Raw genomic sequence first — 45,586 nt, forward strand, 5'->3', positions numbered from 1 at the left:
CTGCGATCGTGACCATCGCGCACCGTGCGGCGCTCGACCGGTTCCACCAGCGTCGCATCGCGCTCACCCGCGCGGGGTGAGGGGCCGGGCCTCAGCCGCCCCCATCCTTGGCCAGGGCGAGCGCACGGGCATAGACCTCCCGGCGCGGCCGGCCCGTCTCGGCGGCGACGGCGGCGGCGGCGTCCTTCACCGTCGCGCCAGCCTCGAGCGCGCGGCCGAGACGGGCGTCCACCTCGTCGTCGGCGGCCGTCTCCGCGCCGGCGCCTGGCCCAACGACGATCGTCACCTCGCCGCGCGGCGCCTCCGCGGCGAAGCGGGCGGCGAGCTCCGGCAACGTGCCGCGGGCGACAGTCTCGAACAGCTTGGTCAACTCCCGCGCGAGCGCGGCAGGCCGGGGGCCGAGCACCTTGGCAAGGTCGGCAAGCGTCGCCGCGGCGCGCTGCGGCGCCTCGAAGAGCACGAGCGTGGCGACCAGTCCGGCCGCTTCCGCCTCCCGGATGGCGGCGAGCCGCGCCCGCCTCGGCCCTGGCTTCGGCGGCAGGAAACCGAGGAAGAGGAACGGGTGCGGCGGCAGGCCGGAAAGCGCCAGCGCCGTCAGCGCGGCCGAGGGTCCCGGCACGGCGGTGACGCGCAGGCCCGCGCCGGCCGCAGCCGCCACGAGGCGGTAGCCGGGGTCGGAGACAAGCGGCATGCCGGCATCGGAGGCGAGCGCGACGCGCTTTCCGGCCGCGAGCCAGGCAACCACGCGCGGTGTCATCGCGCTTTCATTGTGTTCGTGGTAGGCCACGAGGGGTCGGGAGATGCCGTTGCGGGCGAGCAGCCGCGCCGTGACCCTGGTATCTTCGCACAGGACCGCATCGGCCGCCGCGAGAACGGCCAGCCCGCGCGGCGGCATGTCGCCAAGATTGCCGATCGGTGTGGCGACCAGGGTGAGCGTTCCGGGGGGGCCGGCAGCATCGTCTCCGCCCGGACCTGAAGAACGAAGGGGGAGATCCGGTGTTTCGTCGTGCATGCCTCGTCCCGCTCTCTCTGGCGAGCCTAGCCCTTGCCGCCTGTGCCGGGCCACAGCCGCAGGCAACGCGCCCTTCGGGGCAGGCCCCGATGGCCGCCCCGCAGATGATGCAGCGCCCGGCCTTGGGGCCGGACGGGATGGTCCGCGCCGGGCTGCTTCTACCGCTTTCGGGGCCGCAGGCCGCCGTCGGACGCGCGATGCTTGATGCGGCCACGCTCGCGGTGTTCCAGAACAACGCACCGCTCGTGCTCCTGCCGAAGGATACGGGCGGCACGCCCGCCGGCGCGGCCGCGGCCGCGCAGGCCGCCCTGGCAGAGGGCGCCTCGATCATCCTCGGCCCTCTCTTCTCGGGCGAGACCGAGGCGGTCGGGCCCATCGCTCGGGCGGCGGGCGTGAACGTCCTTGCCTTCACGACCGATGCAGCGGTCGCGCGCGACAACGTGTTCGTGCTCGGACAGCTTCCCGGCCCGGCGGTGCGGCGCGTCGTCGCCGCCGCGCGCGCGGGCGGGGCCGAGCGGTTCGCCGCGATCGTGCCCGACACGGCTTATGGCCGCGTGGTGCTCGAGGCCTTCCGCCGGGCGGTGGCCGATGCCGGAGGCCAGGTGGTAAAGGCGGAGATCTACTCCGGCAACCCGAACCCGGCCGTGCAGCAGCTCGCCGACTATGCGCGACGCCGCGGGCCGATCGATGCGCAGATCCGCGCGGCCCGCGCGCAGGGCACGGCTGAGGGCCGCCGCCGCGCGGCAGAGCTTGCGCGCGAGGCACGCGTGCCGCCGCCCGATTTCGACGCGCTGATCCTCGCCGATGGCGGGGAGCGGCTGCGCGCCGTCGCCTCGCTGCTCCCCTACTACGACGTGGACAATCCGCCGGTGAAGTTCCTCGGCACACCGCTCATGGCCGCAATGTCCGATGCCGGGCGCGAGCCGGCGCTGGTGGGAACGATCTACGCCGCGCCGGACGAGTCCCGCCGCGCGGCGTTCGATGCGCGCTACAGCGAGGCGTTCGGCCCGGTTCCGCCGATCGTTGCCGGCGTCGCCTACGATGCCGCGGCGATCGCCGCCGTGCTCGCAGCCGGAGGTGACCTGTCGAGCGCCGCGCTGACCGACCCGAACGGCTTCGCCGGCGTTCTCGGCATCATCCGGCTTCTGCCCGACGGCACAAACCAGCGCGGCCTGTCACTGATGGAGGTCACGCGCGGCGGCGCGAACGTCGTGGAACCCGCGCCGGACCGGTTCGACGCCGCGTCGTTCTGAGGCGCGATGCCGTCGCATCTTGCGCCGCCGACGCCGATCACTGCCCTGGCCGCAACGGTCGCTCTCGGCGCTGCGCCGGTCATCGTGCTCGGCCTCCTCGCGGCCGTGGGCGTGCTCGACGCGGGCGCTGCCCTGGCCGGATCTGCCGCGGTGCTCGCAACCTCTGGCGCCTGCGCCTGGCTGTGGCAGCGCGACATCGCGCGGCTGACGGATGCGCTGCGTGCCGCCGAGGCAGGTGCGCCGCGCGGCGCGCTGCCGGTGCTCCCGCCACTGCGACGGATCGCCGAGGCAGCGCAGCGCCTCGCCGAGGGCCTGCGCGAACGCGGCAGGGAGGCGGCGACGAACGCGTCGGCCGCCGTGCGCATCGTCGCCAGGCTGCCCGACCCGCTCGTCGTGCTCGGCGCCGAGGCACAGCCCGTGACGATGAACCCCGCTGCGCGCGCGCTTCTCGGCGAGGACGGGGCGGATTTGGCCGCCCTGCTGCGCAATCCCGGCCTGCGTGGGGCGGTCGATCGCACGCTTGCCGGCGCCGGACCGCAGACGGCGGAGGTGACCATCCCCGTGCCGATCGAGCGCGAGCTGCTCGCGCAGGCCATCCTGCTCGACCCGCCACTTGCCGATGGCGGCCGGCTCCTGCTCGTGCTGTCGGACCGCACCCGGGAGCGGCGGCTCGAGCAGATGCGGGCCGATTTCGTCGCCAATGCGAGCCACGAGCTGCGCACGCCGCTGACGAGCCTGATCGGCTTCATCGACACGCTTCTCGGCCCCGCGGCTGACGACAAGGAGGCGCAGCTTCGCTTCCTGCCGATCATGGCCGAGCAGGCGAGCCGCATGGGGCGGCTGATCGAGGACCTCCTCAGCCTGTCGCGAATCGAGCTCTCGGAGCACACGCCGCCGACGGGGGAGCTCGACCTCGGCGTTCTTGCGCGCCGTGCGGCGGAGGCGCTCGGCCCCCGGCTCGCGGCCAGGCGGGTGACGCTCGACATCGCCGTCGAGGAGGCGGTGCCGCCGGTGCTCGGCGACGCCGACCAGCTTTCCCAGGTGCTCGCCAACCTTCTGGACAACGCCTTGAAGTACGGCCGCGAAGGCGGGCGGATCGCGCTTGCCCTGCGGCGCGACGGGCCTGGCGGAGACAAGGCGCGGCGCCGCCCGGGCGTTGCGCTCGCCGTCACCGACGACGGCGCGGGCATCCCCCGCGTGCACATCCCGCGTCTGACGGAACGGTTCTATCGCGTCGATGCTGCACGCTCGCGCGCCGTCGGCGGCACGGGGCTCGGGCTCGCCATCGTCAAGCACATCGTCAACCGGCACCGCGGCGTGCTCGAGATCGAGAGCGAGGAGGGGCGCGGCAGCACCTTCACCGTGTGGCTTCCCGCCGCGACCGCCGCGGCCGACGCGGCGAAGGTTCAGGTGGCCGAGCCGCGATAGGCGGACCAGGCCGATCCGAGCGAGGCCATCTCGTCCGCCCCGAGCACGGGTGGCGCATCGGTGACGGCCAGAAGCGTGAGCCAGGTGCGCGCGAGTTCCTCGACGATCAGCGCCAGACCTACCGCGTCCTTCAGCGTCCGGCCGGCCGCCACGGCGCCGTGATGCGCGAGCAGGCAGGCATCGCGCGAGGCGAGCGCGGCGGCGGCATGCGCGGCAAGCGCCTCGCTTCCCGGCGTTGCGTAGGGTGCGCAGGGAATGTCCTCCCCACCCGCTGCGATGACGGTGTAGTGCACCGCCGGGATCGGACGGCGCAGCGCCGCGGCGGCCATCACGCTCGCCCCGTGGGTGTGCACCACCGCCGAAAGCTCGGGCCGCGCGTCGAGGATGGCGCGATGAAGCTGCCACTCGCTCGTCGGCCGGCCGCCGACGGCGACGTCGTTGGCGGCATCGAGCAGCACGATGTCGCCTTGCTCGAGCGTCGCGAGGTCACGCCCCGTGGGGGTGACGAGAAGCCCCGGCCCCTCGCGCAGCGAGAGGTTGCCTGCCGTGCCGGACACGAGGCCGAGGCGGGCAACCTCGCGTGACGCGGCGGCCAGCGCGGCGAAGGGACTCACGGAACGATCGCCTCCTCCGCGCGGAGGAGCTTCTCGCCCAGCGCTGCGGCGACGGCCGGGTGCGTCACGCGCCCGGCATGCACGTTGAGGCCGTTGAGGAGATGCGGGTCCTCCGCCATCGCGCGGCGCCAGCCCTTGCCGGCGAGCGCGATGACGAAGGAAAGGGTGGCGTTGTTCAGCGCCACGGCCGATGTGCGCGCCACCGCTCCGGGCATGTTGGTGACGCAGTAGTGCACCACGCCATCGACCACGTAGGTCGGGTCGGCATGCGTGGTCGGGCGGGAGGTTTCGAAGCAGCCGCCCTGGTCGATCGCGACATCGACCATCACGCTGCCGGGCCGCATGCGCGAGACGGTGGCGCGCGAGACGAGCTTCGGCGCCGCCGCACCCGCGACGAGCACCGCGCCGATGACGAGATCGGATTCGAGCACGGCCGCCTCGATCGAATCGAAGGTCGCGTAGACTGTGGCGACGCGGCCGTCGAACTCCTGGTCGAGCGCATCGAGGCGCTTGAGGTTGCGGTCGAACACCGTCACCCGCGCGCGCATGCCTGCGGCGATCCGCGCCGCGTTGGAGCCGACCACCCCGCCGCCGATGATGGCGACGCGCGCCCCACGCACCCCCGGCACGCCCGAGAGAAGGATGCCCGCGCCGCCATTCTCCTTCTCGAGGCAGCGCGCGCCGACCTGGATGGCCATCCGCCCGGCTACCTCGCTCATCGGCGCGAGAAGCGGCAGCGTGCCGGCACTGTCCGTCACCGTCTCGTATGCGATCGCCGTCGCGCCGGAGGCCATCAGCCCCTTCGTCTGCTCGGGGTCCGGCGCAAGGTGGAGATAGGTGAACAGAACCTGGCCAGGCCGCAGCATGGCGATCTCGGGTGCGAGCGGCTCCTTCACCTTCACGACAAGCTCGGCCTCGGCGAACACGGCCGCGGCATCGGGTGCGATGCGCGCGCCAGCCGCCTCGTAGGCGGCATCGGGGAAGCCGATCGCTGCCCCGGCGCCGGACTGCACGAGCACCGCATGGCCGAGATGGGTGAGCTCGCGAACAGACGCCGGTACGAGCCCGACGCGGTATTCGTGGACCTTGGTTTCCTTCGGAACGCCGATCAGCATCGCGTTATCCCCCTCATTTCCCCGTCGGAAGGAAGATGAATACCACGGCAGCGACCAGGCAGAGAGCGGCCGCGCCGTAGTTCCACGTCAGCCGCTCGCCGAGCACCATCACCGCGAAGCCCGCGAACACCGCCATGGTGATGACCTCCTGCATCACCTTGAGCTGCTGCGCCGAGTAGGTGCCGAAGCCGATCCGGTTGGCCGGCACGGCGAGGCAGTACTCGAAGAAGGCGATGCCCCAGGAGACCATGATCGCGAACGCCATCGACCATCCTGGCCGCTTCAGGTGCCCGTACCAGGCGAAGGTCATCAGCACGTTCGAGCCGATCAGCAGAACGGGGGGAAGAACGAACGCCATCCAGGAGCCTGTGGGAGGAAGCGTCATCGCGGAGCGTCCTTCGCGGGGGCGGGAAAGCGCCGAAGCAGCACGAGCATGATGGCAAGCCCGGGAACCGCGGCCGCGGTGGTGAGGAGGAAGAAGCGCGTCCAGCCCATCGCCTCGGCGAGATAGCCCGAAAGGCCGCCGATCGTGCGCAGCGGCAGCGCCGCGAGCGAGGAGAGAAGCGCATACTGCGTCGCGGTGAAGGCCGTGCTGGTCAGCGACGAGAGGTAGGCGACGAAGGCGGCATCGGCCAAGCCATCCGTTGCGTTCTCGACACCCACCTGGGCCCAGAGCATCGGCAGGCTCCGCCCCGCCTCGGCCAGCGCGACGTACATCAGGTTCGAGAGCATCTGCATCAGCCCGGTGATGACGAGCGACCGGCCCGTGCCGATCGCGGCGACCAGCAGGCCGCCGAGCGCGACGCCGCCGAGCGTCGCGAACAGCCCGAACACGCCCGAGACCGCCGCGACGTCCTCCCGCGAGAAGCCGATGGAGCGATAGAACGGCGCGGTCATGATGCCGGCGAGCGCCTCGCCGAGCTTGAACAGCGCCACGAAGGCGAGGATCAGCCACGCACCGGGGCGGGAGAGGAAGTCCCGGAACGGCGCGACGACGGCGGCGGCAAGCCATTCGCTCCAGCCCGCGCGCGAATAACCTCTCGGCGGTGGCGGTTCCTCGGCGAGGATCAGCGTCGTCGCAAGCCCGACGGCCATCAGCGAGGCCATGGCCACGAACGCGCCCTGCCAGCCGAGACGCGCGACCGAGTACAGCACCCCGGCATTGGCGACGAGCAGCGCGACGCGATAGCCCCAGACATAGGCGGCGAGCCCGAGGCCCTGGCGCTCCTGCGGCAGGCTTTCGATGCGGAACGCATCGATGGCGATGTCCTGCGTCGCGGAGAGGAACGCGACGGCGACGGCCACCGACACCGTCGCCGTCGGGTTGGACGCCGGGTCGGTCAAGGCCATCGCTGCGATGGAGAGCGCGAGCAGGGCCTGGACGGGCGCGAGCCAGCCGCGGCGCCGGCCCAGGCTCGGCATCGGGGCGCGCGCGTGGTCGAGCAGCGGCGCCCAGAGGAACTTCAGCGAGTAGGAGAGGCCGATGAGCGCGGTGAGCCCGATCTGGCCGAGCGGAACGTTGGCCTCAGAGAACCATTGCCGCAGCGTGAAGCCTGTGAGCGGCAGGGGCAGCCCGGCGGAGAAGCCGAGCAAGAGCATGACGAGGAGCTTGCGGTCGAACCAGGCCGCCCGCATGCGGGCTCAGGTCCCGCCATGCGGAGCGGCGAACTCCGGCACCATGACGGAGAGGATGGCAAGCGCCGGCTTCTCGCGCCCCTCGCGCGCGGCGGCGGCTGCCTCGTCCATCGCGCGCGCGACGATCGCAAGGTCGACCACCCGCGGGCGCGCGACGAGCAGGCCCGCGATCTCGAGCGGCACCACCTCCTCGCGGCCGTGGAACAGCTCCTCGTAGAGCTTCTCGCCGGGGCGGAGGCCGGTGAAGGTGATCTTCACGTCCACCTCCGGGCGGAGGCCGGCGAGGCGGATCATCTTCCGCGCGAGATCGAGGATGCGGACGGGCTTGCCCATGTCGAGCACGAAGATCGCCCCGCGCTCCACCGTCTCGGCCACCGCCCCGCCCTGCACCATCGTTGCCATGGCGAGAAGAACGAGGCTCACCGCCTCCTTCGTCGTCATGAAGTAGCGCACCATGTCGGGGTGCGTGACGGTGAGCGGCCCACCGCGGGCAAGCTGCGCCTGGAACAGCGGCACCACCGAGCCCGTGGAGCCGAGAACGTTGCCGAAGCGCACCGTGACGAAGCGCGTGGGGTTCTTCGCGTCCTTCGTGCGCAGGTCGAGCCCCTGGCAGTACATCTCGGCGAGCCGCTTCGTCGCGCCCATCACCGAAGTGGGGTTCACCGCCTTGTCGGTCGAGATCAGCACCATCGCCTCGGCGCCGACGGAGACGGCGGCGTCGGCCACGTTGCGCGTGCCGTAGGCGTTGGTCAGCACCGCCTCGAGCGGGTTGGCCTCGACGAGCGGGACGTGCTTCAGCGCTGCGGCGTGGAACACGAGCTCGGGGCGGGAGCGGGCGAAGAGGGCGGCGATGCGCTCGCGGTCGCGGATGTCGCCGATCACCGCCTCGCGTGCAAGCCGCGGGTGGGCGACGCCGATCTCCATGTCGATCGCGTAGAGGGCGTACTCGCCGTTGTCGAGAAGCGTCAGATGCGCCGGCCCGGCCTCGGCGATCTGGCGCACGAGCTCGGAGCCGATCGAGCCGCCCGCGCCGGTGACGAGCACGCGCTTGCCGCGCGATACCGCGGCGATGCTCGCACGGTCGATCGGCATCTCCGGCCGGTCGAGCAGGGCCTGCGGGTCGGTCGGCGCATCCTCACGGCGGCGATGCGGGCGGCGTGGCCGCAGATCGGACGGGCGGGGAACCTCGAACAGGGGCAGGCCGCGCGTCTCCGCCGCTGCGCGAAGCTGCGTCAGCGAAAGCCCCGAGATGGCGCGCGAGGCGACGGCGATGGCCGCGGGCGCATCGCCGGTCCCGGCAAGGCGGTCGAGCACCAGCGTGACGTCGCCGAGGCTCCCGAGCACCGGCGTGCCATGCAGCCTCTGGCCCACCAGCGCCGGGTCGACCGAGAGCATGCCGACGATTCGGTACCGCGCCCCGCTCTGCCGCTCGAGCGCGCGAAGCAGGAGCTCGGCATGGTCGCCCGCACCGGCGAGCAGAACCGGCGCCGCCTCTGGGTCGCGCCGCACGCTGACCAGAAGCGAGAGACGGTAGAGCCCGCGCGCGCCGATCAGCAGGCTCGGCAGGAACAGCAGCAGAAGCGCGATGGTGCCCGGCCGCGGCGGGTGCGGCAGCGCGAGATGGGCGGCGAGGCTGCCGAGGATAGCGGCGGCAATCGCCCCGCCTGCCGCGCGCGCCATCTCGACCGTTCCGCCATGGCGCCAGGAATCGCGCGGCACGCCGAGGGCGGCGAGCACGATGGCAGCGATCGCCGCGGTGCCTGCCATGCGCACGGGCAGGACTGAGGCCGGCACGCCGAACCAGGCAACCTCCGGCAGCGACGCCGCCCCCGCGGCAAGCGCGGCGAGCACCGCATCGGCGAGCAGGATGACGGGGCGTCGTGCGAGGGAGCGGCGGAGGGTCGGGGCCAGCATCGTCGAGGGGGTTGGGGACGGGGTTCGGGCCACGCGACTCGGCCGGGTTCACCCCCTGTCCACGCGGCGGGGCACCCTAGGCGAAGCGGCCCCGCCGATCAAACCGCGCGCCGACCCTTCGGCGATGATGTCACTCCCGCGCGAGTTCCTGCTCGACGAGCGTCGCCCAGTAGCTGGCCCCGAGCGGCAGGATCGCGTCGTTGAAATCGTACTTGGAGTTGTGCACGGGGGTGCCGCCCTTGCCGTCCGGCCCCCTCTGGCCGAAGCGGACGAAGCAGCCGGGCACCTTCTGCGCCATGTAGGCGAAATCCTCTCCGCCGAGGGTGAGCGGCTTCTCGCGGTGCACGCGGGAGGGGTCGATCACCTTCGCCGCCGCGGCGGCCGCACGCTCCGTCGCGTCGGGGTTGTTCATCACGATCGGGTAGCCGCGGCTGTACTCGAACCGCACCGTCGCCCCCTGGCTCTCGGCGATGGCCCTGGCGATCGCGCCCATCTGCGCCTCGAGCATGTCCTGCGTCTCGGGCTTCATCGTGCGCACGGTGCCGTTGATGAAGGCCGTCTCGGGGATGACGTTGCCGGCAGAGCCCGCGTGGAACTGGGTGATCGAGAGCACCGCCGCGTCCGCCGGGTCGAGCCTGCGGGAGACGAGCGTCTGGTAGGCCATCACGATCTGCGCGCCGATGGTGATCGGGTCGATCGTGACGTGCGGGCGGGCGGCGTGGCCACCGCGGCCATCGACATGGATGATGAAACGATCCGATGCCGCACTGTTCGGGCCGGCGACGACGTACATCTCGCCGATCGGCAGGTTGGTGTCGTTGTGCGCGCCGTACACGGCATCGGCCGGGAAGAGGTCGAACAGCCCTTCCTCGACCATGATGCGCCCGCCGCCCGCGCCTTCCTCGGCTGGCTGGAACACGAAATGCACCGTGCCGTCGAAGTTCTTCGTCTCGGCGAGGTAGCGCGCGGCGCCGAGCAGCATGGTGGTGTGCCCGTCATGCCCGCAGGCGTGCATCTTGCCTGCGAACTGGCTGCGATGGGGAAAGTCGTTCGCCTCCTCCATCGGCAGCGCATCCATGTCGGCGCGGATGGCGATGGCGCGGTTCGAGTTGCCCACCTTCAGCGTGCCGACGACGCCGGTGGTGGCGAGCCCGGCGTGTACCTTGATGCCCCAGGCGGCCAGCTTCTCGGCGACGATCGCGGCCGTGCGGTGCTCCTCGAGCCCGAGCTCGGGGTGCGCATGCAGGTCGCGCCGCCAGGCAGTCATGTCGTCTGCGAAGGCGGCGATGCGGTTGTGGATGGGCATGGGGTGCTCCGTGCCGGAAAGCGGGTCGGGCCGGAAGGAAGCACGGGGGGCGGGTGAGGGGAAGGGCACAGGCTCGAAACCCGGCCCTTCGACCAGCAATCACCCTGAAACAAACCCTCAGCACGGTCGCGCAACCACACACACCCCGAGCCGCGAGCATGCCGATGCAACGCCTTCCCCTCATCTTCCTCGCCACCGCCGCCTTCTGCCTTCTGCTCGGCACCGGTCTCGGCATCGGCATGGGCATCGCGCATGACTTCCGCTTCTCGCCCGTACACGCCCACCTGAACCTGCTGGGCTGGACGTCGCTCGCGCTCATGGGGCTCACCTACGCGGTCTACCCTGCGCTCGGGCAGAACCGGCTCGCGGCCATCGCTCAGTTCACGCTCTCTGGCGTTTCGGCGCTGCTCTTCCCCGTCGGCATCGCGATCTCGATCGACACGGGCAACCCGGGCTTCGCCATCGCCACCTCGCTCGCCTGGTTCGCAGGTGTCGCGCTGTTCCTCGCGAGAATCGTGCTGCTCGCCCTCCGGCCGGATGCCGCCGCACCGCGCCGCCGCGCGAGTGACCGGATGCTGCACGTACCCGCCGAGTGATCCCGCCGGAACCGCGCCGCTTGCCACGGCATCACGCCGTTGCATCGCCGTCGCTCCCGCCATCCCGCGCCGCGCCCTTCCCGCGCGCCAGGGGCCGCAGCACCATGCATGACAGCGCGTTCACGTTCGGAAGGCGCCGATTCGGCTGCTGTGCGCGACCGATCTCTCCTCCTGCTCCGACAGGCCGATGCGGCGCGCCGGAATTCTGGCCCGGACGCGCCGCGCCGCGCTGACGCTTCTCTCCGTCGTTGATGACGATCAGCCCGCAGCGCTCGTGGAGAGCGAGCGGCGACAGGTCGCGGCGCTGCTCGCCGAGCTCGCCGCCACGGTGGCCGAGCTCCAGGGCATGACGCCCGAGCTCATTGTGGAACCCGGCGATCCGTTCGACACCATCCTCCGCTTCGCCGATGCGCACGACGTCGATCTGATCGTCATGGGCGAGCACAGGCGAAGGCTGCTGCGCGACATCATCGTCGGCACCACGGTCGAGCGCGTGATGCGGCTGGGGCGCCACCCTGTGCTGACGGCCAACGCGCCGGCGGAGTGCCCCTATCGCCGCGTGCTCGCCGCCGTCGATCTCGCCGAGGAGGGTGCACCGGCGCTTCCCGCTTCGTCCCGGCTCGGGCTGCTCGATGGCGCCGCGCTCACCCTGTTCCGCGCCTTCACGCCGCTCGCCCAGTCGGCGCTCGTGGTCGGCGATGCCGGGCGGCGGGAGCTGGAGCGGCAGGGCGCCGAGGAGGGTGCCCGGACGCGCGAGGCGCTGGCCCCGGCTCGCCGCGGCGCAGGGCCTCGGGTCATGCGAGATCGTGGTACAGCAGACGCCCGTGTTCGAGGCGCTCGCCGGCGCCGTGGCGGCGACGCTTCCCGACCGCGTGGTGATGGCAACGCGGGCGCCTGGGCCCCTGGGGCGGGTGATGCTCGGAAGCGTGGCCGAGCAGGCGCTATGCCCCTTCACCAGCGACGTGCTGTTGGTGCCGGCGCCGTGACCTGGCGCACAGCAACGGCGCCGATACACATCGGGCCGTGATCGACATCACCCGGTAATATTTGCCCGGCATGCTCTGCTCGGTCATCGCAACGAGCAGCCTGGTGCCGCCATGAAGCGCATCGCCCTCTTCCTCCTCGCAGCAGCCTCGGCGGCCGCAGCCGCTGCCGCTGCCGCCCTCGTCGCCACGGGTGGCCTCGGGCCGATCCGCATCGCGCCGGAGCATGCGCATCTCAACGTGCTGGCCTGGGCGGCGCTCGGCGTGATGTGGCTGACGATGCTCCGCAACCCCGTGCTGTTCGCCCATCGCGGCGCGGTGGCGGCCCAAGGCGCCCTCTCCGGCCTGCCCACGCTGCTCTTCCCGCTCGGCATCAGCCTCGCGCGCGACGGCGACCCCGCCATGCTGACGGCGCTGACGCTTCTCTGGTGCGCCGGCGCGGTGCTGTTTCTCGGGCGGCTGATCGCACTTCTCGCCCAGCGCGACGAGGGAGCGATCCCGGCGGCGTGACGGCGCCCGCGCCGCGCGCCATGCTGCGGCGATGGACGACGAACCGCCCCTGAACCCTGTCTCCTCCTACGGCCTGCGGCTCGTCATGGGCGTCATCGCGCCGGCGACGAACACGACCTCGCAGCCGGAGATGGAGGCGCTGCGGCCCGATGACGTCGTCAACGCCCATGCCCGCATCCCCAACCCCGACCGCGCCGTGTTCACCGATGCCGATCAGCGCGCCGTACGGGCCTCGATGGTCGAGGGCCTCGGCGCGGCGCTCGACACGCTCGCGCCCGCGCGGCCGGACCATGTCGTCATCGCGGTGATGGTCGAGACCTTCGTCGGCGGCGGCGAGCCGGGGGCGCGGCTTCTTGCCGATGCCACCGCGCGCATCGGCTGCCCGGTGACGGCGACGTCGCACGCGCTGCTCGCCGGGCTCGCCGCGTTGTCGGTCCGCCGCGTGGCGGTTCTGTCGCCCTTCCTCCCCGAGGGCCATGCGGCGGCGATCCGCTTCCTCGAGGAGGCGGGTCACCCGGTCGTCGCGAGCCACTCGATGAAGATCCACGGGCCCGCGGCGATCGGCCGCGTGCCGCCGATGCGGATCAGGCAGGCGCTCGCCGCGCTCGACACGAAGGAGGCGGAGGCGGTCGTCCAGGTCGGCACCAACCTGCCCTTCGCGGCGGTCGCGCTCGAGGTGGAGAGGGCGCTCGGCAAGCCGGTTCTCGCGTCGAACCCGGTCGCCTACTGGCACGCCCTCCGCCGCGCCGGCATAGAGGATCGGCGCAGCGACGCGGGGATGCTCTTCGCTCTGGCGTGAGCGATCAGGATTGCCGGCGGGCTGCCGACTGGCAGGCCTGCCTACGCCGCGTCGTCCTCGGCGCGGCGCTCGGCCTTCTTGCGGACATGCGGGTCGAGGTAGCGCTTGCGGAGGCGGATCGCGCCAGGCGTCACCTCCACGAGCTCGTCGTCCTCGATATAGGCGATGGCCTGCTCGAGGCTCATGCGCCGCGGCGGGGTCAGAAGCATCGCGTCATCCTTGCCGGCCGCGCGGATGTTTGTGAGCTTCTTCTCCTTGATCGGGTTCACCTCGAGGTCGCCGGCGCGGGAGTTCTCGCCGAGGATCATCCCCTCGTAGACCTTCTCGCCGGGGTTCACGAAGAGCGTGCCACGCTCCTGCAGGTAGAACAGCGCGTAGTGCACCGCCTCGCCGTCGGCGTTGCTGATCAGCGTGCCGTTGCGGCGCCCCTCGATCGGGCCCTTCCAGGGGCCGTAGCCGGCGAACAGCCGGTTCATGATGCCAGTGCCGCGCGTATCGGTCAGGAACTCGCCGTGGTAGCCGATCAGCCCGCGACTCGGGATCATGAAGGTAAGCCTGGTCTTGCCGCCGCCGGAGGGGCGCATGTCGCGAAGCTCGCCCTTCCTCTGCGACATCTTCTCGACGACCGCGCCCGTGTAGGCCTCGTCGACGTCGATCAGCACCTCCTCCATCGGCTCCTCGCGCGAGCCGGTCGCCTGGTCGCGGCGGAGGATGACGCGCGGGCGGCCGATAGCGAGCTCGAACCCCTCGCGGCGCATCGTCTCGATCAGCACGCCAAGCTGGAGCTCGCCGCGGCCGGACACCTCGAAGGCCTCCGCCTCCTCGCTGTCCTTCACCTTGATGGCGATGTTGCCCTCTGCCTCGCGGTAGAGCCTGTCGCGGATCTGGCGGGAGGTGACCTTCTTGCCCTCGCGGCCGGCGAGTGGCCCGTCATTGATGCGGAAGGTCATCGACAGCGTCGGCGGGTCGACCGGCGTCGCGGGAAGCGGCACCTCCTGCTCGGGCGCGCAGATCGTGTCCGGCACCGTCGCCTCGGCCAGCCCAGCGATGGCGATGATGTCGCCCGCCTCCGCTTCCTCCACCGGCACGCGCTCTAGGCCGCGGAAGCTCATCAGCTTGGAAAGCCGTCCGGTCTCGACCACCGTTCCGTCAGGCCGCATCACCTTCAGCGGCATGTTCACCCGCGCGCGGCCCTGCTCGAGGCGGCCGGTGAGAACGCGGCCGAGGAAGTTGTCGTAGTCGAGGATCGTGGCAGCCATCGCGAAGGGGGCCTCGGGGTCGAGCTTCGGCGCCGGCACGTGCTTCAGGATCAGCTCGAACAGGGCAGAGAGATCCTTGCGCGGCCCGTCCATGCTCGTGTCGGCCCAGCCCTGGCGGCCGGAGGCATAGAGCATCGGGAAATCGAGCTGGTCGTCATCCGCGCCCATGGCGGCGAAGAGGTCGAACACCTCGTTGTGCACCTCGTCGGCGCGCGCGTCCTGGCGGTCGACCTTGTTGACGACGACGATCGGGCGAAGCCCGCGCGCGAGCGCCTTGCCGACGACGAACTTGGTCTGCGGCAGCGGCCCCTCGGCGGCATCGACCAGGACGATCGCGCCATCGACCATGTTCAGGATGCGCTCCACCTCGCCGCCGAAATCGGCGTGGCCTGGCGTGTCGACGATGTTGATGCGGTTGCCCTGCCAGACGACCGAGGTGCACTTGGCAAGGATGGTGATGCCCCGCTCGCGCTCGAGGTCATTCCTGTCGAGCGCCCGCTCCGCCACAAGCTGGTTCTCGCGGAATGCGCCCGACTGCTTGAGGAGCTGGTCGACGAGGGTCGTCTTCCCATGGTCGACATGCGCAATGATCGCGACATTGCGGATCTCAGAAGTGCTCACGCACGCATCCCTTCAGATGAGCCGGGCCAGAGGCGCGGCGCAGGCACGGCAAAGGCCGGCGTCCTGGGCATCGAGAACTGTCCAGGGTCGGTCAGGTCGGCCGTGCGGCTTCGTTACGCGGCACACATAGGGGGGACGGGGCCAGGATGCGAGGAAAAAAGACAGCATGACTGTCCTGTGACGCTGTCTTCGCAAGCCGGGTACGCGTCGGCGAGCGCCGATGCCTATTTCGGGTCGGGCGGCGGGATGGCGCCCTTGATGGCGTACCAGTCTTCCTCCGGCACGGCCTTCTTCACCTCGACGCCTCCCCCCCAGTGGAACTCACCCCCCTCCGGGCCGGGCTGCACGGTGCCGGCCTCGGCGTCCATCAGGAGCTTGCCGGAGGCGAAGGCGGCAGCGGCGGCGAACACGCCCTGCAGGAAGGAGCCATCCGGCGCCGGCATGCGGGGGGTATCGGCGATCTCGAGCGTCAGGTACCGCGCCGCGCCGACCTGCCAGGCCGCCTCGGCCGCACGCTCCCGCTCCAGCTCCGACAGCCTCGCCCGCAGCGAGGCGATGGCCGCCTCCTGGGCGAGAAGCACCTGCGCCATCACGCCGGCCGGGTCCGACAGCCCGGCAGCCTTCTCGGCCGCGTAGCGCATCGCCTCCGGGTCATGCGACAGGCCCTGAAGATGGGCGATCCGCGTGAACAGCCGCGCGATCAACGCTGCCTCGTCACCGGTCATCGCCACCTCCCCATGGCCGCTCGCGTCACGCCAGCGCGCCGAACCGCTCGGAAGCGAGTTCGGCGAGGGGACGCACCGGGCGGGCGCCGTAATGGCTGATCGCCTCAGCCGCGGCGAGCGAGCCGAGCCGCCCGCACTGGGCGGCATCGCGCCCGCGCACGTGGCCGGCGAGGAAGCCGGCCGCATAGGCATCGCCCGCGCCCGTCGTGTCCACCACCTGGGCGGGCTCTGCCTCGATCGCATGGGTGGCGCCGCCTGCGACCACCACCGAGCCCTTCTCGCTCCGCGTCAGGCAGGCGATTCGCGTCTCGGCGCGGACCGCGTCGAGCGCCTCGGCGAAGCTCGTGACCTCATAGAGGGAGAGGATCTCCGCCTCGTTGGCGAAGAGGATATCCACCTCGTCGCGCACCAGCGCCCGGAACGCCGCGCGGTGGCGACCGACGCAGAACGGGTCCGACAGCGACAGCGCCACCTCCCGCCCGGCGGCATGGGCGACGGCGGCGGCCTTGCGGAACGCCGCCTGGGCGGCGGGTGGGTCGAACAGGTAGCCCTCGAGGTAGGTCACGGCGGAGGCTGCGACGAGCGCGTCGTCGATGTCGGGCTCGGCCAGGTTCACGCAGGCGCCGAGGAAGGTGTTCATGCTCCTCTGGGCATCGGGGGTGACGAGGATCAGGCAGCGCGCGGTCGGCGGCCCATCCGTCGCCGCAGGCGTCGTGAAGGCGACACCCGCGGCGCGGATGTCGTGGGCGAACACTGCGCCGAGCTGGTCGTTCCGCACCTTGCCGATGAACACACCCTTCGGCCCCCTGGCGCCGACCAGACTCGCGTAGGCCGCCATGGTGTTGCCGGCAGAACCGCCCGAGACCTCCACGGCAGGGCCCATCGCGGCATAGAGCTCCTCCGCGCGGGCCTCGTCGATCAGCGTCATCGCGCCCTTGGTGACCTGGTTCGCCGCGAGGAACGCGTCGTCGCAGCGCGCCAGGACGTCGACGATCGCGTTGCCGATGCCGAGAACGCCATACTCCGCCGCAGTGCTCATGCAACCTCCATGCTTTCCGCGTGCTTAGCGTGCCGCGCGCGGTTGCGCCATGATCGGAGCATCATGATCCAGGCCTGGCTTCTGGCGATCGGCCAGCTTTCCGACCCGCGCATGCGCAAGCCGCTCCTCATAGGCCTTGCCGCTGCCTTCGTGCTCTTCCTCCTCCTGTTCGGCGGCGGCACCTGGCTCGTCGCCTCCGCCGCAAGCGATGGCGGCTGGCTCGAGAGGGTGCTCGAGGCGCTTGGTGGCATCGCCGCCTTCGCCGTCGCGGTACTGCTGTTCGGCCCGGCCACGCTGATCGTCGCCGGCATGCTTCTCGACGACGTGGCAGACGCGGTCGAGGCGCGGCACTACCCCGCGCTGACACCGCCAAGGCGCCCGGGCCTCGCCGAACAGGCGCTGATGGGACTCGGCCTCGGCCTGCGCGTTCTCGGGCTTACCCTTCTCGCCCTGCCTGTTGCCCTCTTCCTGCCCGGCATCGGCTGGGTGGTCTGGCTCCTCGTCTCTTCCTATGCGCTGGCGCGCGAGTACTCCGAGCTCGCCGCGCTGAGGCGGATGGACCGTCCCGCCGTGCGGGCCTGGCGGCGGCGGCACCGGCTTTCCCTGATCGTGGCCGGCCTGCCTGCCGCGGCGCTGTCGATGGTCCCGATCGCGAACCTGCTCGTGCCTGTGCTCGGGGCGGCAGCCTTCACGCATATCGCGATACGCCTCGGCGCCGCGGGGCCAGCCGCCCGCCCGTGACGCACGGCCCTGCCGCGCTCGCCTGAGACGCGCATCCGAGGCGGGTTTTCCACGCCTCCACGTGCGTTGCGAGGCAAGGGGACGGGTGTATGATCCGCCCCCCGAGTCGGGCGGTCGCGGGCACGTTGCCGCACGGCATTCCGAAACGAAAAAGTCGAGGAAGACAGCCCTGTCCCTGTTCCCGAAGACGCGCAAGCCGTCAGACCCGTCGGCGCAGCCCGAGCGTGCCGCGACCGACCCCCGCACCATGATCCGCAGCAGCGAGAGCAACACCACGATGGCGACAAAGCCTGGCTTCCCCGCGACCGGCATTCCCCCCGCGCCCGCAGCCACGCCGACTCCGCCCATCGCCGGCCTGCGCCCGGCCGCCGCGCCCCAGGGCACCCGCCCGGCGACGTCCGACCGCCGCGCCCTCGTCGTCGGCCGCGGCATCGCCCTTGCCGGCGGCGCGATCAGCGATTGCGAACGCCTCGAGGTGCACGGGACGGTCGAGGTCAGCCTGAACCACGCGCTCGAGCTGTCGATCGCCGAATCGGGCGTGTTCCGCGGCGAGGCAGAGATCGAGGAGGCGGACATCTCCGGCGCCTTCGACGGCGCGATCACCGCCAAGGCACGCCTCGTCGTGCGCTCGACCGGCAGGCTCTCCGGGACGATCCGCTGTGCGCGGCTGATGGTCGAGGAAGGCGCGCAGGTATCCGGACGCATCGAGATGATCGCCCCCTCCGCCGCGCCCGCCCAGGCGCAGGCCGCTCCCGCCGCCCAGGGCAGCGCGCCCGACCCCTATGCTGCTCCGGCAGAGCCCGCGTTCGCCCGGACCTGATCCCGCCAACCCGGCCCAGGGAGCGCCGCGAAGAGCCCCATGCGCCGTTCTCCCCTCGCCGCCCTCGCGCTCGTCGCGGGGGCGGCCTTTCTGCAGGCGTGCACGCCGGCTCAACCCTCGCGCGAGGACCTCGGCGCGTCACTCGCGCCAGAGCCGAACCCGCCTCTCTCCCGGGCACCGCCCGCCCTCGTCGCGTCGTCGGGTCCCGCCATCCGCCACCAGGGCGACGCGCAGTTCACGCCCGCCGCGGCATCGATCCCGTCTCCGAGGCGCGGCACCTCGCCCGCCCCGCTCCGCTCGCCACGCTCGGCGCGCGACCTCGCCGGCATGACCGACGGGCAGCTCCTCGCCGTGATGGGCGAGCCTGACCTGAAGCGGGCGGAAGAGGGCGCCGAGGCCTGGCTGTACCGGAGCCAGGCCTGCCTGCTCGATGTGTTCCTCGAAGCCGAGAAACCTGGCGAGGAGCCTCGCGTGGTGCTCGCGACCGCCCGCCCGCTCGGCTCGACCCAGGTGGCGGAGGAAGCCTGCCTGCGCGGCCTCGCCCGCGCCCGCGCAGGGCTGCGGCAGCCGTTCCAGCCATGAAAGAGACGGCTCAGCCGTAGCGGAGCAGCCTCTGGCCATGTGCGGCCAGCCAGACCTTCGCCGCGTCCGCATGCGGCGTGAGCCGTGCGACGGCCGCCCAGAACCGCGGGCCATGATTCATCTCGGCGAGATGCGCGACCTCGTGCGCGATGACGTAGTCGAGAACCCAGGGCGGGGTGAGAACCAGCCGCCAGGAGAAGGCGAGCGTTCCATCCGGCGCGCAGGAGGCCCAGCGGCTGCGCGGGTCCTTGATACTGATGCGCGCGAAGCGACGCGCGATACGCCCGGCATGGATCGCGGCGCGTGGCGCGATCTCGGCCTTCGCATGCTCGCGCAGCCAGGCGGTGACGCGCCGCGACAGGAAGCTCGGATCGCCCGAGACGTGGATCTCCTCGCCCTCGAGCCACACGCCGCCCACGGCACCGGGACGATGGCGGATGGCATGCGGGCGGCCCAGAAGCGGAACGATCGCGCCGTCGATGAAAGGTACGCGTGGCGAGAGCGCTGCGAGCCGCTCCCTCACCCAGTCGGCATGCGCGCGCAGGAGCGCGACACCCTGGTTCCGGCCGGCGCGCATCGGCAACGTCACCACGACCGAGCCCGAGGTGGGGTCGATCCGCAGCGTGACGCGGCGCGCGCGGGGGCTTCGCCGCCACTCCACCTCGACGGCGCCATGCTCGAGCGCGAGCGTCTCGCGCGCCGGCCCAGGCGCGGCGCGCAGCGGGAAGGCAGGTCGGGCCGAGGCATCTCGGAGGGTGCTGGCGCGGGGCATGGGCCGGGGCAGAATGCCGCGCCACACCCCGGGTGTTCAACCGCCCGATGACGATGGCTGCCTGGAGCAGACGCGCGCCGCCGTCGCCGCTAATCTCACGCCCCGTGTCCCATCCCTCCGACGCTGCCGCGCCGCGCCGTGCCGATGCGCTCGCCTTCGTGTTGCTCGGCGTGCTCGGCGCGCTGTGGGGGCTCACGCCCGTCATCGGCAAGTCGGCCTTCCAGCTTGGTGCAACGCCGCTCGGCTACGTGTTCCGCTCGGCGTTGACGGCAAGCCTCCTGCTGCTCGCCATCGGGGTCGCACGCCGGCGCGTGATGCCGCTCGATGCGAAGGGGATATGGTTTCATCTCGGAAGCGGCCTGATCGGGTTTGCCGCGCCCAACCTCATCGGCTTCCTCGCGCTCCGGCATGTCCCGGCAGGCCTGTTCGCGATGGTCATTCCCGCCGCGCCGCTGCTGACCTTCGTGCTCGCCGCGCTGACGGGCCAGGAACGGCCGACCTGGCGGCGCTTCGCGGGGGTGGCCATCGCGCTCGCAGGAACGCTTCTTGCGCTGAGCCCCGGCGCGGCGCTGCCGGTGGGCGGGGACCGGTTCTGGGCCTTCGCCTGCCTCGCCGTGCCGGCCTCCTATGCCCTGTCGAACATCTTCACCGTCCGCTTCCGCCCCGGCGGAGCCGACCCGCTGGCTCTGGCCTGCGGCACCGCCTCGGGCGCTGCGTTCTGGCTCGCTTCCGCCTCGCTGCTTCCGGGCGAACCCTGGGGCGCCCTGTCGCTGCTGCGCCCGCCTGAGATCCACGATGCCTTCGCCGTCGCGCAGGGCACGCTCACGGCCGTTGCGTATGCGATCTATTTCCGGCTTCTGACGCGGCATGGCGGCATCTTCGCCTCGCAGGTCGGCTACGTGCTCGTGGTCACGGGCCTCGGCTGGGGGGCGGCGGTGTTTGGCGAGATCCCCGGGCTGCTCGTCATTCCCGCGACCGTGCTGATCTTCGCGGGCCTCGCATTGGTGACATCACCCGCGCGGGAGGATCAGAGCGGCCAAAAGAACAGCAGAAGCGGCATCGCGACGACCACCACGACGATCTCGAGCGGCAAGCCGAGCGGCCAGTAGTCGCCGAACCGGAACCCACCTGGGCCGAGGATCAGCGTGTTGTTCTGGTGCCCAATCGGGGTCAGGAAGGCGCAGGACGCACCGATTGCCACGGCCATCAGGAACGGGTCGGCCGAGGCGCCGAAGGCCTGGGCCGTGCTGATCGCGATCGGGCACATCACCGCGGCGGTCGCGGCATTGTTCACCACGTCCGACAGCATCATCGTCACGACGAGGATGACGAGGATCGCGATCACGGCATTGTCGCCCGCCACCGTGCCGATGACGGAGGAGGCGATCACTTCGGCAAGCCCTGTCGTCTCGACGGCGTCAGCGACAGGCATGAGCGCGCCGAGGAGCACGATCACCGGCCAGTCGATCGCCGTGTAGACGCTGCGTGGCGGCACGACGTTCGTCGCCATCGCGCCGAGCATCGCTGCAGCGAAGGCCACCGCCGCGGGCACGCCGAACACCGTGGCGATCACTGCCCCGGCGAGCAGGCCGATGGAGAGGATGATCTGCCGCTTGTCGGGAAGCCTGAGCGGACGCTCGGCGAGCGGCGCGCAGCCATACTCGCCGGCAAAGGCGAGAATCGTATCGGCATCGCCCTGCATGAGCAGCACGTCGCCAGCACGCAGCCGTTCCTCCCGCAGCCGCCCCGTCGACCGCCGTCCCTGCCGCGACAGCGCGAGCAGGTTGAGCCCGAAGCGTGAGCGGAGCGCGATGTCGGTCGGGCTGCGGCCGGCGATCCGCGCGCCGGGCAGCACGACGAGCTCGATCAGGACCGGGCCGTCGCTGGCAGTGGCGGTCTCCTCGCCCTCGGTCGGCTTCGCGCTCTCCGTCTTCACCGCCTCCTCGAGCACCAGGCCGAGCTCGGCGAGCAGGGCGGAGAGCGCGTCCGGATCGGCTTCGACCTGCAGGATGTCGCCCTCACGGATATCGGTCGTGCGGTAGGGAACGCGCATCCGGACGTTGTGGCGCACGATGCCGAGAACCTGCGCGTTGGCCGTCTCGAGCGCCTTGTCGACATCGGCCAGCGTCATGCCGATCGCCTTCGCACCCTCCGGCACCTTCGCCTCGGTCACGTAGGCAGCCGTGTCGAACCCGCCGAACCCAGCCTCGGGGCGCACCGGCACGAGAAACCGCGCCGTCAGCACGATGAAAAGCGTGCCGATCACCGCGACCGGCAGGCCGACGGGAGCGAACTCGAACATCCCGTATGGGGCGCCTGCTGCCTGCGCCCGGAACGCCGAGACGATCAGGTTCGGCGGCGTACCGATCAGGGTGACGATGCCTCCGAGCACGGTGCCGAAGGCGAGCGGCATCAGGATCCGTCCCGGCGGCATCTGCTTGCGTTTGGCGAGCTGAAGCGCGAGCGGCATGACCATCGCGAGCGCGCCGACATTGTTCATGAAGGCCGAGAGCGCCGTCGCCACCGCGGTGAGGATGCCGATGGACGCGGTCTCGCCCGCGTTCTTCGGCATGACCTTCAGCGCCAGCGCGTCGACGGCCCCGGAATTCTGTAGGCCGCGGCTCAGCACCAGCACGCAGGCGACGGTGATCACCGCCGGGTGGCCGAAGCCCACGAAGGCGTTCTCCCCGTCCACCACGCCGGCAGCGACGGAGGCGATGAGCGCGCCGAGCGCGACCATGTCGTGCCGCCAGCGCCCCCAGATGAACATCGCAACCGACACAGCGATGATCGCGGCGATGGCGATCTGACCCGGCGTCATCGCCGCTTCTCTCGCTCGTCCGGCGCGAGCCCGTAGGGCGCGACGAGCGACCAGACATGGGCGGGGATCATGGACTTCATCCGCGCCGGCTTCTCCCGGCGGAGATGCACCACCGTCTCGACCGCCTTCATCTCGACGCGGGCGCGCGCGAACTCGAGCCCGCGCGGCCCGATCCTCGGCATCAGCCACGAGACGATCGGGCGCACCCAGTCGGGCATGCGGCGGAGCGGCAGCCCGCCCGCCGCGCGCAGCGTGTTGGCGAGGAAGCCCTTCACGGGCCCGGCACGCTTGCCCGCGCTCCCGGGCGTGGCGAGCACCACTTCGCCCTCGAGGAGGGAGAGAAGCCTCTCGCCCCGTTCGTTGCGGACGATGAGCCACTGCTCGCCCTGCCCGCCCATGTAGCCGACGGTGATGTCGGCCAGCACGTTCGTGTAGTCGACGCAGGTGCGACAGGTGAGGGGGAAGAAGTCGCGCGGCAGCCTGCTGATCGGAAGGTCGAGGAAGGGGATGAGGCGCTTCGTTCCGTTCTGGAACCGGAGCTCGACCGTATAGTCGGCCCTGAACTCGAGATAGGTGATCGTCTGCGGTGCATCCGAGAGCAACGCGAGGAAGCCGTGGAAGTTTTCCGTCGTCGTGTTGTCCGAGCATGGCGTGCCGACGACGGTGATGCTCTCGAAGCCGAGCCGCTCCTCGATCGCGCGCAGGGCGTAGACCTGGCAGGGGATGCCGATGACCGCGATGCGCCTGTGGCCTGCCGCCGCGGCCGGCTCCAGAAGCGCCAGAAGCGGCGCGTAGCCCATGCGCATCCCCCGCACCGCGGCCATCCCCTCCGCACGGGTGACGAGAACGGGAACCGGACGCCAGCGATCGTCCTCCGCCGGCGCCATCGTCAGCACCGCATCGACCGCGCCGGTCTCGAGCAGGCGCTCGGCGAGCCTCGTCGCGATCCCGGTCCATTGCGCGCCCGGAAGCGGCTCGGCGAGCCTGGCGCGCGCCATGCGCAGGAACGGGCCGAAATGAAGCTCGTCCGGCCGCGCGGGGTCGCGCCCGCGCCCATGCACCTTCGCCTCGAGGGCAGGATAGTCGGGCGCGATGAACTGGCAGGCCCTGCCGCAGGCGGCATGGTCCGCCATCCGCGACACGCCACAATCGGTGCAGAGGCCGCGGGGCGCGGCCGCGCGCAATGGCGGCGCCGCGACCCCCTTCACTGGCCGGGGATCGCCCAGTTGTCGAGAAGCCTGACGGAGCCGAGCCGCGCTGCGGCGACGAGCCGCGCAGGTGCATCGCCGCGCCGCCCGAGCGGCCGCATCGTCCCGGCCTCGACGAGGGCGAGATACTCCACCCCGAACCCCGCCTCAGCGAGGCGCGCGCGCGCAGGGGCGAGCGTCGTCTCTGCCGGCCCGCCCGCCGCGAGTGCCTCGGCCGCGGCGAAGCCTTCCCGCGCGAGCATCGGCGCGAGGGCCCGCTCCTCCCTCGTCAGGAACCGGTTGCGCGAGGAGAGCGCAAGACCATCCTCCTCGCGCACCGTCGGCACGGGGAGGATGGCAATGGGAATGTCGAGGTCACGCACCACGCGGCGGATCACCTGAAGCTGCTGCCAGTCCTTCTCGCCGAACACTGCCACATCCGCCCGGCATTGCAGGAAGAGCTTGGTGCAGACGGTGGCGACGCCCCGGAAATGGCCCGGCCTCGCCGCACCTTCGAACCCCTCGGCAGGGCCGGCGACGTCGACCGTCGCGGCGCGATCGGGCGCGTACATCGCCTCGGCGTCGGGAACCCAGGCAAGGTCGCAGCCCGCCGCCTCGAGCGCGGCGAGGTCCTCCTCCTCCGTGCGCGGGTAGCGGGCGAGGTCGGCGGCCGCAGTGAACTGCAGCGGGTTGACGAAGATCGAGGCGGCAACGTGCCCGGCCGCCACCCGCGCCGCGGCGACGAGCGCGAGATGCCCGGCATGCAGCGCGCCCATCGTCGGCACGAGCGCGAGCGTGCGGGGAAGCCTCGCGCGCGCCTGCCGCAGGGCGGCGAGGTCGCGCGCGACGATCATCAGGCGGCCTTCGCGAGTCCCGCGATGCCGGTGGCGTCGAACGCCGCGAGGTAGGGGCCGACCTGCTCCTGCTTCAGCGGCATGTTGGGCGGACGGATGCGGCGCCAGGCGGGGTTGCCGGTCTGCCGCGCGACGATCTCGCGCAGTCCACCGATCAGCGGCACGGAGGTGGCGACCTTGCGCGTCGCGGTCAGAACGGCCTGCGCGGCTTCCTCGGCCGACGCGTCGCCGGCCCGGAAGGCGCGCACCACCGCGCCGCCCGCCGTGCAGTTCACGTTCGACGCGGCCGTGATGCAGCCCGCGCCACCGTCATGCAGGATGCGCGAGAGGAACTCGTCGGAGCCGGAATAGACCTCGAACCCGTCACGCGCGAAGGCATCGATCATCGCCTTCATGTTCGCATAGTCGCCCGAGCTGTCCTTCACGCCCTTGATGACGTCCGGATAGGCCTTCATCAGCCTGCCGATCAGGTCGAGGCTGAAGGGCACGGCCGATTGCTGCGGGAAGTGGTAGACGTACACCTTGATGCCGCCGCCGACGCGCTGGATCACCTCCGAGAAGTAGGCGAACAGCCCGTCGTCGGAGGGGTTCTTGTAGTAGAACGGCGGCAGCATCAGAACGCCCGGGCACCCGAGGCGCTTGGCCACGTTGGTGAGCTCGACGCTGTCGGTGAAGGCGGCGCAACCCGTGCCGGGCATCAGCTTCGCCGCCGGGATGCCCGCAGCGACCAGCCCTTCCATCACCGCGATGCGCTCCGCCACGGAGAAGCTGTTCGCCTCGCCTGTCGTGCCGAGGATGCCGAGGCCGTTGCAGCCATTGGCGAGAAGCCAGCGGCTGTGCGCGGCCATCAGGGAAAGGTCGGGCGCGAGATCGGCGCCCATCGGCGTCAGCACCGCCGCGTTCACCCCGCCATAGATCGCCTGATCGAGCATGGTCGCCATCGCCGTTCCTCCGCGTGCCGTGTCGCGACCTTGTCGCGCAATAGGTCCGGCGATGGTGTCGCGCCCGCCGCCCGATGCGTCAACCCGGCTTCGGTCTCGGCGGCCCTGCCTCGCGCGCGCATTTCGGCCAGCGGCGCGGCCAGGAGGCCACGTGCTCCTCCACCGGCCCGGCCTCGCGCTCCGAGATCGCGCGGCCCCGCACCGAGACGCCTGCGCGGTGCACGGTCTCCGGGTCTCCCGAGACCAGCGGGTGCCACCAGGCGAGATCACGGCCGTCGGCGAGGAGGCGGTAGGCGCAGGTCGGCGGAAGCCAGTCGACCTCCCGCACCACCTTGGGCGTCAGCCGCACGCAATCGGGCACGCGGCGTGCGCGGTTGGCGTAGTCGGAGCAGCGGCAGGTGGCCAGGTCGAGAAGCCGGCAGGCCACATCGGTGAAGGCGAGCGCGTTGTCGTCGGGGTCGCGCAGCTTGTGCAGGCAGCAGCGGCCGCAGCCGTCGCACAGGCTCTCCCACTCCGCCTCGCTCATCTCCTCGAGCGTCTTGGTCCGCCAGAACGGCGGCGCGGCGGGAGCGGCGCTCATGGCATCGGCCGCGTCAGGCGGCGACGGCGAAGCTCGCGAGCGCGGCGCGCAGGTTGTCGGCGCCCGGATTGTGCACCTCCATGCTCAGCACGATCTGCTCCGCCGAGACCGGCCGGCCGAAATAGGCGGCGTTGTCCTCGTTCCGCCGTACCATCAGGCTTCCCTCGAGCGCGACGCCGGCGAACAGTCCGCGCGACTTGGCAACCGACACGATGTCGGCCCTGAAAGCCGCAGTGGTACTTCCCTCGATCCCCGCGCCGATCGTCGCAACAGCGATCGAGGCATCGGCGCCGAACTTGAACTGGCTCTGCAGCACCGCGTTCAGCGCGCGGTCGTTCATGATGAACAGCATGATCTGGCTGTCGGAGACGCCGATCTGCAGCCCGATCGATCCCGAGCCGAGGCCGTAGAAGGCGGGCGAGGACCAGTTGCCCGCCCCGTCGCGCGCCACGAGCACGCCGGAGCCGCCCTCGCCGCCAAGGATGAATCCGCCGCGGAACACGCGCGGGAACACCATCACCGCCCTCGCGCGGCGCAGCACGGCCTTCACGTCGGCGGCGTGCTGGTCGGTCATGATCTCGTTCACGGTCAGCGTCGCGCGGTCGACCAGCGCCTGCTGGTCTGCCTGCCCCATTGCCGCCCGGGGCAGGGCGAGGAGGGAAGCGGTGCCGGCGAGGAGCCACCGGCGGCTTGGCTTGGTCGTCATCCTCGAGGTCCCTTCCCGGAGGTTTCCGTACGCTGGCATGGGCCAGCGCGCCGAATCGCGTCAACGGTCTTCCGAAGGCCGATCATGCACGTTCCCGCGCGCTATTCCCCGACATTGAGCAGCAGCCCCTGCCGCCGCGCGAGCCGGAATACGGAGGCGAACAACCATGCCGCGAGGCCGAGCCAGACGATGTCCAGCGCCGCCGCGGCGAGCAGGTGGCCGGAGGCGAAGCGCCCCTCGAGCAGTGCCGCGCGCATGCCCTCGAACACATGCGTCGCGGGGATGGCGAGCGCGACCGGCTGAAGCCAGGCAGGGAGGATGGCGACGGGATAGAACACCGCGGAAAGTGGGGCGAGGCCGAACAGGACGCTCCAGGCCAGCGCCTCCGCGCCCGCGCCGTGGCGGAGCACCATGGCGGTGACGGCGAGCGCGACGGCCCATCCCATCGCCATCAGGAGGATGAAGAAGGCGATCACCGCGAAGCCCATGTCGGTGATCGCGAAGGCATAGAGCACCCAGGCCAGGAGGATGGCCGGGATGATGCCCGCCGCCATGCGCAGAATGCTCATCGAGATCAGCCCGGCGACAAGCTCCCAAGGGCGGATCGGCGTGACGAACAGGTTGCCGAGGTTGCGCGACCACACCTCCTCGAGGAACGAGATGGCGAAGCCCATCTGGCTCCTGAGGCACACCTCCCACAGCAGCACCGCGCCGATCAGCACGCCAGAGGCCGCCGCCGCCCAGCCGGAGGAGCGGACCATGAACTCGGACACGAAGCCCCAGATGCACATCTGCAGGACGGGCCAGTAGGCGAGCTCGATCAGCCGCGGCCAGGAGCGGCGGTAGAGCGCGAGATGCCGGTAGATGAGCCCCCAAACCCGCCGCGCTGAGCCGCTCATGCCCCGCCCCCTGCGGCAACGCCGGTGCCACGCGCAATATCGAGGAAGACCTGCTCCATGTCCTCCCGGCCATAGCGGCCGATCAGCGCTGCGGGACTGCCGCGGTCCACCACACGCCCCTGCTTCAGCATCACCACGTCGGAGCAGAGGCGCTCCACCTCCGCCATGTTGTGGCTCGCGAGGATGATCGTGGCACCCGTCTCATCCCGGTAGCGCTCGAGCCAGCCGCGCACCGTGTCGGCCGTGTCCGGGTCGAGGCTCGCCGTCGGCTCGTCGAGCAGAAGCACGGAGGGCGTGTTGATCAGCGCCTTGGCAAGGGCCGCGCGCGTCTTCTGCCCGGCCGAGAGCTGCCCCGCGGGCCGGTCGAGGAACGGGCCGAGGTCCAACTCATCGGCCAGAGCAGCGATCCGCCGCGCGAGCCCCTTCACCCCGTAGAGATGGCCATAAACGGTGAGGTTCTCCCGCACCGACAGGCGGTGCGGCAGCGACACGTAGGGCGAGGAGAAGTTCATCCGCCCGAGCGCGGCGAACCGGTCGGTCGCCATGTCGTGGCCGAGCACGGTGATGCGCCCCTCGTCGGGGATCAGAAGGCCGAGCAGCATGGCGATCGTCGTCGTCTTGCCCGCGCCGTTCCCGCCGAGCAGGCCAAGCACCTCGCCCGGCATCGCCTCGAACCCGACATGGTCGACCGCGAGGACCTCGCCGTAGCGCTTCACCAGCCCCTCGGCGACGAGCACCCGCCCGCCGCCCCCGCCTGGCGCGTCCTTCATCGGCTGTTTCCGTCCATGTGCGAGGCTTGGACCGTCACCCGCGGCGGCGCAAGGGGGGCAGGCTTCCCTTCCGCAGCACGGCGTGGGGCACTACCCTTGCGCGAGAACCCCAGCGAGCACCCCTTGAACGACCGCCAAGCAGACAGTCTTCCCGCCCCGGCAAGGCTCCCGCCGGAACTGCGCGTGTATGCGGTGGGCGACATCCATGGCTGCGACGGCCAGCTCGAGACCCTGCATCGGATGATCGCGGAGGATGCGGCGAAGGCGCCCGAGCCCCGGCGCGTCATCGTCTATCTCGGCGACTACGTCGATCGCGGGCCCGACAGCGCCTCGGTGATCGCGACGCTGTGCCTGCCGCCCCGGTTCGGCGCCGAGGCCGTGCACCTCGCCGGCAACCACGAGGCGATGATGCTCGACGCCCTCAGCCGGCCGGACGACCAGGACGCGGTGATGCTCTGGGCCGCCAATGGCGGGGCGGCCGCGCTCGCCTCCTGGGGGATCGACCTCGAGGCCACGGCCCCCGAGCGGTGGGCGGAGGCGATCCCCGACGACCACCTCGTCTTCCTGCGCACGCTGCGCCGGCGCGCTGGCTTCGGCGGCTACCTCTTCGTCCATGCCGGTATCCGCCCGGGCGTTCCGCTCGACGCGCAGGACCCGGACGACCTGCTCTGGATCCGCGAGCCGTTCCTGTCGTCAACGGCCGATCACGGCGTGGTGGTGGTGCACGGGCATACCCCGTCGCGCGACGTCGTTGTGCGCCGCAACAGGATCGGACTCGACACCGGGGCGGTCTATGGCGGCAAGCTTACCTGTGCGGTGCTCTGGTCCGACCGGCTCCGGTTTCTCCAGGCGTGACGTGCGGCCCGTGATCAGCTAGGCGGAACGAATGCCCGACCATCTGCCAGACGACCAGGTTCCCGACACCGAGCGGCCCCTCGACCCGGATCGCGCCGAGCTCGCCAATGGCCTGACGGCGCTGAGGCGCGCCTCGGTGCTCGTGATCGGCGATGCGATGCTCGACCGCTACGTGTACGGCACCGTCTCGCGCATCAGCCCCGAGGCGCCCATTCCCGTCGTCACGGTCGAGCGCGAGGTGGCGATGCCAGGCGGGGCGGGCAACGTGGTGCGCAACATCACCGCGCTGGGCGCCAATGCAGCCTTCGTCACCGTGGTGGGCGACGACGTGGCCGGCTCCGACCTGACGGCGCTGATCGGAACCCAGCTCAAGGTCGAGCCCTGGCTGCTCGTCCAGGGCGGTCGGCAGACGACGCTGAAGACACGCTACATCGCGTCCGGCCAGCAGCTCCTTCGGGCCGACCGCGAGACGTCCGAGCCGATCCACCCCAAGCTAGCGGAGCGCCTGGTGCGCATCGCCGGAGAGGCGATGGCCGCCTGCCGCGCGGTGGTGATCAGCGACTACCGCAAGGGCGTGCTGGCGGGCGACAGCGCGCTTCGCATCATCGAGGCGGCCAAGGCGGCCGGCCGCGTGACCATCGTCGACCCGAAGGGGCCCGACTATTCCCGCTACGCCGGGGCGGATGTGGTGACACCGAACCGCAAGGAGCTCGCCGAGGGCGCGCGGATGAAGACCGACACGGCGGAGGAGGTCGCCGCGGCAGCGAAGGCGTTGATCGAGGCGCACGGCTTCGGCGCGATCCTCTGCACCCGGTCCGAGGACGGCATGACGCTCGTGATGCGCGACGGCGCGGTGATGCATCTCGGCGCCGAGGCTCGCGAGGTGTTCGACGTCTCCGGCGCGGGCGACACGGTGGTGGCGACGCTTGCCTCCGGCCTTGCCGCTGGCCTCTCGCTCCCCGTCGCGGCGCGGCTCGCCAACATCGCCGCCGGCGTGGTCGTGGGAAAGATCGGCACCGCCGTCGCGCGCGAGAGCGAGATCCTCGCCGTGCTCGCCCCGGCAACGGGGTCGCTCCGCAAGGTCGTGACGCGTGAGGAGGCGGTCGAGCAGATCGAGCGCTGGCGCCGGCGCGGCTGGCGCATCGGTTTCACCAATGGCTGCTTCGACCTGCTTCATCCTGGCCACGTGCACCTCCTGAACCAGGCGCGCGGCGCGTGCGACAGGCTCGTCGTCGGCCTCAACTCCGATGCCTCGGTCCGCCGCCTGAAGGGGCCGACGCGGCCGGTGCAGACGGAGGGCGCGCGGGCGGCGGTGCTCGCCTCTCTGGCCGATGTCGATCTCGTCACCGTGTTCGAGGAGGACACGCCCGAGCAGCTCCTCGCGACGCTCCGCCCCGACGTGCTCGTGAAGGGCGCGGACTACACGCTCGATCGCGTGGTGGGCGCGGAAATGGTGCAGTCCTGGGGCGGCAAGGTGTTCCTCGCCCAGCTCCTGCCGGGCAACAGCACCACCGCGACGATCGCGCGGATGCGGGGATGAGGCGGCGGCTCCTGCTGGTCGCGCCGCTCGCGGCGTCTGCCTGCGCCATTCAGCCCACCGTCGTCGAGGTGATCGACAGCGGCACGATGCCGTTCCCGGTCATGCCGGGCCTCGTCGTCCCGGCCGTCTCCCTTCCTCCCACGCAGTCGGACCGCGACGAGGCGACCGCGATCGCCCGCGAGGGGCTGAGGACGGGCATCGGCGAGCGGCCGGTGGCGGACCCTGCGTCGGACGCAGCCCTCGTTGCGCAGGCGCGCGCACGCGGCCTGCCGCGCGTGGTGCAGCTGACGGTCGTGCGCGCGAGCCGGACCCGGGTTGGGCTGTTCGGCCGCACGACGATCGACACCGCCATCCGCATGCGCGTGCTCGACGTCCGCACGGGCTGGGCGCAGGGCGACGCGACCTTCCTCCGCCGCACCACCCGCGGCACGGAGGACCTCGCCGCCGAGGTCGCCGCCCTCGCCGCAAGCCTGCTTGCCTGAGACGGCACCGCAAGGCTGGACCGGCTGATCGTCCCCAGACTCCGCACCGGCGGTGGAAGGATGTCCATCCTCCGCTACAGCTTTTTCCTGGTCGCATCTCCCGGTTTCTGTTACGATGCGGCACAGACTGGCTGGATGGTGCAGCAGTAGCAATCTCAGGACGTGCTTTGCTGCGGTCGTTGGGTCACCGAGCGCGTGGCCCACAATGCCCTGCCACACCGGAATGCAACCTGGACGACAGGCGACTGCAACGGACACGTCGCGCGGGAGTGAACCAGCATGGTCAACTCTCTGCCCAGCGATGCAAAAATCGTGCGGGACAAAGACGACGTCATTCGGCGCATTTCTCATGCGAGTTCGCCCTATGTCGTCACTGGCTTCACACCAGCCAGCCCCGTCACTTTGGCGCAATGGTACCTGGACAAGTTCGGCCGGCTTTTCCAGTTGCCTGCTGCCTCGCCTCGCACGAAGAACTCGAGTGCCGCAAGCTCGGGTCATGAGGCCGGGCTGAAGCTCTCCAGCGTCAAAACCGTGCGAGATAGCACGACGGTTGTTTCCTTTGCCCAGACCTACGCCGACCTGCCGGTATTCGAGGCAGGGTTGGCCGTCAAAGTCCGCAGCGATCTTTCTGCTGTGATAAGCGCCATAAGTACGCTGCATCTGGACATCGACCTCGCGAATGATCCGGTTGCAGCGCCGCCGAAGTCGGAACGTGGCATCACCAGCGCGCGGCTGGCACGGGCACTTGGGCTTGGAGAAAGACCCAAAAGTCTCGAAATCGAATCGACCCACTTGATCATCTATCGTTACGTTCAGGCGCGTCGATTCCATCCTGACCTGCCTGAGCGCGGCCAGCCCGAATCCTCCCCGACACTCGACCTGCCCGCGGTGCCGGCCAGCATCGTCGACGGACGCCACTACGTCGTTATGGACGTCAAGTTTCTCCTCGAACTTCCCCGATGGGGGCTGCTCCATTGGCAGGCGCTTATCGAGCCGGACAGTCTAGCGGTTCTGTATTTGCGCGCATTCGTCGAAAGCTGCACCGGCAGTGTCTTCCGCGACGATCCGATCACCATCTCCGGCGACCTGACCCATACGCCTTGTGCCGCTGCCGCTGTTCTCGACCCCCTAGCCGAGGTCGTGGCCCTGATGGGCCTCACGCCACCGGCGATGGCGGGCGATCCGCAATCGCTCAGCGGCGAATACATCGAGATCGTCGATACGGACCCGCCGGGTATCGCGCCACCGACGGCAGCATTGCCCGCGGGTGATTTCGGTTTCTCGGCGCCGACCGACGACTTCGCCGCGGTCAACGCCTATCACCACATGGACGCCCTCTACCGGATGGTGGCGGACATGGGATTTGCAAATTTCTTCCCGGGCACGTCCTTTCCCATCCCCACCGATCATCAGGGCGAGGGTGGTGCCGTCAACGCCCACCATTACGGCACCGGCAGCAGCACCACCAAGTTCACCTTCGGCCTGTCCCAAGCCGGATGCCCGGTCGGCATCGCCTGCGACCGCCGGGTGGTGATCCATGAGTTCGGGCACTCCGTACTCAGGAACAACATCGATAGCGGCACCTTCACCTTCGCGCACGGCGTGGGCGATACGATGGCCGTCATTCTCAGTGACCCCAGTTCGCGCGCCCCCGATCGCTTCGAAACGTTTCCGTTCAACAGCATCAATCGACGCCACGACAGGGACGTGGCCGATGGATGGGGCTGGGGCGGTGCCAATGACACCGGCAGCTATTCGAGCGAGCAGATCCTGTCGACGACGTTGTTCCGGGCGTACCGGTCCCTTGGCGGCGACAGCGGCGACCTGGCCGAACGGCAGTTTGCCGCGAGATATGTGACCTATCTGATGCTCGCCGCCGTCGGCTCGGAGACGCCTCTCACGCAGCCGGCAAGCCCGGAGGATTTCGCCGAAGACATCATCGAGGCGGATCTGACGACATCGACGTTCGACCGCCACCCGGGAGGCGCCTTTCACAAGGTCGTTCGCTGGGCGTTCGAAAAACAGGATGGCTATGGCGGCGACCCGCCCGAGGTGGACGTGTTCATCGACGACGGGAGGGCAGGCGAATACCCGTGGCTGGAGGCGTTCACCGGTGCTCCCGACATCTGGGTGCGGCTCGAACCCGATGGCGGAACAACGCATGAGCGTCCGCTCGTCGGGACACCGGCCTACGTCTACGCACGGGTCGGCAACCGTGGCACCGCTCCCGCTGCGGGCGTCAGCGTCGAAGCGTTCAGCGGCCCAGGCGGCGTCCACGCCGTATGGCCGGATGAGTTTGCTCCGCTTGCCACCCCCATGCTGCCGGTCGCGGGCCCCATTGCCTCCGGCGACAGCACGATCGTCGGACCGTTCGAGTGGACCCCCCCGGAAACCACCTTGGGAGTATCGATCGTCATGAGCACTTCCGCACCAGGGGACATCAGCAATATCGAAACGGTCGCCGGATCGCTCGAAACGCGCCGACTAGTTCCGTTCGACAACAACCTCGCACAACGGGATGTCGCGGCGAGACGGTATCCGGTGCAGTACAGCGTGAAGTTCGTTTGCGGGTCATCCGGGTCGTCATGTGCTGGCGATTGTGGCCCCGTGGCACCCGGCACCTACTTCACTGCGATCAACATCCTCAATCCCTCGGAGCGCCCGATCCGTTTCCGCAAGCGGGTGGTGATTGCGCTGCCTGGAGAACGGGCTGGCCACGCCTCCACGTTCACGTTCAACAGCCTTGGTCCATATCAGGCGCTCGAGATCGATTGCGCCGACATCTATCGGCATTCCGGGCTGCCCGGGGGCTGCTTCCTCAAGGGATTCGTTGTCATCGAGAGTGTCGATGAGCTCGACATCGTCGCGGTCTACACAGCAGCCGGAGCAGACAAGCACGTCGAAACGCTCGACATCGAGTACATCAGACCGCGCGTCTCGAAGCCCGAAACGCCCCCGAACGGCCGGCCGAGGCGCCCGGACCTGGTGCCGCTGCCGGCCTTCCCGCCGCCGCCGAACGACAATCCCCAGCATCTGCCGCAGAACTTCTGCTTCAGCACGACGGGCGGGGGAAGGGCCGACGGCGTCAGAGTGATGGTGCGCAACCAGGGCGATGGCGACGCGCCTGCGTCGGTCACCCGGTTCGTGTTCCGCGACCTCCCGCCCGTGCAGATCGCCACGCCTCCGATCCCTGCGGGCGGCGATGTCTTCGTGGAAGCGATGATCCCGCGGCAAGGCTGCTACGTGGGTGAATCGGGCTGTCCCTTCGAGATCACCGTTGATGCGACGTCTGTGATCGACGAGTCGGACGAGACGAACAACAGCGTCACCGGCGCCTGCCCGGGGATCGTCTCGTGACTGCGCAGAGCGCGTTCGGCATCTGACCGAACAGTGAGAGCGGGGGCGGGAAAGGCGGTCGCCCGACGCTGAAGACGAGGCTCTTGCCGCATCCGCAGGCCACCGTGTTGTAGGCCTGGGCTTGCGCAGCGACGGGTGAAGGGAAACCTTTGCTCCATGCCGAACGAAGGAGCAGGCATGAGCACCAAGACAGAGAGCTATCCCGTCACCAAGGCCGAGGCCGAGTGGCGGGCGACGCTGACGCCTGAGCAGTTCCGCGTGCTCCGGGGCCACGGAACGGAGAGGGCAGGGACAAGCCCGCTCAACTACGAGAAGCGTGACGGCACCTATACCTGCGCCGGCTGCGGCACGCCGCTCTTCACTGCCGAGGCGAAGTACGAGAGCGGCACGGGCTGGCCGTCCTTCTTCCGGCCCATCGAGGGCGCGGTCGCGACGCGGACGGATCGCAGCTTCTTCATGACGCGCACGGAGGTGCACTGCGCCACCTGCGGCGGCCATCTCGGCCATGTGTTCCCCGACGGGCCGCAGCCGACAGGCCAGCGCTACTGCATGAACGGCGTGGCGATGGCGTTCGAGCCGAAGGAAGGCTGACAGCGAAAGGGGCTGCCCAGCGAGGCAGCCCCCCGCACCGCGCCGGGCCGTGCCCGGTCAGGCGAGTTCCCAGTCGAGGCTGATCGGGCAGTTCAGCACCTTCGAGATCGGGCAGCCCTTCTTCGCCTCGTCCGCGATCGCGCCGAACTGGTCATGGCTCACGCCGGGCACCTTGGCCTTCAGCGTCAGCGCCGAGCCGGTGATCGAGAAGCCGCCGCCCTCGGCGGGCGCGACCGTCACCTTCGCCGTCACGTCGAGCGAGGTGGGCGTGAATCCGGCCTGGCCGAGCGCGAAGGAGAGCGCCATCGCGAAGCAGCCGGAATGGGCCGCGGCGATGAGCTCCTCCGGGTTCGTGCCCTTCTCCTCGCCGAAGCGGCGGGTGAAGGAGTAGGTCGTGTCGGAGAGCACGCCGCTGTCGGTCGTGAGCTTCCCCGAGCCTTCCTTGCCCGAACCCTGCCAGACGGCGCGCGCGCTGCGGGTGATGCCTGCCATGATGATGTTTCTCCCGTTTTGGTGGGAGGTCAGCCTGCCTGCCATGGCAGGCAACTGGCAAGGCGGCGCCACGCCAGGGGCGGCCGGCGTCACACTAACGTGCTACGCCTGCAAGATCCTCGACCGGGATTATCTGCACGGAACGGAAGATCTCTGTCGCGGTGGCGCGGAATGCCGCCGCACGCTGCGGCGCCATCGGATCGCCCTGCGTCCACTCCTGAAGGGTCATGACCATCGCCGCCGCCTGCCTCCCGGGTGGCTGGCAGACCCGCGCATCCATCTCGAACTGCCTTCCCGTCCCCGGCACCACGCCCGCATGCGTCATCGGAAAGCAGTGTGTCGCTGCATCGATCGGCCCGATGTCGGGAGCGCGTCCCATCCGGCGCGGCAGTGCCATCCATTCCTGGTCGGGCGATGGCGTTGGGGAAGTCATTTCGCGCGCCACCGTCTCCACCAGCCGTTCCCTTGCCTTGACGAGATCGGCGCCGGGCTCGCTGACGGCCCAGGCACTGATCTGGACGATGATGGCGTGCATGTCCTCCGGCCTCGCGCCCGGCCGCTGCCGGAGAGCCTCGACCCGCGGGGTCACATCCATGAAGGTCCTCCGCGCAACCCCACTCGACGCCGCGCTGACCTCGCACCAGCCGCTGCCGGGCAATGTGACGAGCACAACGTTGCGTCCGGCGATCAGCGGGGCCCTGCCGCCGCCGCTCCGACCCAGGCTGCCCCCGAGCCGCTGGCATTCGGCGGCCGCGCCGGATTGCGCGGCAGATGCAGAGGGCACGTCGGACTGCCCTGACCCTGCCGCGCATCCGAGCAGGGCAAGGCAGAGAAGCGCGGTTGCAGACCGGAAAGGGCTGGCGCTGGACCGCATCGGTACCCCCTCAGACAAGGGGACCTTAGCTGGCGGTGCGGCAATCGGCCGTGACGTGGGTCAACGGGCAACGGCGCGCTGCTGCAGCGCGTAGTCGGCCTCGGCCGTGTAGTGCGCGCCGTCGCGGCCGAGGCGGGAGGAGAACAAGGTGAAATGCTCGACCGGCACGGGGCCGAGGCGGAACAGGCCGTTCTCGTGCAGGAAGGCGCCGAGCTTGATGTTGTCGGGCTGGTCGAGCCGCGCCAGCGTGACATGCGGGCTGAACTTCCGACGCTCCGGCTCGCAGCCCGCCCGAACGACCGCGCTCTCCACCTTGGCGCGGAGATGCTCGAGCGCCGGATTGCGCTCGACGCCGACCCAGAGCGCATGCACGCGCCGCCCGCTCTCGAACACCCCCACCCCCTCGAGCGTCAGGTCGAAGCCCCGGGCGGCTATCGTGGCGAGCGCCGCATCGATGTCGTCCGCCTGGCCGTGATCGACCTCGCCGACGAAGCGAAGCGTCAGATGCATGTTCTCGGGCGGAACCCAGCGCGCGCCCGGAAGCCGCGCTCCCGTCAGAAGGCCAAGGCGGCGGCGGACGGTCTCGGGAAGATCGAGCGCGACGAAGAGCCTGACCATGCACCGAGCCTCCTCATCCGCCCCGCCCCTACCCCCGCGCCCGCGCGATCAGCCGTTCGACCGAGGGGAGGATGCGCTCGACCATCACGGCGACGCCGCGCGCGTTCGGGTGGATGCCGTCCGGCTGGTTGAGCGCCGCCTCGGTCGCCACCCCGTCGAGGAAGAAGGGGTAGAAGATCACGTCATGCTCCTGCGCGAGCCGCCTGTAGGCGCCCTCGAAGGCCTCGACATACTCGGGGCCGAGGTTGCGCGGGGCAAGCATGCCGGCGAGCAGGACGGGGATGTTCCGCTGCCCGAGGCGGGTCAGGATGTCGTTGAGGTTGGCGTAGGTCGCCTGCGGATCGAGCCCGCGCAGGAGGTCGTTGCCGCCGAGCGCCACGATCGCGGCATTGGGGTTCTCGGCAAGCGACCAGTCGAGCCGCGCGCGGCCGCCCGCCGTCGTGTCGCCCGACACGCCGGCATCGAGCACCGTCGCCTCGATGCCCTTCTCCCGAAGTGCGGCCTGGAGCTGGGCGACGAACCCTTCCTGCCGGGCGAGCCCGTAGCCCGCCGTGAGGCTGTCGCCGAGGGCGAGGATGCGCACCGGACCACCCTGGGCGAGCGCCGGTAGGCCTGACATGGCCGTGAGGCTTGCTGCACCTGCGAGAGCAAGCAGTTTGCGCCGGCCGACCAGAAGGCCATATGCGATCGGAACGTTGGAGGATTGCGCGCTCATGGATGCCATTGTCTCGGACCTGCCCCTCGCCCCCGCGGCTTCGGCAGGGAACGACTCGCTGATCGCGGTGCGCGACCTCTCCTTCACGGTGGCGTCGGCTGCCGGGCAGGTCAACATTCTCAGGGGTGTCACATTCTCGGTGGCGTCGGGCGAGGCCGTCGGCATCGTCGGGCCGTCGGGAAGCGGCAAGTCCACCCTGATGATGCTGCTCGGCGGTCTCGACCGGGCCACGGGCGGCTCGATCCGCGTCGCCGGGCACGACCTGACCGCCCTCGGCGAGGACGCGCTCGCCCGTTTCCGGCGCGACCATGTCGGCATCGTGTTCCAGGCCTTCCACCTCGTGCCGACGATGACGGCCGAGGAGAACGTCGCCCTGCCCCTCGAGTTCGGCGGCGGCGAGGACGCGATCGAGCGGGCGCGCGAAGCGCTCGGCCGCGTCGGCCTTGGCCACCGCACCACCCATTATCCCGCCCAGCTCTCTGGCGGTGAGCAGCAGCGGGTGGCGCTCGCCCGCGCCATCGTCGCGCGGCCGGCCATCATCCTCGCCGACGAGCCAACCGGGAACCTCGACGGCGCCACAGGCTCGGCGGTGATGGACCTGTTGTTCGGCATCCGTGCCGAGCTCGGCACGACGCTTCTCCTGATCACGCACGACACCGCGCTCGCCTCGCGCTGCGGCCGGGTGATCGCCATCGCGGACGGGCGGATCGCTTCCGACTCCCAGGCCGTCAGCTGATGTCGCTCGTCCTCTCCAACGCCTGGCGCATCGCGCGGCGCGAGCTGCGCGGCGGGGCCAAGGCCATGCGCATCGTCATCGCCTGCCTCGCGCTTGGCGTCGCTGCCATCGCCGCCGTCGGCACGCTGAGCCGGGCCGTGCAGGAAGGCCTGCGCGCCGACGGCCGTCGAATCCTCGGCGGCGACATCGAGGTGTCGGTCGGCTACCGGCCGATGCCCCAGGCCGCGCTCGATTGGGCTGCCGCGCGCGGCGGCACCGTCTCCACCGTCACGGAGCTCCGCTCGATGCTCGTCGTCGAGGCGGGGGAGCGGGAGCGCACGCTGGTGGAGCTCAAGGCGGTGGACGGCGCCTACCCGCTCTACGGCGAGGCGCGGATCGAGCCGGAGATGCCGCTCGCGGAGGCCTTCGCGGTGCGCGACGGCCGCCCCGGCCTCGTCGCCGAGCGTGTGGTGATCGAGCGCCTCGGGCTTCGTCCGGGTGACACGGTGAGGCTCGGCGAGGCGCTGTTCGAGGTGCGCGGTACGCTCGCCGAGGAGCCGGACAAGGTCGCGAGCCCCGCCGTGCTCGGCCCGCACGCGATGATCTCTGCCGAGGCGCTTGCCGCCACGCGCCTCGTCCAGCCGGGCAGCCTCGTCGAGTACGAGTACAGGATACGCCTGCCCGAGGGGACGAACGTCGCCGCCTTCCGCTCGGCCATGGAGGCGGCCTTCCCCGATGGCGGCTGGCGGTTCCGCACGTACAACCAGGCCGCACCTGGCGTGATCCGCTTCGTCGAGCAGGCCGCCCTCTTCCTCACCCTTGTCGGGCTTACGGCACTTCTTGTAGGCGGCATCGGCGTGGCCAACGGCGTCACCGCCTGGCTCGAGGCGCGGCGCAGGACGATCGCGACGCTGAAATGCCTCGGCGCCCCCTCGGCCACCGTGTTCGCCGCCTATGGCATCCAGCTCCTGGCGATCGCCGGCATCGGCGTCGCCATCGGCCTCGCGGGCGGGCTGCTTCTTCCCTGGCTCGGCGCGCAGGCGCTCGCGGGCGTGCTGCCCGTGCCGCCGCGATTCGGCGTCTATCCGGAGCCGCTCGCCGTTGCCGCCGCCTTCGGCCTGCTGACGGCAGCGACCTTCGCGCTGTGGCCGCTCGCCCGGGCCCGCGCCATCCCCGCCGTCGCCCTGTTCCGCGACGTGGTCGCCCGCGCGGAGGCGAGGCCAGGCTGGGCGCTCCTTGCCGCGAACGGTGCGCTCGCCGCGCTGCTCGTGGGGCTGACGATCGCCATCGCGCAGGACCGCCGCTTCGCCGCGGCCTTCTGCGCTGGCGCAGCCGGCACGCTGCTCCTGTTCCGGCTTGGCGCCGCGGGGCTGAAGGCGCTGGCCGCCCGCGCTCCGCGCTCGCGCATTCCCGCCATCCGCCTCGGCCTCGCCAATCTGCACCGTCCCGGCGCGCCGACGGGGCTGATGCTCGTCTCGCTCGGGCTCGGCCTCTCCACGCTCGCCGCGGTGGCGCTGATCCAGGCCAACATCCTGCGCCAGGTGACCGAGACGATGCCGGACTCCGCGCCGGCCTTCTTCTTCATCGACATCCAGAACGACCAGACCAGCCGCTTCGATGGGCTTGCCGAGGCGCAGCAGGGGGTGGGTCAGGTGCTTCGCGTGCCTTCGCTCCGCGCGCGCATCGTCGCCATCAACGGCACGCCGACCGAGCAGGTGACGGTGGCGCCCGAAAGCGCCTGGGCGCTTCGCGGTGACCGAGGGCTCACCTACGCCGCCACGCCGCCGGAAGGCACGCGCATCGTCGCCGGGCAGTGGTGGCCGGCGGATTATCGCGGCGAGCCGCTCGTCAGCTTCGACGCCAACCTCGCCCGCGGCTTCGGCATCGGCGTCGGCGACACGCTCACGGTCAACGTGCTCGGGCGCGACGTGACGCTGCGCATCGCCTCGCTGCGCGACATCTCGTGGCGTTCCCTCGGCATGAACTTCACCCTCGTCGCCTCGCCAGGCCTGCTCGAAGCAGCGCCGCACACGCACATCGCCACCGTGCATGCGACGCGCGAGGCGGAGGTGCCGCTTCTCCGCGCGGTGACGGACGCGCTGCCGAACGTCTCGGCCATCCGCGTGCGCGAGGCGCTCGAGGCGGTCTCGCGCCTGCTCGGGCAGATCGGCGCGGCGCTCTCCTCCACCGGCGCGATCACGCTCATCTCCGGCGCGCTCGTGCTCGCCGGCGCGATCGCCGCCGGGCGGCGCCGGCGCATCTACGAGGCGGTCGTGCTCAAGACGCTCGGTGCCACCCGGCGGCAGGTGCTCGCCGCCTATCTGGTCGAGTTCGGCGTGCTCGGCGCGACGGCCGGTGCGATCGCGGCGATCGTCGGCACCGTGGCCTCCTGGGCCGTGGTGACGTTCGTGATGCGCGCAGAATGGGTGTTCCTGCCGGGCACGCTTGCCGTGACGGTGCTCGCCTGTACGCTGATGACGATGGCGATGGGCTGGGCCGGCACGGCGGTGGCACTGCGCGCACGGCCGGCACCGCTTCTGCGCACGGAATAGTGTCGCTTGCGCTGCGTCGCGGAATCCGATTGATTCGGAGAAAGCGCAAGCCATATATCCGACCTGTAGGGTCGGACAAGGCTCGGTGCGCCTTCGGGCTCGCAGGGGGCTCCGACCCGGACCAGCTTCTGGGACACCAAGAACGAAGGGATTAGTGGAACGATGGCCTGGAATCCAGACTACCGCTCGATGGCCGCCACGCAGACGGTACCTTCCGCCGGCGTAGACGCCGCGCGGCTGGATGTCGGGCTGCGGAAGTACATGCTCGGCGTCTACAACTACATGGCGTCGGGCCTGCTGCTGAGCGGCATCGTCGCTCTCGTGATCTCCTCCTCCCCGGCGATCGCAGAGCTCTTCTACCAGCGCGTGGCGACGCCGCGCGGCGTGTTCACGCAGCCGACCGTTCTCGGCATGATTGCGATGTTCTCGCCGTTGGCGCTGATCCTCGTGATGAGCTTCGGCATCAACCGCCTGTCCAAGACGACGGCGCAGGCGATGTACTGGGCCTTCACGGCGCTGATGGGCATCTCGCTCGCCAACATCTTCCTGGTCTACACGGGCGCCTCGGTCAGCCGCGTGTTCTTCATCACGGCCGGCACCTTCGCCGCGATGAGCATCATCGGCTACACGACGCAGCGTGACCTGACGAAGATGGGCTCGTTCCTGCTGATGGGCCTGATCGGCATCATCCTGGCGAGCGTGGTGAACATCTTCATCGGCTCGACGGCGCTGCAGTTCGCCGTATCGGTGCTCGGCGTGGTGATCTTCGTGGGCCTGATCGCCTTCGACACGCAGCGCATCAAGAACGACTACATCTCGCACGCCTATGCCGAGGGCACCGAGCTCGCCGGCAAGCGCACGGTGTTCGACGCGCTGGCGCTCTACCTGAACTTCATCAACCTGTTCCAGCTGCTCATGAGCCTGCTGGGCCAGCGCCAGAGCGAGTGACCAGGCAGCGCCTGGAGGCATAAGCCAGGGCCCCGGGGGCAACCCCGGGGCCTTTCTCGTTCTGGGGCCTCAGGTGCCCTTGCGGCGGGCGGCATGGCGTCGCGCCTTCGCCCGATTGCCGCAGCCGCCCATGTCGCACCAGAGCCGGTTCCTCCGACGCGAGCCGTCCGCAAACACCCAGCCGCAGCGCGGGTCGCCGCAGGCGCGCACGGGCGGCCGTGCGGGATCGGCGAGGAATGCCGCAAGGGCCGCGATAAGCCGCACAAGGGGCAGGGCGTGCGGCTCCTCGGGCGGCACCGGTCGGACCGACCCGCCAGCCACGCGCCAGATCGTCGGGTACGCGGCGAAGAGCCGGTTTACCTCCGCCTGCGCATCCTCGGCGTTGCCGAGCAGAACCCCGCGGGCCGCCTCGCGGAAGCCGATGAGGCGGCGCCGCGCCGCCTCGGCGACGGCAGGCTCGGCTTTGGCAGCATCGTCGAGCTCGTCTGCCTCGGCCCTGTCGATTACGGCCGACGCCTCGGACCAGGCGATCACCTCGGAGGCGTCGGTCAGCCGCTCGACGGGACGATCCGTGCCGCGCCATTCGACGGTGTTCAGGAGATCGAGCACCGGGTGGCCGCCGACCAGCCTGGGCGGGCGTTCGCGATACGAGGGGTACATGCTCGCCATGCTCCATACTAACCGATATCATGCGATTTGACAGTTATCGGATGAGGGCGACCGGTCGCGCGGATGGCGGATCCACCCCCCTTCACCCTTGCCGGCGCGCGGCGTGGCGCGATGGCCGTCGGGCCGCTCGCCCCCGCGGTGGCGCTCTACGGCACGGTGTTCGGCGTGCTCGCCGCCTCGAAGGGGCTCGGCGCGGTCGACGCGATGCTGTTCAGCGCCATCGTCAACGCCGGCGGCGCGCAGTTCGCCTCCCTCGCCGTCTGGGCGGAGCCGCCCCCGCTTCTCGCCCTGGCGCTGACCACGCTCGCGATGAATGCACGCTACCTTCTCATGGGCGCGACACTCCATCCGTGGATGGGGGCGTTGCCGCATTCCCGCAGCCTTCCCGCGCTGTTCGTGATGGGAGACGGGAACTGGGCGCTCGCCCTGCGCGAGCACGAGATGGGGCGGATCGACGCAGCCTTCCTGCTCGGCAGCGGCCTCGTTCTCTGGATCGTCTGGATCGCGGCGACAGGGCTGGGCCACGCGGCGGGTGCGCTGGTCGATGATCCGCGACGGTTCGGCCTCGATCTGATGCTCGCTGCCTTCTTCGCCGCGATCGCGGCGACGTTCGTCCGTTCGCGGCGCGACCTGCTCCCGTTCCTCGCCGGGGCGGCGGCGGCGATCGTCATCGACCGCGTGGCCTCCGGTCCCACCCCGGGGCCGTGGGCGGTCCTTGGCGGCGCGGTCCTCGGAAGCCTCGTCGGGCTCGCTCTCGATGGTCGGAGCCGATGACGGCGGGGGCCGAGGCGCTGCTCGCCATCGCTGCCATGGGGGTGGCCAGCTTCGCCTGCCGGGCCGGGGGATTCCTCGCGATGCGACTCGTCACGGTCACGTCGCGCGTTGAGGCGTGCCTAAAGGCCGTTCCGGTGGCGCTGGTCGGCGCCATCCTCGGCCCGATCGCTGTGCATGGCGGGCCAGCCGATTGGCTCGGCCTCGCCGCGGCGGCGGTGGCGATGCGCGTGCTGGGACATGACCTGGCGGCCTGCGTCATCGGCATCTCGGTGGCCGCCGCAGCGCGCGCGACCGGGGCCTGACCTACCCCTCGAGCACCTCGATCACCTCGCCCGTCGGCGCGAGGCAGGCGGCGACGAGCGCGCCGCCGAGGCCACAGCCGGCATCGAGGGTGAGGCCCCAGCCCGAGGCGAGCGGCCCGTCGTGCCGGGAACAGGCACCGCGCACCAGCCGCGCGAAGCCGCCCCAGGGCAGCGTCTCCACCTCGCCTGTCTGCTCGTCCGGCGGGCCTGGAACGCCTTGCGCGGCGCGGTCGAAGCCAGCCTCGTCCCACCAGAAGGCATCGCCCTGCGTCTCGAAGGGCCGGTCCGGGTTCAGGCCGGCGGCGACGAACAGCACGCCCGGCGCCTCGCCCGCGAGATCCACCGGCACGGTGCAGGCTGCGCGGCGCAGCGAGGAGAGAAGCGCGTCATGGCCCGGGCTCGCGCGGATGGCCGCGGTAAGCGACGCGGTCCACTTCGCCCGCTCGACCGGGCCCTGAGCGGCGATGCGCAGCCCGTCGGCGATTCTCGCGCCATACGCAGCGAGGGTCGGGCCGATGCCGTGCCCCTCCATCCAGCGCAGTGCCTCGACCGCCGCGGCGGGCCCCGGCGCGTACTGGATGCGCAGGAGACGGTGCAGCATCTCCTCCTGCGCGCCGCGCAGGAACACCACGTCGTCGGCCTCGAAGCCGGGGCGGGCGAGCACGGCACGGCGGAACAGCAACGCCTCTCGGATCGTGCCAGCCACATCCGGCCCCACGCCGATCAGGTTGCCGCAATAGACCAGCCTGTCACCACGCCAGACGCGTGTCTCCAGCGCGGCGTGCAGGCGCGACAGCCGGCCGGCGTCGCCTCGGACGGCAGCGACGGCCCAGACCCGGCGGGCATGGACGAGGCGGGCAACGCGTGGCGCCGGTTGCGGAGGCTCCGCCATCAGCGGCGCGTACAAAAGGAAGGGGCGGCAGGCGCTCGCGCGCCCCCGCCCCCGATCAATGCAGCCGCCGTGCGGCTCACGCCGCTTTCAGGACTGTGGCCAGCTTGGCCTGTGCGGCCGGCTTGTCGATGCCGTCGATCGCGGCGAGCTCGGCGGCAAGGCGGTCCATCGCCTGCTCGTAGATCTGTCGCTCGGAGAAGGACTGGTCCGGCTGCCCCGCGTTGCGGTGCAGGTCGCGCACCACTTCGGCGATGGCCACGGGGTCGCCCGAGTTGATCTTCGCCTCGTACTCCTGGGCACGGCGCGACCACATGGTGCGCTTGATCCGCGCGCGTCCCTTGAGGGTCGCCAGCGCGGTATCGATCGCCTTGCGGGTGGAGAGCTTGCGGAGGCCGGCGGTGCGCGCCTTCGCCACCGGCACGCGGAGCACCATGCGGTTCTCCTCGAACTCGATGACGATCAGTGTCAGCTTGTGGCCGGCGATCTCCTCGTTGACCACGCCGGTGACGCGCCCGACGCCGTGCGTCGGGTACACGACATGGTCGCCGACCGTGAACTGCGGCGGCTCCGCGGCGACCAGGCCGGTCGTCGCAGGGGGCTTCGGCGCGCCCGGGGCTGGAGGCCTCGGACCCTGCGCGACGGCCGGCTTCGCGGCCGGGGCGGGCGTCGAGGGGGCGGCAGGCGCCTTCGCTGCTGGCGGCTTCGCCGTCGGCGCCTGGGCCTGCGGG

47 protein-coding genes (1 of these 47 running past the window's edge) are annotated in these 45,586 nt (G+C 70.9%); 21 read left to right on the plus strand and 26 right to left on the minus strand.

Annotated features, from left to right (window positions below):
* Window positions 1–80, plus strand: the 3' portion of a protein-coding gene (locus tag FIF60_RS05745) for an ABC transporter ATP-binding protein/permease (protein WP_158639081.1). Its footprint begins 1,699 nt before the window's first position; 80 of the gene's 1,779 nt are visible here — the last part of the coding sequence; its start codon lies beyond the left edge, outside the window; it ends in the stop codon at window positions 78–80.
* An 11-nt stretch (window positions 81–91) separates the two neighbouring features.
* Here FIF60_RS05745 and rsmI read toward each other — a convergent pair whose 3' ends face one another.
* Window positions 92–1,012: a 16S rRNA (cytidine(1402)-2'-O)-methyltransferase gene (gene rsmI, locus FIF60_RS05750; RefSeq protein WP_144184760.1), complete on the minus strand. Its 921-nt coding sequence runs from the start codon at window positions 1,010–1,012 to the stop codon at window positions 92–94.
* Between the two features lie 89 nt (window positions 1,013–1,101).
* Here rsmI and FIF60_RS05755 point away from each other — a divergent pair, with 89 nt between their 5' ends.
* Complete coding sequence (locus FIF60_RS05755) at window positions 1,102–2,265, plus strand: penicillin-binding protein activator (protein ID WP_144184762.1); 1,164 nt, start codon at window positions 1,102–1,104, stop codon at window positions 2,263–2,265.
* A 6-nt stretch (window positions 2,266–2,271) separates the two neighbouring features.
* Complete coding sequence (locus FIF60_RS05760) at window positions 2,272–3,693, plus strand: ATP-binding protein (RefSeq protein ID WP_144184764.1); 1,422 nt, start codon at window positions 2,272–2,274, stop codon at window positions 3,691–3,693.
* On the opposite strand, the gene FIF60_RS05765 is transcribed toward FIF60_RS05760, so the two are convergent.
* The 6 genes from FIF60_RS05765 to FIF60_RS05790 form a co-directional block, all read right to left on the minus strand.
* Window positions 3,672–4,307 carry a class II aldolase/adducin family protein gene (locus FIF60_RS05765; RefSeq protein ID WP_144184766.1) on the minus strand — a complete coding sequence of 212 codons (636 nt, stop codon included), beginning with the start codon at window positions 4,305–4,307 and terminating at the stop codon, window positions 3,672–3,674. The two genes, FIF60_RS05760 and FIF60_RS05765, sit on opposite strands and share 22 nt — an antisense overlap.
* The gene (gene ald, locus FIF60_RS05770; protein WP_144184768.1) at window positions 4,304–5,422 is read right to left on the minus strand and encodes an alanine dehydrogenase; all 1,119 of its coding nucleotides are present in this window, start codon (window positions 5,420–5,422) and stop codon (window positions 4,304–4,306) included. The genes FIF60_RS05765 and ald overlap by 4 nt, the downstream gene beginning before the upstream one ends.
* A gap of 13 nt (window positions 5,423–5,435) precedes the next feature.
* Entirely contained in the window at window positions 5,436–5,807 is a 372-nt protein-coding gene (locus FIF60_RS05775; RefSeq protein ID WP_204251120.1) for a DMT family protein, read from the minus strand.
* Window positions 5,804–7,057: an AmpG family muropeptide MFS transporter gene (locus FIF60_RS05780; protein WP_144184770.1), complete on the minus strand. Its 1,254-nt coding sequence runs from the start codon at window positions 7,055–7,057 to the stop codon at window positions 5,804–5,806. The genes FIF60_RS05775 and FIF60_RS05780 overlap by 4 nt, the downstream gene beginning before the upstream one ends.
* 6 nt (window positions 7,058–7,063) lie before the next feature.
* Complete coding sequence (locus tag FIF60_RS05785; RefSeq protein ID WP_144184772.1) at window positions 7,064–8,971, minus strand: polysaccharide biosynthesis protein; 1,908 nt, start codon at window positions 8,969–8,971, stop codon at window positions 7,064–7,066.
* Window positions 8,972–9,101: 130 nt separating this feature from the next.
* Window positions 9,102–10,277, minus strand: coding sequence for a M20 aminoacylase family protein (locus FIF60_RS05790; protein ID WP_144184774.1), 1,176 nt, complete (start codon window positions 10,275–10,277; stop codon window positions 9,102–9,104).
* A 164-nt stretch (window positions 10,278–10,441) separates the two neighbouring features.
* On the opposite strand from FIF60_RS05790, the gene FIF60_RS05795 reads away from it, so the two are divergent.
* From FIF60_RS05795 to FIF60_RS05810, 4 genes are all read left to right on the plus strand, one after another.
* Window positions 10,442–10,873, plus strand: a complete 432-nt coding sequence (locus FIF60_RS05795; protein ID WP_144184775.1) for a cytochrome-c oxidase — start codon at window positions 10,442–10,444, stop codon at window positions 10,871–10,873.
* A 148-nt stretch (window positions 10,874–11,021) separates the two neighbouring features.
* Complete coding sequence (locus FIF60_RS05800; RefSeq protein WP_275426713.1) at window positions 11,022–11,900, plus strand: universal stress protein; 879 nt, start codon at window positions 11,022–11,024, stop codon at window positions 11,898–11,900.
* 70 nt (window positions 11,901–11,970) lie between these two features.
* Window positions 11,971–12,366: a hypothetical protein gene (locus tag FIF60_RS05805; RefSeq protein WP_144184780.1), complete on the plus strand. Its 396-nt coding sequence runs from the start codon at window positions 11,971–11,973 to the stop codon at window positions 12,364–12,366.
* Between the two features lie 31 nt (window positions 12,367–12,397).
* The gene (locus FIF60_RS05810; RefSeq protein ID WP_144184782.1) at window positions 12,398–13,165 is read left to right on the plus strand and encodes a maleate cis-trans isomerase family protein; all 768 of its coding nucleotides are present in this window, start codon (window positions 12,398–12,400) and stop codon (window positions 13,163–13,165) included.
* A gap of 41 nt (window positions 13,166–13,206) precedes the next feature.
* Here FIF60_RS05810 and typA read toward each other — a convergent pair whose 3' ends face one another.
* The 3 genes from typA to FIF60_RS05825 form a co-directional block, all read right to left on the minus strand.
* The gene (gene typA / locus FIF60_RS05815) at window positions 13,207–15,045 is read right to left on the minus strand and encodes a translational GTPase TypA (RefSeq protein WP_144184784.1); all 1,839 of its coding nucleotides are present in this window, start codon (window positions 15,043–15,045) and stop codon (window positions 13,207–13,209) included.
* 224 nt (window positions 15,046–15,269) lie between these two features.
* The gene (locus tag FIF60_RS05820; RefSeq protein WP_144184786.1) at window positions 15,270–15,770 is read right to left on the minus strand and encodes a DUF2076 domain-containing protein; all 501 of its coding nucleotides are present in this window, start codon (window positions 15,768–15,770) and stop codon (window positions 15,270–15,272) included.
* 25 nt (window positions 15,771–15,795) lie between these two features.
* Window positions 15,796–16,809 (minus strand): adenosine kinase, encoded by a 1,014-nt coding sequence (locus FIF60_RS05825; protein WP_144184788.1) that lies wholly within the window; start codon window positions 16,807–16,809, stop codon window positions 15,796–15,798.
* 63 nt (window positions 16,810–16,872) lie between these two features.
* Here FIF60_RS05825 and FIF60_RS05830 point away from each other — a divergent pair, with 63 nt between their 5' ends.
* The 3 genes from FIF60_RS05830 (at window position 16,873) to FIF60_RS05840 (ending at window position 18,952) form a co-directional block, all read left to right on the plus strand.
* Window positions 16,873–17,550, plus strand: coding sequence for an EI24 domain-containing protein (locus tag FIF60_RS05830; RefSeq protein ID WP_158639082.1), 678 nt, complete (start codon window positions 16,873–16,875; stop codon window positions 17,548–17,550).
* Between the two features lie 247 nt (window positions 17,551–17,797).
* On the plus strand, window positions 17,798–18,370 hold the full coding sequence (locus FIF60_RS05835) for a bactofilin family protein (protein WP_239451506.1): 573 nt from the start codon (window positions 17,798–17,800) through the stop codon (window positions 18,368–18,370).
* A 39-nt stretch (window positions 18,371–18,409) separates the two neighbouring features.
* A complete protein-coding gene (locus FIF60_RS05840; RefSeq protein ID WP_144184794.1) occupies window positions 18,410–18,952 on the plus strand; it encodes a hypothetical protein in 543 nt (180 codons plus the stop codon).
* A gap of 10 nt (window positions 18,953–18,962) precedes the next feature.
* Here FIF60_RS05840 and FIF60_RS05845 read toward each other — a convergent pair whose 3' ends face one another.
* Window positions 18,963–19,724 (minus strand): M48 family metallopeptidase, encoded by a 762-nt coding sequence (locus tag FIF60_RS05845; RefSeq protein ID WP_144184796.1) that lies wholly within the window; start codon window positions 19,722–19,724, stop codon window positions 18,963–18,965.
* Between the two features lie 104 nt (window positions 19,725–19,828).
* On the opposite strand from FIF60_RS05845, the gene FIF60_RS05850 reads away from it, so the two are divergent.
* On the plus strand, window positions 19,829–20,833 hold the full coding sequence (locus FIF60_RS05850) for a DMT family transporter (RefSeq protein WP_158639083.1): 1,005 nt from the start codon (window positions 19,829–19,831) through the stop codon (window positions 20,831–20,833).
* Here FIF60_RS05850 and FIF60_RS05855 read toward each other — a convergent pair.
* The 8 genes from FIF60_RS05855 to FIF60_RS05890 all read right to left on the minus strand — a co-directional run bounded on the left by FIF60_RS05855 (window position 20,752) and on the right by FIF60_RS05890 (window position 28,482).
* Window positions 20,752–22,545 (minus strand): SLC13 family permease, encoded by a 1,794-nt coding sequence (locus FIF60_RS05855; RefSeq protein WP_144184800.1) that lies wholly within the window; start codon window positions 22,543–22,545, stop codon window positions 20,752–20,754. The two genes, FIF60_RS05850 and FIF60_RS05855, sit on opposite strands and share 82 nt — an antisense overlap.
* Window positions 22,542–23,678 carry a Coenzyme F420 hydrogenase/dehydrogenase, beta subunit C-terminal domain gene (locus FIF60_RS05860; protein ID WP_144184802.1) on the minus strand — a complete coding sequence of 379 codons (1,137 nt, stop codon included), beginning with the start codon at window positions 23,676–23,678 and terminating at the stop codon, window positions 22,542–22,544. Before FIF60_RS05860 ends, FIF60_RS05855 begins: the two co-directional genes overlap by 4 nt.
* A gap of 71 nt (window positions 23,679–23,749) precedes the next feature.
* Window positions 23,750–24,586 carry a pantoate--beta-alanine ligase gene (gene panC, locus FIF60_RS05865; protein ID WP_144184804.1) on the minus strand — a complete coding sequence of 279 codons (837 nt, stop codon included), beginning with the start codon at window positions 24,584–24,586 and terminating at the stop codon, window positions 23,750–23,752.
* Window positions 24,586–25,527, minus strand: coding sequence for a dihydrodipicolinate synthase family protein (locus tag FIF60_RS05870; protein ID WP_204251121.1), 942 nt, complete (start codon window positions 25,525–25,527; stop codon window positions 24,586–24,588). The genes panC and FIF60_RS05870 overlap by 1 nt, the downstream gene beginning before the upstream one ends.
* 79 nt (window positions 25,528–25,606) lie before the next feature.
* On the minus strand, window positions 25,607–26,107 hold the full coding sequence (locus FIF60_RS05875; protein ID WP_144184806.1) for a YcgN family cysteine cluster protein: 501 nt from the start codon (window positions 26,105–26,107) through the stop codon (window positions 25,607–25,609).
* 13 nt (window positions 26,108–26,120) lie between these two features.
* On the minus strand, window positions 26,121–26,813 hold the full coding sequence (locus FIF60_RS05880; protein ID WP_144184808.1) for a lipid-binding SYLF domain-containing protein: 693 nt from the start codon (window positions 26,811–26,813) through the stop codon (window positions 26,121–26,123).
* A gap of 101 nt (window positions 26,814–26,914) precedes the next feature.
* Window positions 26,915–27,712 carry an ABC transporter permease gene (locus FIF60_RS05885; protein WP_144184810.1) on the minus strand — a complete coding sequence of 266 codons (798 nt, stop codon included), beginning with the start codon at window positions 27,710–27,712 and terminating at the stop codon, window positions 26,915–26,917.
* Window positions 27,709–28,482, minus strand: a complete 774-nt coding sequence (locus tag FIF60_RS05890) for an ABC transporter ATP-binding protein (RefSeq protein WP_144184812.1) — start codon at window positions 28,480–28,482, stop codon at window positions 27,709–27,711. Before FIF60_RS05890 ends, FIF60_RS05885 begins: the two co-directional genes overlap by 4 nt.
* Before the next feature lie 123 nt (window positions 28,483–28,605).
* Between FIF60_RS05890 and FIF60_RS05895 the strand changes: the two genes are divergently transcribed.
* The 5 genes from FIF60_RS05895 (at window position 28,606) to msrB (ending at window position 35,307) form a co-directional block, all read left to right on the plus strand.
* Entirely contained in the window at window positions 28,606–29,337 is a 732-nt protein-coding gene (locus FIF60_RS05895) for a metallophosphoesterase family protein (protein ID WP_239451507.1), read from the plus strand.
* Window positions 29,338–29,368: 31 nt separating this feature from the next.
* The gene (rfaE1, locus tag FIF60_RS05900) at window positions 29,369–30,877 is read left to right on the plus strand and encodes a D-glycero-beta-D-manno-heptose-7-phosphate kinase (RefSeq protein WP_144184816.1); all 1,509 of its coding nucleotides are present in this window, start codon (window positions 29,369–29,371) and stop codon (window positions 30,875–30,877) included.
* The gene (locus FIF60_RS05905; RefSeq protein WP_144184818.1) at window positions 30,874–31,359 is read left to right on the plus strand and encodes a hypothetical protein; all 486 of its coding nucleotides are present in this window, start codon (window positions 30,874–30,876) and stop codon (window positions 31,357–31,359) included. The genes rfaE1 and FIF60_RS05905 overlap by 4 nt, the downstream gene beginning before the upstream one ends.
* A gap of 279 nt (window positions 31,360–31,638) precedes the next feature.
* Window positions 31,639–34,716: a CARDB domain-containing protein gene (locus tag FIF60_RS05910; protein ID WP_144184820.1), complete on the plus strand. Its 3,078-nt coding sequence runs from the start codon at window positions 31,639–31,641 to the stop codon at window positions 34,714–34,716.
* 177 nt (window positions 34,717–34,893) lie between these two features.
* Window positions 34,894–35,307 carry a peptide-methionine (R)-S-oxide reductase MsrB gene (gene msrB / locus FIF60_RS05915; RefSeq protein ID WP_144184822.1) on the plus strand — a complete coding sequence of 138 codons (414 nt, stop codon included), beginning with the start codon at window positions 34,894–34,896 and terminating at the stop codon, window positions 35,305–35,307.
* Window positions 35,308–35,364: 57 nt separating this feature from the next.
* Here the strand turns inward: msrB and FIF60_RS05920 are convergent, their stop codons facing one another.
* From FIF60_RS05920 to FIF60_RS05935, 4 genes are all read right to left on the minus strand, one after another.
* Window positions 35,365–35,799: an OsmC family protein gene (locus FIF60_RS05920; protein ID WP_144184824.1), complete on the minus strand. Its 435-nt coding sequence runs from the start codon at window positions 35,797–35,799 to the stop codon at window positions 35,365–35,367.
* Between the two features lie 94 nt (window positions 35,800–35,893).
* Window positions 35,894–36,334 carry a hypothetical protein gene (locus FIF60_RS05925; protein WP_144184826.1) on the minus strand — a complete coding sequence of 147 codons (441 nt, stop codon included), beginning with the start codon at window positions 36,332–36,334 and terminating at the stop codon, window positions 35,894–35,896.
* A gap of 399 nt (window positions 36,335–36,733) precedes the next feature.
* Window positions 36,734–37,291 (minus strand): RNA 2',3'-cyclic phosphodiesterase, encoded by a 558-nt coding sequence (thpR, locus tag FIF60_RS05930; RefSeq protein ID WP_144184828.1) that lies wholly within the window; start codon window positions 37,289–37,291, stop codon window positions 36,734–36,736.
* Between the two features lie 28 nt (window positions 37,292–37,319).
* Window positions 37,320–37,910, minus strand: coding sequence for an arylesterase (locus FIF60_RS05935; RefSeq protein WP_239451508.1), 591 nt, complete (start codon window positions 37,908–37,910; stop codon window positions 37,320–37,322).
* A 94-nt stretch (window positions 37,911–38,004) separates the two neighbouring features.
* Here FIF60_RS05935 and FIF60_RS05940 point away from each other — a divergent pair, with 94 nt between their 5' ends.
* The 3 genes from FIF60_RS05940 to FIF60_RS05950 all read left to right on the plus strand — a co-directional run bounded on the left by FIF60_RS05940 (window position 38,005) and on the right by FIF60_RS05950 (window position 42,221).
* Entirely contained in the window at window positions 38,005–38,742 is a 738-nt protein-coding gene (locus tag FIF60_RS05940; RefSeq protein WP_144184832.1) for an ABC transporter ATP-binding protein, read from the plus strand.
* Window positions 38,742–41,273 (plus strand): ABC transporter permease, encoded by a 2,532-nt coding sequence (locus FIF60_RS05945; RefSeq protein WP_144184834.1) that lies wholly within the window; start codon window positions 38,742–38,744, stop codon window positions 41,271–41,273. The genes FIF60_RS05940 and FIF60_RS05945 overlap by 1 nt, the downstream gene beginning before the upstream one ends.
* A 162-nt stretch (window positions 41,274–41,435) precedes the next feature.
* Window positions 41,436–42,221: a Bax inhibitor-1/YccA family protein gene (locus FIF60_RS05950; protein ID WP_144184836.1), complete on the plus strand. Its 786-nt coding sequence runs from the start codon at window positions 41,436–41,438 to the stop codon at window positions 42,219–42,221.
* 69 nt (window positions 42,222–42,290) lie between these two features.
* Here the strand turns inward: FIF60_RS05950 and FIF60_RS05955 are convergent, their stop codons facing one another.
* Window positions 42,291–42,881 carry a CGNR zinc finger domain-containing protein gene (locus FIF60_RS05955; RefSeq protein WP_158639084.1) on the minus strand — a complete coding sequence of 197 codons (591 nt, stop codon included), beginning with the start codon at window positions 42,879–42,881 and terminating at the stop codon, window positions 42,291–42,293.
* 72 nt (window positions 42,882–42,953) lie between these two features.
* Between FIF60_RS05955 and FIF60_RS05960 the strand changes: the two genes are divergently transcribed.
* Together FIF60_RS05960 and FIF60_RS05965 are read left to right on the plus strand one after the other, a co-directional pair.
* Entirely contained in the window at window positions 42,954–43,664 is a 711-nt protein-coding gene (locus FIF60_RS05960) for an AzlC family ABC transporter permease (protein WP_144184839.1), read from the plus strand.
* A complete protein-coding gene (locus FIF60_RS05965) occupies window positions 43,661–43,966 on the plus strand; it encodes an AzlD family protein (RefSeq protein ID WP_144184841.1) in 306 nt (101 codons plus the stop codon). Before FIF60_RS05960 ends, FIF60_RS05965 begins: the two co-directional genes overlap by 4 nt.
* Window position 43,967: 1 nt before the next feature.
* Here FIF60_RS05965 and FIF60_RS05970 read toward each other — a convergent pair whose 3' ends face one another.
* Window positions 43,968–44,858, minus strand: a complete 891-nt coding sequence (locus FIF60_RS05970; RefSeq protein WP_144184843.1) for a hypothetical protein — start codon at window positions 44,856–44,858, stop codon at window positions 43,968–43,970.
* Between the two features lie 76 nt (window positions 44,859–44,934).
* The coding region (locus tag FIF60_RS05975; RefSeq protein ID WP_239451509.1) for a CarD family transcriptional regulator at window positions 44,935–45,586 on the minus strand (652 nt) is incomplete at its 5' end.

The organism is Elioraea rosea (genome assembly GCF_007644105.1).
In the GTDB taxonomy this organism is placed as follows: Bacteria; Pseudomonadota; Alphaproteobacteria; order Acetobacterales; family Acetobacteraceae; genus Elioraea_A; species Elioraea_A rosea.

Excerpts from the sequence above, each read along its gene's own strand:
- rsmI (WP_144184760.1), bottom strand. The coding sequence starts at position 1,012 with ATGCACGACGAAACACCGGATCTCCCCCTTCGTTCTTCAGGTCCGGGC.
- FIF60_RS05755 (WP_144184762.1), top strand. The coding sequence starts at position 1,102 with ATGGCCGCCCCGCAGATGATGCAGCGCCCGGCCTTGGGGCCGGACGGG.
- FIF60_RS05760 (WP_144184764.1), top strand. The coding sequence starts at position 2,272 with ATGCCGTCGCATCTTGCGCCGCCGACGCCGATCACTGCCCTGGCCGCA.
- ald (WP_144184768.1), bottom strand. The coding sequence starts at position 5,422 with ATGCTGATCGGCGTTCCGAAGGAAACCAAGGTCCACGAATACCGCGTC.
- FIF60_RS05775 (WP_204251120.1), bottom strand. The coding sequence starts at position 5,807 with ATGACGCTTCCTCCCACAGGCTCCTGGATGGCGTTCGTTCTTCCCCCC.
- FIF60_RS05780 (WP_144184770.1), bottom strand. The coding sequence starts at position 7,057 with ATGCGGGCGGCCTGGTTCGACCGCAAGCTCCTCGTCATGCTCTTGCTC.
- FIF60_RS05785 (WP_144184772.1), bottom strand. The coding sequence starts at position 8,971 with ATGCTGGCCCCGACCCTCCGCCGCTCCCTCGCACGACGCCCCGTCATC.
- FIF60_RS05790 (WP_144184774.1), bottom strand. The coding sequence starts at position 10,277 with ATGCCCATCCACAACCGCATCGCCGCCTTCGCAGACGACATGACTGCC.
- FIF60_RS05795 (WP_144184775.1), top strand. The coding sequence starts at position 10,442 with ATGCAACGCCTTCCCCTCATCTTCCTCGCCACCGCCGCCTTCTGCCTT.
- FIF60_RS05805 (WP_144184780.1), top strand. The coding sequence starts at position 11,971 with ATGAAGCGCATCGCCCTCTTCCTCCTCGCAGCAGCCTCGGCGGCCGCA.
- FIF60_RS05810 (WP_144184782.1), top strand. The coding sequence starts at position 12,398 with ATGGACGACGAACCGCCCCTGAACCCTGTCTCCTCCTACGGCCTGCGG.
- FIF60_RS05820 (WP_144184786.1), bottom strand. The coding sequence starts at position 15,770 with ATGACCGGTGACGAGGCAGCGTTGATCGCGCGGCTGTTCACGCGGATC.
- FIF60_RS05825 (WP_144184788.1), bottom strand. The coding sequence starts at position 16,809 with ATGAGCACTGCGGCGGAGTATGGCGTTCTCGGCATCGGCAACGCGATC.
- FIF60_RS05830 (WP_158639082.1), top strand. The coding sequence starts at position 16,873 with ATGATCCAGGCCTGGCTTCTGGCGATCGGCCAGCTTTCCGACCCGCGC.
- FIF60_RS05835 (WP_239451506.1), top strand. The coding sequence starts at position 17,798 with ATGATCCGCAGCAGCGAGAGCAACACCACGATGGCGACAAAGCCTGGC.
- FIF60_RS05840 (WP_144184794.1), top strand. The coding sequence starts at position 18,410 with ATGCGCCGTTCTCCCCTCGCCGCCCTCGCGCTCGTCGCGGGGGCGGCC.
- FIF60_RS05845 (WP_144184796.1), bottom strand. The coding sequence starts at position 19,724 with ATGCCCCGCGCCAGCACCCTCCGAGATGCCTCGGCCCGACCTGCCTTC.
- FIF60_RS05855 (WP_144184800.1), bottom strand. The coding sequence starts at position 22,545 with ATGACGCCGGGTCAGATCGCCATCGCCGCGATCATCGCTGTGTCGGTT.
- FIF60_RS05860 (WP_144184802.1), bottom strand. The coding sequence starts at position 23,678 with ATGGCGGACCATGCCGCCTGCGGCAGGGCCTGCCAGTTCATCGCGCCC.
- panC (WP_144184804.1), bottom strand. The coding sequence starts at position 24,586 with ATGATCGTCGCGCGCGACCTCGCCGCCCTGCGGCAGGCGCGCGCGAGG.
- FIF60_RS05870 (WP_204251121.1), bottom strand. The coding sequence starts at position 25,527 with ATGGCGACCATGCTCGATCAGGCGATCTATGGCGGGGTGAACGCGGCG.
- FIF60_RS05875 (WP_144184806.1), bottom strand. The coding sequence starts at position 26,107 with ATGAGCGCCGCTCCCGCCGCGCCGCCGTTCTGGCGGACCAAGACGCTC.
- FIF60_RS05880 (WP_144184808.1), bottom strand. The coding sequence starts at position 26,813 with ATGACGACCAAGCCAAGCCGCCGGTGGCTCCTCGCCGGCACCGCTTCC.
- FIF60_RS05885 (WP_144184810.1), bottom strand. The coding sequence starts at position 27,712 with ATGAGCGGCTCAGCGCGGCGGGTTTGGGGGCTCATCTACCGGCATCTC.
- FIF60_RS05890 (WP_144184812.1), bottom strand. The coding sequence starts at position 28,482 with ATGAAGGACGCGCCAGGCGGGGGCGGCGGGCGGGTGCTCGTCGCCGAG.
- rfaE1 (WP_144184816.1), top strand. The coding sequence starts at position 29,369 with ATGCCCGACCATCTGCCAGACGACCAGGTTCCCGACACCGAGCGGCCC.
- FIF60_RS05905 (WP_144184818.1), top strand. The coding sequence starts at position 30,874 with ATGAGGCGGCGGCTCCTGCTGGTCGCGCCGCTCGCGGCGTCTGCCTGC.
- FIF60_RS05910 (WP_144184820.1), top strand. The coding sequence starts at position 31,639 with ATGGTCAACTCTCTGCCCAGCGATGCAAAAATCGTGCGGGACAAAGAC.
- msrB (WP_144184822.1), top strand. The coding sequence starts at position 34,894 with ATGAGCACCAAGACAGAGAGCTATCCCGTCACCAAGGCCGAGGCCGAG.
- FIF60_RS05920 (WP_144184824.1), bottom strand. The coding sequence starts at position 35,799 with ATGGCAGGCATCACCCGCAGCGCGCGCGCCGTCTGGCAGGGTTCGGGC.
- FIF60_RS05925 (WP_144184826.1), bottom strand. The coding sequence starts at position 36,334 with ATGCACGCCATCATCGTCCAGATCAGTGCCTGGGCCGTCAGCGAGCCC.
- thpR (WP_144184828.1), bottom strand. The coding sequence starts at position 37,291 with ATGGTCAGGCTCTTCGTCGCGCTCGATCTTCCCGAGACCGTCCGCCGC.
- FIF60_RS05935 (WP_239451508.1), bottom strand. The coding sequence starts at position 37,910 with ATGTCAGGCCTACCGGCGCTCGCCCAGGGTGGTCCGGTGCGCATCCTC.
- FIF60_RS05940 (WP_144184832.1), top strand. The coding sequence starts at position 38,005 with ATGGATGCCATTGTCTCGGACCTGCCCCTCGCCCCCGCGGCTTCGGCA.
- FIF60_RS05945 (WP_144184834.1), top strand. The coding sequence starts at position 38,742 with ATGTCGCTCGTCCTCTCCAACGCCTGGCGCATCGCGCGGCGCGAGCTG.
- FIF60_RS05950 (WP_144184836.1), top strand. The coding sequence starts at position 41,436 with ATGGCCTGGAATCCAGACTACCGCTCGATGGCCGCCACGCAGACGGTA.
- FIF60_RS05955 (WP_158639084.1), bottom strand. The coding sequence starts at position 42,881 with ATGTACCCCTCGTATCGCGAACGCCCGCCCAGGCTGGTCGGCGGCCAC.
- FIF60_RS05960 (WP_144184839.1), top strand. The coding sequence starts at position 42,954 with ATGGCGGATCCACCCCCCTTCACCCTTGCCGGCGCGCGGCGTGGCGCG.
- FIF60_RS05965 (WP_144184841.1), top strand. The coding sequence starts at position 43,661 with ATGACGGCGGGGGCCGAGGCGCTGCTCGCCATCGCTGCCATGGGGGTG.
- FIF60_RS05970 (WP_144184843.1), bottom strand. The coding sequence starts at position 44,858 with ATGGCGGAGCCTCCGCAACCGGCGCCACGCGTTGCCCGCCTCGTCCAT.